General features: G+C 67.8%; 48 protein-coding genes (1 of these 48 only partly in view). 29 read left to right on the forward strand and 19 right to left on the reverse strand.

Annotation, left to right across the window (positions count from 1 at the left end; all coding sequences use genetic code 11):
- Nucleotides 1-101: 101 nt before the first annotated feature.
- The 5 genes from lpdA to KBW95_RS19075 form a co-directional block, all read right to left on the reverse strand.
- Nucleotides 102-1,502, reverse strand: coding sequence for a dihydrolipoyl dehydrogenase (gene lpdA / locus KBW95_RS19055; protein ID WP_211529067.1), 1,401 nt, complete (start codon nt 1,500-1,502; stop codon nt 102-104).
- A 4-nt stretch (nt 1,503-1,506) separates the two neighbouring features.
- Nucleotides 1,507-2,841, reverse strand: coding sequence for a dihydrolipoamide acetyltransferase family protein (locus tag KBW95_RS19060; RefSeq protein ID WP_211524759.1), 1,335 nt, complete (start codon nt 2,839-2,841; stop codon nt 1,507-1,509).
- 1 nt (nt 2,842) lies between these two features.
- On the reverse strand, nt 2,843-3,895 hold the full coding sequence (locus KBW95_RS19065) for an alpha-ketoacid dehydrogenase subunit beta (protein WP_229429881.1): 1,053 nt from the start codon (nt 3,893-3,895) through the stop codon (nt 2,843-2,845).
- Nucleotides 3,892-5,124: a 3-methyl-2-oxobutanoate dehydrogenase (2-methylpropanoyl-transferring) subunit alpha gene (locus tag KBW95_RS19070; RefSeq protein WP_211529068.1), complete on the reverse strand. Its 1,233-nt coding sequence runs from the start codon at nt 5,122-5,124 to the stop codon at nt 3,892-3,894. Before KBW95_RS19070 ends, KBW95_RS19065 begins: the two co-directional genes overlap by 4 nt.
- 218 nt (nt 5,125-5,342) lie before the next feature.
- Nucleotides 5,343-6,251, reverse strand: a complete 909-nt coding sequence (locus KBW95_RS19075; protein ID WP_211524757.1) for a LysR family transcriptional regulator — start codon at nt 6,249-6,251, stop codon at nt 5,343-5,345.
- Nucleotides 6,252-6,327: 76 nt separating this feature from the next.
- Here KBW95_RS19075 and KBW95_RS19080 point away from each other — a divergent pair, with 76 nt between their 5' ends.
- The 3 genes from KBW95_RS19080 (at nt 6,328) to KBW95_RS19090 (ending at nt 10,609) form a co-directional block, all read left to right on the forward strand.
- The gene (locus KBW95_RS19080) at nt 6,328-7,212 is read left to right on the forward strand and encodes a DMT family transporter (protein WP_229429882.1); all 885 of its coding nucleotides are present in this window, start codon (nt 6,328-6,330) and stop codon (nt 7,210-7,212) included.
- Nucleotides 7,213-7,327: 115 nt separating this feature from the next.
- Entirely contained in the window at nt 7,328-8,917 is a 1,590-nt protein-coding gene (locus KBW95_RS19085; protein ID WP_211529069.1) for an EAL domain-containing protein, read from the forward strand.
- Nucleotides 8,918-9,016: 99 nt separating this feature from the next.
- Nucleotides 9,017-10,609 carry an EAL domain-containing protein gene (locus KBW95_RS19090; protein ID WP_211529070.1) on the forward strand — a complete coding sequence of 531 codons (1,593 nt, stop codon included), beginning with the start codon at nt 9,017-9,019 and terminating at the stop codon, nt 10,607-10,609.
- Nucleotide 10,610: 1 nt separating this feature from the next.
- Here the strand turns inward: KBW95_RS19090 and KBW95_RS19095 are convergent, their stop codons facing one another.
- Nucleotides 10,611-11,978: an amino acid permease gene (locus KBW95_RS19095; protein ID WP_211529071.1), complete on the reverse strand. Its 1,368-nt coding sequence runs from the start codon at nt 11,976-11,978 to the stop codon at nt 10,611-10,613.
- A gap of 117 nt (nt 11,979-12,095) precedes the next feature.
- Here KBW95_RS19095 and KBW95_RS19100 point away from each other — a divergent pair, with 117 nt between their 5' ends.
- On the forward strand, nt 12,096-13,370 hold the full coding sequence (locus KBW95_RS19100) for a glycerate kinase (protein ID WP_211529072.1): 1,275 nt from the start codon (nt 12,096-12,098) through the stop codon (nt 13,368-13,370).
- A gap of 184 nt (nt 13,371-13,554) precedes the next feature.
- Here the strand turns inward: KBW95_RS19100 and fusA are convergent, their stop codons facing one another.
- Nucleotides 13,555-15,663 carry an elongation factor G gene (gene fusA, locus KBW95_RS19105; protein WP_211529073.1) on the reverse strand — a complete coding sequence of 703 codons (2,109 nt, stop codon included), beginning with the start codon at nt 15,661-15,663 and terminating at the stop codon, nt 13,555-13,557.
- Between the two features lie 193 nt (nt 15,664-15,856).
- Between fusA and KBW95_RS19110 the strand changes: the two genes are divergently transcribed.
- A complete protein-coding gene (locus KBW95_RS19110) occupies nt 15,857-18,097 on the forward strand; it encodes a TonB-dependent receptor domain-containing protein (protein ID WP_229429883.1) in 2,241 nt (746 codons plus the stop codon).
- Nucleotides 18,098-18,264: 167 nt separating this feature from the next.
- On the opposite strand, the gene KBW95_RS19115 is transcribed toward KBW95_RS19110, so the two are convergent.
- The 5 genes from KBW95_RS19115 to hmgA form a co-directional block, all read right to left on the reverse strand.
- Nucleotides 18,265-20,646 carry a bifunctional diguanylate cyclase/phosphodiesterase gene (locus KBW95_RS19115; protein WP_211524750.1) on the reverse strand — a complete coding sequence of 794 codons (2,382 nt, stop codon included), beginning with the start codon at nt 20,644-20,646 and terminating at the stop codon, nt 18,265-18,267.
- Nucleotides 20,647-20,775: 129 nt separating this feature from the next.
- Complete coding sequence (locus KBW95_RS19120; RefSeq protein ID WP_211524749.1) at nt 20,776-21,477, reverse strand: MBL fold metallo-hydrolase; 702 nt, start codon at nt 21,475-21,477, stop codon at nt 20,776-20,778.
- A gap of 66 nt (nt 21,478-21,543) precedes the next feature.
- Nucleotides 21,544-22,356, reverse strand: coding sequence for a TlpA disulfide reductase family protein (locus KBW95_RS19125; protein WP_211524748.1), 813 nt, complete (start codon nt 22,354-22,356; stop codon nt 21,544-21,546).
- Nucleotides 22,357-22,399: 43 nt separating this feature from the next.
- Nucleotides 22,400-23,707, reverse strand: a complete 1,308-nt coding sequence (locus KBW95_RS19130; RefSeq protein WP_307727662.1) for a hemolysin family protein — start codon at nt 23,705-23,707, stop codon at nt 22,400-22,402.
- Between the two features lie 131 nt (nt 23,708-23,838).
- On the reverse strand, nt 23,839-25,134 hold the full coding sequence (gene hmgA, locus KBW95_RS19135; RefSeq protein WP_211529075.1) for a homogentisate 1,2-dioxygenase: 1,296 nt from the start codon (nt 25,132-25,134) through the stop codon (nt 23,839-23,841).
- 192 nt (nt 25,135-25,326) lie between these two features.
- On the opposite strand from hmgA, the gene KBW95_RS19140 reads away from it, so the two are divergent.
- The 5 genes from KBW95_RS19140 to KBW95_RS19160 all read left to right on the forward strand — a co-directional run bounded on the left by KBW95_RS19140 (nt 25,327) and on the right by KBW95_RS19160 (nt 29,712).
- The gene (locus KBW95_RS19140) at nt 25,327-26,232 is read left to right on the forward strand and encodes a LysR family transcriptional regulator (protein WP_211524745.1); all 906 of its coding nucleotides are present in this window, start codon (nt 25,327-25,329) and stop codon (nt 26,230-26,232) included.
- A gap of 79 nt (nt 26,233-26,311) precedes the next feature.
- Complete coding sequence (gene hppD, locus KBW95_RS19145) at nt 26,312-27,418, forward strand: 4-hydroxyphenylpyruvate dioxygenase (protein WP_211524744.1); 1,107 nt, start codon at nt 26,312-26,314, stop codon at nt 27,416-27,418.
- Nucleotides 27,419-27,512: 94 nt separating this feature from the next.
- A complete protein-coding gene (locus tag KBW95_RS19150) occupies nt 27,513-27,863 on the forward strand; it encodes a CidA/LrgA family protein (protein WP_211524743.1) in 351 nt (116 codons plus the stop codon).
- The gene (locus tag KBW95_RS19155; RefSeq protein ID WP_211524742.1) at nt 27,856-28,593 is read left to right on the forward strand and encodes an LrgB family protein; all 738 of its coding nucleotides are present in this window, start codon (nt 27,856-27,858) and stop codon (nt 28,591-28,593) included. Before KBW95_RS19150 ends, KBW95_RS19155 begins: the two co-directional genes overlap by 8 nt.
- Before the next feature lie 87 nt (nt 28,594-28,680).
- The gene (locus KBW95_RS19160; RefSeq protein WP_211529076.1) at nt 28,681-29,712 is read left to right on the forward strand and encodes a patatin-like phospholipase family protein; all 1,032 of its coding nucleotides are present in this window, start codon (nt 28,681-28,683) and stop codon (nt 29,710-29,712) included.
- 3 nt (nt 29,713-29,715) lie between these two features.
- On the opposite strand, the gene KBW95_RS19165 is transcribed toward KBW95_RS19160, so the two are convergent.
- On the reverse strand, nt 29,716-30,312 hold the full coding sequence (locus tag KBW95_RS19165; protein ID WP_211524740.1) for a hemerythrin domain-containing protein: 597 nt from the start codon (nt 30,310-30,312) through the stop codon (nt 29,716-29,718).
- A gap of 357 nt (nt 30,313-30,669) precedes the next feature.
- Here KBW95_RS19165 and KBW95_RS19170 point away from each other — a divergent pair, with 357 nt between their 5' ends.
- The 5 genes from KBW95_RS19170 to KBW95_RS19190 all read left to right on the forward strand — a co-directional run bounded on the left by KBW95_RS19170 (nt 30,670) and on the right by KBW95_RS19190 (nt 35,575).
- Complete coding sequence (locus KBW95_RS19170; protein ID WP_211524739.1) at nt 30,670-31,677, forward strand: manganese catalase family protein; 1,008 nt, start codon at nt 30,670-30,672, stop codon at nt 31,675-31,677.
- 55 nt (nt 31,678-31,732) lie between these two features.
- A complete protein-coding gene (locus KBW95_RS19175) occupies nt 31,733-32,650 on the forward strand; it encodes a ZIP family metal transporter (protein WP_211529077.1) in 918 nt (305 codons plus the stop codon).
- A 96-nt stretch (nt 32,651-32,746) separates the two neighbouring features.
- The gene (locus KBW95_RS19180) at nt 32,747-33,325 is read left to right on the forward strand and encodes a TetR/AcrR family transcriptional regulator (protein WP_211529078.1); all 579 of its coding nucleotides are present in this window, start codon (nt 32,747-32,749) and stop codon (nt 33,323-33,325) included.
- Nucleotides 33,326-33,444: 119 nt separating this feature from the next.
- Nucleotides 33,445-34,146 carry an SDR family oxidoreductase gene (locus KBW95_RS19185; protein WP_211524736.1) on the forward strand — a complete coding sequence of 234 codons (702 nt, stop codon included), beginning with the start codon at nt 33,445-33,447 and terminating at the stop codon, nt 34,144-34,146.
- Between the two features lie 13 nt (nt 34,147-34,159).
- The gene (locus KBW95_RS19190) at nt 34,160-35,575 is read left to right on the forward strand and encodes an MFS transporter (protein ID WP_211529079.1); all 1,416 of its coding nucleotides are present in this window, start codon (nt 34,160-34,162) and stop codon (nt 35,573-35,575) included.
- An 8-nt stretch (nt 35,576-35,583) separates the two neighbouring features.
- On the opposite strand, the gene KBW95_RS19195 is transcribed toward KBW95_RS19190, so the two are convergent.
- Both KBW95_RS19195 and KBW95_RS19200 read right to left on the reverse strand, forming a co-directional pair.
- Entirely contained in the window at nt 35,584-36,459 is an 876-nt protein-coding gene (locus KBW95_RS19195) for an alpha/beta fold hydrolase (RefSeq protein WP_211524734.1), read from the reverse strand.
- A gap of 136 nt (nt 36,460-36,595) precedes the next feature.
- Nucleotides 36,596-37,939 (reverse strand): MFS transporter, encoded by a 1,344-nt coding sequence (locus KBW95_RS19200; protein ID WP_211524733.1) that lies wholly within the window; start codon nt 37,937-37,939, stop codon nt 36,596-36,598.
- A 159-nt stretch (nt 37,940-38,098) separates the two neighbouring features.
- Here KBW95_RS19200 and cyoA point away from each other — a divergent pair, with 159 nt between their 5' ends.
- The 10 genes from cyoA (at nt 38,099) to KBW95_RS19250 (ending at nt 46,221) form a co-directional block, all read left to right on the forward strand.
- On the forward strand, nt 38,099-39,118 hold the full coding sequence (cyoA, locus tag KBW95_RS19205; RefSeq protein ID WP_211524732.1) for a ubiquinol oxidase subunit II: 1,020 nt from the start codon (nt 38,099-38,101) through the stop codon (nt 39,116-39,118).
- A 2-nt stretch (nt 39,119-39,120) separates the two neighbouring features.
- On the forward strand, nt 39,121-41,124 hold the full coding sequence (gene cyoB, locus KBW95_RS19210; RefSeq protein ID WP_211524731.1) for a cytochrome o ubiquinol oxidase subunit I: 2,004 nt from the start codon (nt 39,121-39,123) through the stop codon (nt 41,122-41,124).
- Entirely contained in the window at nt 41,117-41,752 is a 636-nt protein-coding gene (gene cyoC, locus KBW95_RS19215) for a cytochrome o ubiquinol oxidase subunit III (protein WP_211524730.1), read from the forward strand. The genes cyoB and cyoC overlap by 8 nt, the downstream gene beginning before the upstream one ends.
- Nucleotides 41,749-42,153, forward strand: coding sequence for a cytochrome o ubiquinol oxidase subunit IV (cyoD, locus tag KBW95_RS19220; RefSeq protein WP_211524729.1), 405 nt, complete (start codon nt 41,749-41,751; stop codon nt 42,151-42,153). Before cyoC ends, cyoD begins: the two co-directional genes overlap by 4 nt.
- Nucleotides 42,153-42,947 (forward strand): SURF1 family protein, encoded by a 795-nt coding sequence (locus KBW95_RS19225; protein ID WP_211529080.1) that lies wholly within the window; start codon nt 42,153-42,155, stop codon nt 42,945-42,947. Before cyoD ends, KBW95_RS19225 begins: the two co-directional genes overlap by 1 nt.
- A 19-nt stretch (nt 42,948-42,966) precedes the next feature.
- Nucleotides 42,967-44,316 (forward strand): ATP-binding protein, encoded by a 1,350-nt coding sequence (locus KBW95_RS19230; protein WP_211529081.1) that lies wholly within the window; start codon nt 42,967-42,969, stop codon nt 44,314-44,316.
- Nucleotides 44,303-44,842 carry a response regulator transcription factor gene (locus KBW95_RS19235; protein WP_211524726.1) on the forward strand — a complete coding sequence of 180 codons (540 nt, stop codon included), beginning with the start codon at nt 44,303-44,305 and terminating at the stop codon, nt 44,840-44,842. Before KBW95_RS19230 ends, KBW95_RS19235 begins: the two co-directional genes overlap by 14 nt.
- The gene (locus tag KBW95_RS19240; RefSeq protein ID WP_211529082.1) at nt 44,839-45,240 is read left to right on the forward strand and encodes a cytochrome c family protein; all 402 of its coding nucleotides are present in this window, start codon (nt 44,839-44,841) and stop codon (nt 45,238-45,240) included. The genes KBW95_RS19235 and KBW95_RS19240 overlap by 4 nt, the downstream gene beginning before the upstream one ends.
- Before the next feature lie 103 nt (nt 45,241-45,343).
- Nucleotides 45,344-45,682: a PadR family transcriptional regulator gene (locus KBW95_RS19245; protein ID WP_373888825.1), complete on the forward strand. Its 339-nt coding sequence runs from the start codon at nt 45,344-45,346 to the stop codon at nt 45,680-45,682.
- A complete protein-coding gene (locus KBW95_RS19250; protein ID WP_211529083.1) occupies nt 45,679-46,221 on the forward strand; it encodes a DUF2812 domain-containing protein in 543 nt (180 codons plus the stop codon). The genes KBW95_RS19245 and KBW95_RS19250 overlap by 4 nt, the downstream gene beginning before the upstream one ends.
- A 19-nt stretch (nt 46,222-46,240) precedes the next feature.
- On the opposite strand, the gene KBW95_RS19255 is transcribed toward KBW95_RS19250, so the two are convergent.
- Entirely contained in the window at nt 46,241-47,005 is a 765-nt protein-coding gene (locus KBW95_RS19255; RefSeq protein WP_211529084.1) for a ZIP family metal transporter, read from the reverse strand.
- 93 nt (nt 47,006-47,098) lie between these two features.
- Between KBW95_RS19255 and KBW95_RS19260 the strand changes: the two genes are divergently transcribed.
- Both KBW95_RS19260 and KBW95_RS19265 read left to right on the forward strand, forming a co-directional pair.
- Nucleotides 47,099-47,554: an acetyltransferase gene (locus tag KBW95_RS19260; protein ID WP_211524721.1), complete on the forward strand. Its 456-nt coding sequence runs from the start codon at nt 47,099-47,101 to the stop codon at nt 47,552-47,554.
- Between the two features lie 25 nt (nt 47,555-47,579).
- Nucleotides 47,580-48,989 carry a metallophosphoesterase gene (locus tag KBW95_RS19265; RefSeq protein ID WP_211529085.1) on the forward strand — a complete coding sequence of 470 codons (1,410 nt, stop codon included), beginning with the start codon at nt 47,580-47,582 and terminating at the stop codon, nt 48,987-48,989.
- 207 nt (nt 48,990-49,196) lie between these two features.
- Here KBW95_RS19265 and KBW95_RS19270 read toward each other — a convergent pair whose 3' ends face one another.
- A complete protein-coding gene (locus KBW95_RS19270; protein WP_211529086.1) occupies nt 49,197-49,682 on the reverse strand; it encodes a MarR family winged helix-turn-helix transcriptional regulator in 486 nt (161 codons plus the stop codon).
- A 150-nt stretch (nt 49,683-49,832) separates the two neighbouring features.
- Here KBW95_RS19270 and KBW95_RS19275 point away from each other — a divergent pair, with 150 nt between their 5' ends.
- Entirely contained in the window at nt 49,833-52,637 is a 2,805-nt protein-coding gene (locus tag KBW95_RS19275; protein ID WP_229429885.1) for an EAL domain-containing protein, read from the forward strand.
- Between the two features lie 102 nt (nt 52,638-52,739).
- Nucleotides 52,740-55,190, forward strand: a complete 2,451-nt coding sequence (locus KBW95_RS19280; protein WP_373888826.1) for a penicillin-binding protein 1A — start codon at nt 52,740-52,742, stop codon at nt 55,188-55,190.
- Here the strand turns inward: KBW95_RS19280 and KBW95_RS19285 are convergent, their stop codons facing one another.
- Nucleotides 55,191-55,721, reverse strand: coding sequence for a M23 family metallopeptidase (locus KBW95_RS19285; protein ID WP_211524717.1), 531 nt, complete (start codon nt 55,719-55,721; stop codon nt 55,191-55,193).
- A 68-nt stretch (nt 55,722-55,789) separates the two neighbouring features.
- Nucleotides 55,790-57,201: the 3' portion of a sensor histidine kinase gene (locus KBW95_RS19290; protein ID WP_211529088.1), read on the reverse strand. It continues 439 nt past the right edge of the window; 1,412 of the gene's 1,851 nt are visible here — the last part of the coding sequence; its start codon lies off the right edge, out of view — the gene reads right to left on this strand; it ends in the stop codon at nt 55,790-55,792.

A 57,201-nucleotide genomic window follows, 5' to 3' on the forward strand; every position in this document is an offset into this window, starting at 1 on the left:
CCCCCCCCCCCCCCCCCCCCCCCCCCCCCCCCCCGGCCCCGCGCCCCCCCCCCCCCCCCCCCCCCCCCCCCCCCCCCGGGGGGGGCGCCCCCCGGTACCGGTCAGATATGCAGCGCGTGGCCCAGCGCGCGCAGGGCGGCTTCCTGGACCGCCTCGCCCAGGGTCGGGTGGGCGTGGATGGTGCGGCCCACATCCTCCAGCAGCGCGCCCATCTCGAGCGACTGGGAGAAGGCTGCAGCCAGTTCCGACACGCCGGCGCCGACCGCCTGCCAGCCCAGGATCAGGTGGTTGTCCTTGCGCGCGACCACGCGCACGAAGCCATCCGTCCCTTCGATGGTCATGGCGCGGCCATTGGCGCTGAAGGGGAACACGGCGCTGACGAATTCGACGCCTTCGCGGTCGCAGTCCAGCGGCGACATGCCGGCCACCACGATCTCGGGATCGGTGTAGCAGACCGCCGGGATCGCGGCCGGGACGAACTCGCGGAACTTGCCCGCGATGATCTCGGCCACCATCTCGCCCTGGGCCATCGCGCGGTGCGCCAGCATCGGCTCGCCGGCCAGGTCGCCGATCGCCCACACGTTGCGCATCGAGGTGCGGCACTGGCCGTCGACCTTCACGGCGCGGCCCTCCATGTCGAGCATCAGGCTTTCCAGCCCCCAGCCCGTGGTGCGCGGCTTGCGCCCGACCGCCACCAGCACGCGGTCCGCTTCCAGCTGCGCTTCCACATTGGACGCGTCGCGCACGCGCACCAGGCCCTGCTCGAAGCCCAGCACCGTCGTCCCCAGGCGCAGCTCGACGCCGAGGCGCGCCAGGGACGCCGCCACCGGCTTGACCAGGTCGGCGTCGTAGGACGGCAGGATGCGTTCCGCCGCTTCCACCACCGTCACCTGGCTGCCCAGCTTGCGGTAGGCCGTGCCCAGCTCCAGGCCGATGTAGCCGCCGCCGACCACCACCAGGCGGCGCGGGATCGATTCCGGCGACAAGGCCTCGGTCGAGGACACCACGTCGCCGCCGAAAGGCATGAAAGGCAGCTCGACCGGCTCGGAACCGCTGGCCAGCAGGAGGTGCTCGCAGCGGATGCGCAGCGGCGCGCCGTCGCCGTCCTGGGGCTGCACCTCGACCGTCTTGCCGTCGATAATGCGCGCCCAGCCGTTCACCAGGCGCACGCCGTGCTTCTTGAGCAGGCTGCCGACGCCGCCGGTCAGGCGCTTGACGATGCCGTCCTTCCAGGCCACGGTGCGCGCCAGGTCGATGCGCGGGTTCTCGACCGTGATGCCGAGCGCGGATTCCTGGGCCGCATAGGTGTTGGCCTTGTTGAACTCCTCGGCCGCGTGGATCAGGGCCTTGGACGGAATACAGCCGATGTTCAGGCAGGTGCCGCCCGGCTGCGCGCCCTCGACCACGATGGTCGGGATCTCCAGCTGGCCGGCGCGGATGCCCGCCACGTAGCCGCCCGGACCGCCGCCGATGATCAGGAGGGTGGTAGTGATCGTCTCCATCGGCTCACTCCACGAACAGGGTTGCCGGGCACTCGAGGTAGCCGCGGATGGTCTGCACGAACTGCGCCGCCACCATGCCGTCGATCACCCGGTGGTCGAAGGACGAGGACAGGTTCATCATCTTGCGCGCCACCATGGCGCCGTTCAGCACCACGGGACGGTCGACGATGCGGTTCACGCCCACGATCGCCACTTCCGGACGGTTGATCACCGGGGTGGTGACGATGCCGCCCAGCGGTCCCAGGCTGGTGATGGTGATCGTCGAACCGGTCAGCTCCTCGCGCGTGGCCTTGGCGCTGCGCGCCGCTTCCGCCAGGCGCAACAGCTCGGCGGCGCACGACCACGGATCGCGCGCTTCGGCATGACGCACCACGGGAACCATCAGGCCGGTATCGGTCTGGGTGGCGATGCCGAGGTGAACCGGGTCGTACTGGGTCAGCACGTTCGCATCGTCGTCGAAGCGCGCGTTCATCTGCGGGAAGCTGCGGATCGCCAGCACCACGGCGCGCATCAGCAGCGGCAGCAAGGTCAGCTTGCCGCGCTCGGCGCCGTAGCGGGTATTGAGCTGCGCGCGCAGCAGTTCGAGCTCGGTGACGTCGATTTCCTCGACATAGGTGAAGTGCGGGATATGGCGCTTGGCCTCCTGCATCTTCTCGGCGATCTTGCGGCGCAGGCCGATGATCGGGGTCGCATGCTCGCCGTGCAGCTGGGCATAGCGGTTGTCGCCGCGTCCTACTGGCAGCCCGGTACGGCGGCCGGCGATGTAGGCGTCCAGGTCGGCATGGGAGATGCGGCCGGCGGGGCCGCTGCCGCTCACGAACTGCAGTTCGATCCCCATGTCCCAGGCGCGCTGGCGTACGGCCGGCGGCGCGAGCGGTTTGTCGCCTTCGGCGCGCAGCGCGGGCGCTGAGGCCGGCATCTGCCGTGGGGGAGCGGGGTGTGCCTTCGGAGGCGCCTTGGGCGAAGCTTTCTGCGCCGGCGCGCTGGCGGCAGCAACGGCTTCCAGCTGCGGTTCGGCCACTTCCTCGGCCGGCGCTTCCGGCGCCGCCGACTTCACCGGCTCCTGCCTGGCCTTCTCGGCGGAGATATTGCCGGCGCCTTCCACCTCCAGGCGGATCAGCTCCGCGCCCACGGCCAGCGATTGCCCGACCGCGCCGCCCAGGCTGGTCACCTTGCCGTGCACCGGCGAAGGGATTTCGACGGTGGCCTTGTCGGTCATGACGTCGGCCAGCACCTGGTCTTCCTTCACTTCGTCGCCCGGCTGCACATGCCAGGCGACCACTTCCACTTCCGCGATGCCTTCGCCGAGGTCCGGCATCTTAATCACATGAATGCCCATCTCAACCCTCCATCGCACGTTTGAGGGCCGCGCCGACGCGGTCCGGCCCCGGGAAATACGCCCATTCCTGCGCGTGCGGATACGGGGTGTCCCACCCGGCCACGCGCCCGATCGGCGCTTCCAGGTGGTAGAAGCAGTGTTCCTGCACCAGGGCCGCCAGTTCGGCGCCGAAGCCGCTGGTCTTGGTCGCCTCGTGCACGATCACGCAGCGGCCGGTCTTCTGGACCGAGCGCACGATGGTGTCGAGGTCCAGCGGCCACAGGCTGCGCAGGTCGATGATCTCGGCGTCCACGCCGGTCTCGCGCGCGGCGGCTTCCGAGACCCAGACCATGGTGCCGTAGGCGAGCACGGTCACGTCGTTGCCGGGTCGGACGATGGCCGCCGAATCCAGCGGCACCGTGTAGTAGCCGGTCGGAACGTCGCCCATCGGATGGCCCGACCAGGGCACGACGGGTTTGTCGTGGTGGCCGTCGAAGGGGCCGTTGTACAGGCGCTTGGGTTCCAGGAAGATCACCGGGTCGTCGTTCTCGATCGCCGCGATCAGGAGGCCCTTGGCGTCGTAGGGATTGGACGGCATCACCGTGCGCAGGCCGCAGACATGGGTGAAGAAGGCTTCCGGGCTCTGGCTGTGGGTCTGGCCGCCGTAGATGCCGCCGCCGCAAGGCATGCGGATCACCATCGACGAGGTGAACTCGCCGGCCGAGCGGTAGCGCAGGCGCGCCGCTTCCGACACGATCTGGTCGGTGGCCGGATAAAAATAGTCGGCGAACTGGATCTCGACCACGGGGCGCAGGCCGTAAGCGGCCATGCCGACCGCCGTGCCCACGATACCGCCTTCCGAGATCGGCGCGTCGAACACGCGCGACTTGCCGTACTTGGCCTGCAGGCCGTCGGTGACGCGGAACACGCCGCCGAAATAGCCGACGTCCTGGCCGTACACCACCACGTTGTTGTCGCGCTCCATCATGACATCCATGGCCGAGCGCAGGGCCTGGATCATGGTCATCGGCGTCGTCGCCGTTTCCTTCGGTTGATCGTCGCGTGCCATCCTCATACCCCTAGTTCCTGACGCTGACGGCGCAGATGCTCCGGCATGTCCTTGTACACGTCCTCGAACATGGTCGCGGCGCTCCACGAGCGGCCGTCGCCCAGTGTGCCGAACTGTTCGGCTTCCTTTTGCGCGGCCAGCACTTCGGCCTCCAGCTCCGCCTGCACGGCCTCGTGCTCGGCATCCGACCACCAGCCCTGGTTGGTCAGGTACTGGCGCAGGCGTGCGATCGGGTCGCCCAGCGGGAAGCGGCTCCAGTCGTCGGCCGGCCGGTAGCGGTTCGGGTCGTCGGAGGTGGAGTGCGGGCCGGCGCGGTAGGTGACCCATTCGATCAGGGCCGGGCCCAGGTTGCTGCGCGCGCGTTCGGCGGCCCAGCGCGAGGCGGCCAGCACGGCCAGGAAGTCGTTGCCGTCCACGCGCAGCGAGGCGATGCCGCTGCCGATTCCGCGGGTGGCGAAGGTGACGGCCTCGCCCCCGGCGATGGCCTGGAAGGTCGAGATCGCCCACTGGTTGTTGACCACGTTGAGGATCACCGGCGCGCGGTAGACGTGGGCAAAGGTGAGGGCGGTCGAGAAATCCGATTCGGCGGTGGCGCCGTCGCCGATCCAGGCCGAGGCGATTTTCGTGTCGCCCTTGATGGCGGAAGCCATGGCCCAGCCCACGGCCTGCGGGTACTGGGTGGCGAGGTTGCCGGAAATGGTGAAGAAGCCGGCGCGGCGCACCGAGTACATCACCGGCAGCTGGCGGCCCTTGATCGGGTCCTTTTCGTTCGACAGCAGCTGGCAGATCATCTCCACCAGCGGCACCTCGCGCGCCATCAAGAGGCTTTGCTGGCGGTAGGTGGGGAAATTCATGTCGCCGTCCTGCAGGGCGAGTGCGTGGGCGGTGCCGATCGCTTCCTCGCCGAGCGAGGTCATGTAGAAGGACATTTTCTTCTGGCGCTGGGCAATGACCATGCGGGCGTCGAAGATGCGGGTCTTCATCATGGTGCGCAGGCCGAAGCGCAGCAGTTCGCGGTCGGGCTCCTCGGCCCAGGGGCCGACGGCATTGCCCTGCTCGTCGAGCACCCGGATCAGGCCCGATGCGATGTCGCTCGTGTCGAGCGGCGCCACGTCGACGGGCGGACGCCGGACGGAACCGGCGGGACTTACTTGCAGATACGTAAAATCGGTCTTGCAGCCCGGGCGGCCGGTAGGCTCCGGTACGTGCAGCGACAGAGGTTGACTCTGGCTCATAATTCGCGTTCCCTTTTGAGGTGATGTGCGGCAACGGTATGATAAATCCGTCAGCGCATCGCGCGTTTGCGTTGGCGAACTATTTGCGTTGTGCTGCGCAGCATCCGGCCGCGCCGCGCGGGCCCGAAGCTGCCATGCTGGCATGGCGCGGCGGCCCTGATCCTGCGGTGCAGCAAGCCGGGGGCGAGACGTTTATGCAGCCTGGCTGGCGCGCCGCTTCAGGCTGCCCGCAAAGGCGCCGCACCCACGTCGCCGGCCGCCTGCCGGGCGATCTCGGCGAAAGCCTGGACCGCCGGCGAAGCCTGCGCCAGGTTGCGCAAGACCAGCCCCACGCGGCGCCGCGCCATCGGCCGCAGCGGCCGCACGGCGATGCGCGGATGGGTTTCATGCATCGCCGCCGGCAGGGCCAGCTCGGGCATTACGGTAATGCCGTCGCCCGCGTCCACCAGGCCCAGCACCGTGATCATCTGCGACATCCGGTAGCGCACCTTGGGCGCCAGGCCGGCCTGGGCGAACAGCGGTTCCACCAGCGCCGAGCAGCCCTGTTCCGGCATGATGAAGGGCTGGTCCACCAGTTCCTGCAGGGTCACCGAGCGCTTCGCGGCCAGCGGATGGTCGTGCTGCAGCAGGGCGACCAGCTGGTCCTCGACCAGCGGGACGGTGTCGAAGCGTTCGTCGGGCAGGACGGCGAAGCCGACGTCCACCCGGCGGTCGGCCACCCACTGGATGACGGCGGCGTCCGGGCCTTCGTCGATCTGGACTTCGATGCCGGGATAGCGCTCGCGGTAGGCGCGCAGGATCGCCGGCAGCAGCTTGAGCGAGGCGGTGGGGCCGAAGGAGCCGATGCGGATCAGGCCCTGGTTCAGGCCGCGCGCCACCGCCGCATCCTGGCGCATCGCCTCTGCCAGGCCGAGGATTTCGCGCGCCCGCACCAGCAGCCGCCGTCCCAGCTCGGTCACCTCGACCGAGGATTGCTGGCGCTCGACCAGCTGGGCGCTCAGCTCGCCCTCCAGGGCGCGGATGGCGTGCGAGACGGCCGACTGGCTGATGCCCAGGCGCAGCGCGGCCAGGGTGAAGCCGCGCATCTCGGCCACCATCACGAAGATTTCCAGTTGGGTGAAGGTCATGAGTAATTCCTCATTTGCGCATGAACTGGGATAAGCATTAATGTATGGCCTCCGCGACCTCGATTGCAAGTCCATCATGAAAAACCAGCTCGTCTACGCCAAACTCGTCCTCGTCACCCTGTTCTGGGGCGGCACCTTCATCGCCGGCCGCATCGCCGCGCATGCGCTGCCCGTGATGACGGCGGCCACCCTGCGCTTCGCCGTGGCGGCGGTATTGCTCCTGCTGGTCGCCTGGAAGATGGAGGGCGGCTTGCCGCGCCTGTCCGGCAAGCAGATCGGCGCCACCGCGGCGCTCGGCCTGACCGGGATCTTCCTCTACAACCTGTGCTTCTTCGGCGCCCTCGGCACCATGCCGGCGGGCCGCGCGGCCCTGTTCATCGCGCTCAATCCCATCGTCACGGCGCTGGCCGCTGCGGCGCTGCTGCGCGAACGCCTGCACGCCGCCAAGTGGATAGGCATCGCCGTCGCCTTCGCTGGCGCCGCCATCGTGATCACGCGCGGCGATCCCTGGACGGCCGTGCACGACCTGCGCGCCTCGCTCGGCACCGGCGAACTGCTGATGCTGTGCGCCATCAGCAGCTGGGCCGCCTACACCCTGATCGGCCGCGCCGCGCTCAAGGGCCTGAGCCCGATCGCCGCGACGACCTATGCCGCGCTGTGGGGCCTGCTGTTCCTGGCCCTGGGCGCGGGGCGCGACCTGGCCAGCCTGGACTGGAGCGCGATCGGCTGGCGAGTCTGGGCCAGCCTGCTCTACCTGGGCGCCTTCGGGACCGTGCTCGGCTTCATCTGGTACTACGAGGGCGTAAAGGCCATCGGCGCCTCGCGCACGGCCGTGTTCAACAACCTGGTGCCGGTGTTCGGGGTCTCGCTGGCAGCCTTGCTGCTGGGCGAACAGGTGCTGGCGTCGATGGTGGCGGGTGGTGTCCTGGTCGCGGCCGGCGTTACCTTGACCAATCGTTGAACCGCCCAGTCCGCCGCACGCAACGGTGCGCGTTTGCGGGCCGGGCGCGGCGCAGCTAGTATGGAGGCTCGGGTCCGGCCATCGCTCGGCGGACAGAATCGGGCAAAGGGACTCCATGCGCAAGTCGGTCGTAGTGCTGTTGACCTTGCTGATCGCGTGCACTGCCGTCGGCGTGCCGATCTGGCTTGCCATTGCCCAGTCCCAGCGCCAGGGCCTGGACGCCGCTGAGTCCCAGGCCCTGGGCTATGCGCGCGACGTGGTGTTCCGCTCCGACGACACCGGCCGCCAGATCGAGGCTGGCATCGCGCGCCTCAAGGCGCAGCACGGGCATGCGCCGTGCACGGCGCAAAGCATCGACCTGATGCGCCAGATCGACCTGAGTTCGAGCTACATCCAGGCGGTCGGCTACGTGGAGGGCGAGGACATGGTGTGTTCGTCGATCAGCGACGGCACCCCCTTTGCGCTGGGACCGGTCGACTTCCAGTCCGACCAAAATTTCAAGATCCGCCGCAGCGTGCGCTTCCCCTTCACGCCCGAACAGGCTTTCGTGGTGGTCGAATCCGAGCATTTCGCCGCCATCATCCACAAGGATTTGCCGATCGACACGGCGAACAGCGAGCCGGATGTGTCCCTGGCCGTGTTCTCGCTGCTCGACCCGAGGCCGGCGAGCACGCGCGGCCCGGTCGACCCGAACTGGGTGCTGCGCCTGGGGGATGAGCGCGAAGTCGTGTTCTCGGACGGCAGCTATATCGTCGCGGTGGTGCGCTCGGCCCAGTTCCACACCGCGGCCGTCGCCGCCGTGCCCCTGCACTACGTACGCGACCGCTCGCAGCACGTCGCGAACCTGCTGGTGCCGATCGGGCTGGTGGCGGGCGTGGCCCTGGCGCTGGCGATTTCCTACCTGGCCAGCCAGCAGCTGGCGCTGCCGGCGGCGGTCAAGGCGGCGCTGCGCCGTGGCGAGCTGTTCCTGGAATACCAGCCGATCATCGACTTGCGCAGCGGACGCTGGATCGGCGTCGAAGCCCTGGTCCGGTGGCGCCGCTCGACCGGCGAACTGGTGTATCCGGACCTGTTCATCCCCATCGCCGAGCAGCACGGCCTGATCGTCAAGCTGACCCGGCGCGTGCTCGAGCTGGTGCGCAGCGATGTGGGCGACTTCCTGGAGAACCGGCCAGACTTCCATGTCGGCATCAACGTGGCGCCGGCCGATTTCCATGCGGGCGACTTCCTCGACTGCCTGGCGGGATGCCTGCGGCAGATGAGGGCCGCCCCCGGCAACCTGATCCTGGAGGTCACGGAACGGGGCCTGCTCGACCCGGTGGTGGCGCGCAAGACCACCGGCGCCTTGCGCGCCAGCGGCTTCGCTGTCGCCATCGACGATTTCGGCACCGGCTATTCGAGCCTGTCCTACCTGGAATCGCTGGAACTCGACTATCTCAAGATCGACCGCAGCTTCATCGAAGCGATCGGCACCGGGGCGCCCACCAGCCAGGTGGTCCAGCACATCATCGCCATGGCGCGCGACCTGAAGCTGTGCATGATCGCGGAAGGCGTCGAAAGCCAGGAACAGGCGGATTTCCTGCGCGCACGCGGGGTGCAGTATGCGCAGGGCTGGCTGTTCGGAAAGCCGATGCCCTTCGCCGAAGTCCGGGAGCACCTGCGCCGGATGGAGGCCCCGGCCGCGGTGGCCGCCGGAGCCGGTTAGGGCGGCGGCGTCCCGGGCCGCCGATTGCGAAGCGGTCCCGGCGGCGATAGTATGGAGTCGGATGTCTAGCCCGGTCCGGGGCGGACCGGGAGTTCACGGATGAGCAAAACGGCGGTGGTCGTGCTGAGCTTGCTGCTGGCGATGGCGGGCATCGGCGCTCCGATCTGGTTCGCCATCGCCCAGTCCGAGCGCCAGGGTTTCGAGGCGGTGTCGCGGCAGGCGCTGGCCTATGCGCGCGATAACCTGCTGCGTTCCGACGAAACCGGCGCCCAGATCGCGGCGGGCGTGGACCGCCTCGCCCGGGATCATGCGGCGGCGCCCTGTTCGCCGACCAGCATCGACGCCATGCGCGAAATCGATGTCGGCTCGAGCTATATCCAGGCCGTCGGCTACCTGCGCGGCGATATGCTGGTCTGCTCGTCGTTCGCAGGCCAGTCGAGCCAGTTCGCGCTCGGCCCGGCGGACTACCGGACCGCGAACGCCGCCTCGTTCCGGCGCGACGTGCGCTTCCCGTTCGCGCCGCAGCGGTCTTTTATCGTCATCGAGCGGAACGGTTTCGCGGCCGTCATCCACAAAGATCTGCCGATCGACACGGCCAAGAGCGAACCGGATGTGTCGCTGGCGGTGTTCTCCAGGCAGAGCACGACGCCGCTAAGTGTGCGCGGCCACATCGAGCCGGCCTGGCTCGGCCGGCTCGGCAAGGCGCGCGAGGCGGCTTTCGTCGATGGGGAGCATCTTGTCGCGGTGGTGCGCTCGGAGCACTATCTGACCGCGGCCATCGCCGCCGTGCCGCTGCGCTACCTGCGCGAGCGCACGAACGACGTGGCGCGGCGCCTGGTGCCGGCCGGACTGGCGGCCGGCGCGCTGGCGACCCTGGCGATCCTCTACCTGGCGCGCGAGCAGATGGCGCTGCCGGCGGCGGTGCGGACCGCATTGCGGCGCCGGGAACTGTTCCTGCTTTACCAGCCTGTGGTCGAGCTCCACAGCGGGCGCTGGGTCGGCGTCGAGGCGCTGCTGCGCTGGCGGCGCCCGACCGGCGAGATCGTGAGTCCGGAGCTGTTCATCCCGATCGCCGAACAGCACGGCATGATCGTCCGGATCACCCAGCGGGTGCTCGAACTGCTGTGCAAGGAGGCAGCGGGCCTGCTGGCCGCCCATCCCGGCTTCCATATCGCAATCAATGTATCGCCGGCCGATTTCCATGATCCCGGCTTCCTCGACGGACTGCACGCGGCCCTGCGCGGGATGGGCGCGGCGCCCGGCAACCTGATCCTCGAAGTGACCGAGCGGGGCCTGATGGATCCGGACGTGGCGCGTACCACGACCGGCGTCTTGCGCCGCAATGGCTACGCGCTGGCGATCGACGACTTCGGCACCGGCTACTCCAGCCTGGCCTATCTCGAATCGCTGGAACTCGACTACCTGAAGATCGACCGCAGCTTCATCGAGGCGATCGGCACCGGCGCGCCCACCAGCCAGGTGGTCCAGCACATCATCGCGATCGCGCGCGACCTGGACCTGAACATGATCGCCGAAGGCATCGAGAGCGAGGCCCAGGCGGCGTTCCTGCGCGCACGCGGGGTCCAGTACGGCCAGGGCTGGCTGTTCGGGAAGCCCATGCCCTTAGCCGAGGTGGCCGCCCACCTGCGCCGCCAGGCCGAGGTGCAGGCCATGGCCGCGAACGACGCCTGATCTAGGCGGCTTCGACCGCCGCCGCCGCGCGGCGCTCGCGCACCAGGTAGCCGATGCACAAGGCGCCCAGCCACACCGGGATCAGGTAGACCGCGATGTTCAGGCCGGGGCTGAGCAGCATCACGATCAGCAGCGCGGCGACGAAGCCCAGGCACAGGTAGTTCGACAGCGGATAGAAGGGGCTGCGGAACAAGGTAGCCTGGCCCAGCTTGTCCTTCTCGCGGCGGAAGCGCAGGTGGCTCCAGGAAATCATCGCCCAGTTGATCACAAGGGCGGCCACGGCCAGCAGCATCAGCATGCCCAGCGCCTGCTCCGGCAGGAAATAGTTGACGGCGATGGCGGCGAAGGTGGCCAGGGCCGAGACGCCCAGGGCCGCCAGCGGCACGCCGCGCGACGAAATGCGCAGCAGGAAGCGCGGCGCATTGCCTTGCTGGGCCAGGCCGTAGAGCATGCGGCTGTTGGCGTAGACGCAGCCGTTGTAGACCGACAGGGCGGCCGTCAGCACCACGAAGTTGAGCACATTGGCGACCAGGCCGCTGTCGAGTTCCTTGAAGATCAGCACGAAGGGGCTGCCGCCGGTGACGACCTTTTGCCACGGGTAGAGCGACAGCAGCACGGCCAGGGCGCCGATGTAGAAGATCAGGATGCGGTACAGGGCGTTGTTGGTAGCGCGCGGGATGGTGCGGCTCGGGTCGTCCGCCTCGGCGGCGGTCATGCCGATGAATTCCAGGCCGCCGAAGGAGAACATGATGACGGCCATCGACATCGCCAGCCCGGCCGCGCCGTTCGGGAAGAAGCCGCCGTGCCGCCACAGGTTCGATACGCCCGCCTCGGGACCGGCGCCGCCGCTGGCCAGCAGCCAGACGCCGAACACGATCATGCCGACCACGGCCACCACCTTGATCAGCGCGAACCAGAATTCCATCTCGCCGAAGGCCTTCACGTTCATCAGGTTCAGGCCGTTGACCAGGAAGAAGAAGGCCAGCGCCGTGACCCAGGTCGGGATCTCGGGGAACCAGTATTGCATGTAGATGCCCAGGGCCGAGAGCTCGGCCAGGCTGACCAGGATGTACATGACCCAGTAGTTCCAGCCCGAGACGAAGCCGGCCATGCGGCCCAGGTATTTGTTCGGGAAATGGCTGAAGGAGCCGGCGACGGGTTCGGCGACGATCATCTCGCCCAACTGCCGGATGATCAGGAAGGCGACCGCGCCGGCGATCGCGTAGCCGAGCAGGACCGAGGGGCCGGCCATCTGGATGGTCTGGGCGATGCCGAGGAAGAGTCCGGTGCCGATGGCGCCGCCCAGGGCGATCAGCTGGATATGGCGGTTCTTCAGTCCGCGTTTGAGTTCGTGCTTCGCGTCTTGCATCGTCGGCCCGGCCTTATGAATTGTATGATTGCCTGAAAGACAGGAATTCTACTGCATCCTTACGGCCGGGTAGAATTCGCGATAAGGTAAGTAGCAACTATTCACCGGAATGATCCCATGAGCGTTTTACAGCCGCCCGCCATCCGGGCGCTTTTGGCCGAGATGTTCCAGGCGGCCATCGATTCGGCGGCGCCGCGCTGCTCCATCGCACGCTTCCTGCCGCCGCCGCCCAAGGGCCGCACCCTGGTGATCGGCGCGGGGAAGGCGGCCGCCAGCATGGCCCAGGCGCTGGAAGAGCATTGGAGCGGGCCGCTGGAAGGTATGGTCGTCACCCGCTATGGCTATGCCATCCCCACCCGCGGCATCGAGGTCGTCGAGGCCGCCCACCCGGTTCCGGACGCCGCCGGCCTCGCCGCGGCGAAGCGCATGCTGGACATGGTCCAGGGCTTGAACGAAGACGACCTGGTGATCTGCCTGATCTCGGGTGGCGGTTCGTCGCTGCTGCCCCTTCCCGCGCCCGGCATCGGCATCGAGGACAAGCAGGCCATCAACAAGGCGCTGCTCGCTTCCGGCGCCACCATCTCGGAGATGAATTGCGTGCGCCGCCACCTCTCGAGCATCAAGGGCGGGCGCCTGGCGGCCGCCTGCCATCCGGCGCGGGTGCTGACGCTGTTGATTTCCGACGTGCCGGGCGACGATCCGATCGACATCGCCTCCGGGCCGACCGTGGCCGATCCGAGCACCTGCGCGGACGCGCTGGAAGTCGTCGGGCGCTACGGCATCGCGCTGCCGCCGGCGGCGCGCAGGCTGCTCGAAAGCGGCGAAGGAGAAAGCGTCAAGCCGGGCGACAAGCGCCTGGCGCGCATCGAGACGCACCTGATCGCCACGCCCCAGATGGCGCTGGAAGCGGCGGCCAGGGTGGCCGAACGCGCCGGGATTCCGGTCCACCTGCTGGGCGACAGCCTGGAAGGCGAGGCCCGCAGCGCTGGAACGCTGCTGGCGGGGATCGCGCGCCAGGTCGCGGACAAGGGACAGCCGTTCCGCCCGCCCTGCGTCCTGCTCTCCGGCGGCGAGACCACGGTGACGGTGCGGGGGAAAGGACGCGGCGGGCGCAATGTGGAATTCCTGCTGGCGCTGGCGCTGGCCCTGCGCGGCCACCCGGATATCCACGCGCTGGCGGGCGACACCGACGGCGTGGACGGCATCGAGGAGATCGCCGGCGCCATCGTCGGCCCGGACAGCCTGGCGCGCGCCTGGGCGCAAGGCATCAACCCGGCCGCCAGCCTGGACGACAACGACGGGCACGGCTTCTTCGGCGCCCTGGGCGACGCCGTCGTCACCGGCCCGACGCTGACCAACGTCAACGACTTTCGCGCGATCTACATCGGATAGCTTCGCTCAGAAGTAGCGCCGGGTCGGCTTCACCGAATAGGTCTGCTTGAACACCCGGCGCTGGATCTGGCGCCACACGAAGCCGGCCACGGCCATCATGATCATTTTCCGCATGAGAAACTCCTCGACAAGGGTGGACTAATCAGCCGCCACCTTACCCCGCCTCGGTGGACCACGGCGCATGCTAGCGGCCGGTGCGCGCGGTCGCGATCTGGTCCAGCACGTGCTTGGGTACCGGCGAATACTGCTTGAACTCCATCGTATAGGTCGCGCGCCCCTGGGTCAGCGAGCGCAGGGTGGTCGAGTAGCCGAACATCTCGGCCAGCGGCACCAGGGCCTTGACCAGCTTGCCGCCGCCGCCCGGCATCTCGTCCATGCCCTGGACCATGCCGCGCCGCGTCGACAGGTCGCCCATCACGTTGCCGGTGAATTCCTCGGGCGTCTCCACCTCGACCTGCATCATCGGCTCCAGCAGCTCGGGCGCGGCGCGGCGCATGCCGTCCTTGAAGGCCATCGAGGCGGCCACGCGGAAGGCGTTCTCGTTGGAGTCGACGTCGTGGTAGGAGCCGAAGGTGAGGGTGGCGCGCACGTCGACCACCGGGTAGCCGGCCAGCACGCCGCTCTGCAGGGTCTCGCGGATGCCCTTGTCCACCGCCGGGATGTATTCGCGCGGCACCACGCCGCCCTTGATGGCATCGACGAATTCGTAGCCCTTGCCGGGGTCCATCGGCTCCAGCTTGAGCACCACGTGGCCGTATTGGCCCTTGCCGCCGGATTGCTTGACGAACTTGCCTTCGACGTCCTCGACCGGCTTGCGGATGGTCTCGCGGTAGGCCACCTGGGGCTTGCCGACCGTGGCCTCGACGCCGAACTCGCGCTTCATGCGGTCCACCAGGATCTCCAGGTGCAGCTCGCCCATGCCGGACATGATGGTCTGGCCCGATTCCTCGTCCGTGTGGACGCGGAAGGACGGGTCTTCCTGGGCCAGCCGATTCAGGGCGACGCCCATCTTTTCCTGGTCGGCCTTGGTTTTCGGTTCCACCGCCTGCGAGATCACCGGTTCCGGGAACACCATCTTCTCCAGCACGATTACGTGGTCCGGGCTGCACAGGGTGTCGCCGGTCGTGACCGCCTTCAGGCCGACGGCGGCGGCGATATCGCCGGCGAAGACTTCCTTGATTTCCTTGCGCTCGTTGGCGTGCATCTGCAGGATGCGCCCCAGGCGCTCCTTCTGCGCCTTGGTCGGGTTGTACACGGTGTCGCCGGAATTGACCACGCCGGAATACACGCGGAAGAAGGTCAGCTGGCCGACGAAAGGATCGGACATGATCTTGAAGGCCAGGGCCGAGAAGGGTTCGTCGTCGGACGGATGGCGTTCGATCTCCCGGTCGTGCTCGTCGTGTCCGGCGATGGCCGGGACGTCCACCGGCGAGGGCAGGTACTCGATGACCGCGTCGAGCATGGCCTGCACGCCCTTGTTCTTGAACGCGCTGCCGGCCAGCATGGGCACGATCTCGTTGCGGATGGTGCGCTGGCGCAGGGCGGACTTGATCTCGTCCTCGCTGAAGGTGTCGCCGCCCAGGTATTTCTCCAGCAGCTCGGGGGTGGCGTCGGCCGCCGCCTCGACCAGGTGCTCGTGCCATTCACGCGCCAGCTCCTTGAGGCTGTCGGGGATGTCCTCGTAGCTGAACTTGACGCCCTGGCTGGCGTCGTCCCACTTGATGGCGCACATCTTGACCAGGTCGATCACGCCCTCGAAGTGGTCTTCGGCCCCCAGCGGAATCTGGATCGGCACCGGCACGCCCTTCAGGCGCTCCTTGATCTGGCGGTGCACGCGGAAGAAGTCGGCGCCCACGCGGTCCATCTTGTTCACGAAAGCGATGCGCGGCACCTTGTACTTGTTCGCCTGGCGCCAGACGGTCTCGGACTGCGGCTGTACGCCGCCAACCGAATCGTAGACCATCACCGCGCCGTCCAGCACGCGCATGGAGCGCTCGACCTCGATGGTGAAATCGACGTGGCCGGGGGTGTCGATGATGTTGATGCGGTGCTCGGGGAAGGTGTTGCCCATGCCGCGCCAGAAAGCCGTGGTCGCGGCCGAGGTGATCGTGATGCCGCGCTCCTGCTCCTGCTCCATCCAGTCCATGGTCGCCGCGCCATTGTGCACTTCGCCGATCTTGTGATTGACACCAGTGTAGAACAGGATGCGCTCGGTCGTGGTGGTCTTGCCGGCATCGATGTGGGCGCTGATGCCGATGTTGCGGTAGCGCTCAATGGGGGTCTTGCGGCTCATCACAATCTCCTGAAAGAGAAAATCGGATCTGGCCGTTCAATGTAACTGAAGTGGGGCCGTCTTGCAGGCGCCGGCATCGATTTCTCTCTCTTGCGAAGGAGCATGCGCAGGGTGACGCCGGAACTCATCAAGCAGACTCATCTGTGCGAGAATCGTCGGTTCCGTCCATTCACGCTCGCCCTGATGCCAACGTATGACCATGCCGCACCGCACCGCTTCTGTCCCGATCTCGACACTGGGCCGCGCCGTGCTCGCGCTGTGCGCCGCCACCGCTTCCGTCCAGGCCCAGCAGGCGCAGGAGCCACCCGCACAGGAGCAGGCGAAAGCGGCGCCCGCCGTGCCGGCGCCGGCGGTCGAAGCCACGGTCTCGGTCAGCGCCGCGCGCCCGACCAACCGCATCGACCGCCAGGTCTACGACGTCAAGGCCGACCCGGCGACCTCGGTCGACTCGGTGGCCGACACCCTGAACAAGGTGCCCTCGGTGGCGGTTGATCCGGACGGCAATGTCTCGCTGCGCGGACGCAACAATGTGCAGATCCTGGTGGACGGCAAGCAGTCGGCCATGATGCAGGGCGAGAACCGGGCCGCGGCGCTGAACGCGCTGCCGGCGGCGGACCTGGAATCGGTCGAGGTGATCAACAATCCGGGCGCTCAGTTCGGCAACGAGGGCGGCGGCGGGCCGATCATCAACCTGGTGATGCGGCGCGAGCGGCGCCCCGGCGGTTTCGCTTCGCTCAACGCCAACGCCGGCACCGGGGGACGCTTCCACGCGAATGCCTTCTGCAGCTACACCACCGGCCGCATGAGCCTGCAGGGCAGCGTCTTCGGCCGCCACGACCGTCGCGCTTCGACCGGCGAAACCTTGCGCGAGCGCATCGATCCGGCCAGCGGCGCCGTGTCGCGCAGCGCGCAGCATAGCCGCGGCGAGAACCGCAACGACGTCGGCGGCTTCAACGGATCGCTCAGCTACAACCTGGGCGACAAGGATGTGCTCGGCGTGAACGCGAACTACCAGGCTGCAAACAGCGACGGCGATTCAAGCGAAGACTACCGGGGCCTGCGGCCGGACGGCAGCGTCGAGAGCGAGTACACCCGCGGCACGGAACGCGAGGGCCGCAACCGCAGCTACAGCCTGGGCACGCGACTGGACCACAAGGGCGACCAGGACGGCGAGGCGCTCAAGCTCGACCTGCGCCTGTCAGGCTCGGACAACGACAACGGCGCGCGCTATGCCAGCCTGTATACGCTGCGGCCGCCGGCCGCGGCGAATCCCTTCAACCGCCAGGAGGGCGTCAACGACAGCCGCGTGGCCGACTTCACCGCCGACTACGAGCTGCCGGTGGCGGAGGGGCTGCTCAAGCTGGGCGCCAAGGCGGCGCGCACCAGCAGCAGCTTCGACAACCTGTTCCTCGACATCGACCCGGCCACCATGGCCGAGCGCGTCAATACCACGCGCACCAACCGCTTCGAGCTGGACGACTCCACCTTGGCCGTCTACGGCTCCTACGAGCGCCGCCTGGACAGCAAGTGGAAGGCGCAGGGCGGCCTGCGGGCGGAGTACAACGAACTCGACATGCACCAGGTGACGACCGGGATCCGGGCCAGGAACGATTCGACCGACCTGATCCCGAGCGCCTTCGTCACCTACGCGCTGTCCGAGGATGGCACGCTGCGCCTGAGCTACGCCCACCGCATCCGCCGTCCCGGCGCGGGCGACCTGAATCCCTTCGTGGTCTACCGCGACGAGCTGAACATCGCATCCGGCAACCCGGCGCTCAAGCCCAGCGAGTCGGATTCGCTGGAGCTAGGCTACGAGACCCGCTTCGGGAAGGTCGACACCAACCTGCGCCTGTACGCGCGGCGCGATACCGACCTGATTTCCGAGCGGCGCCTGCTGCTGGCCAACGACGTGCTGCTCACCACGCGCGAGAACGCGGGCAGCAAGCGCTCGGGCGGGCTGGAATTCTCGTTCAGCGGACGCGCCACGCCGGCCCTGCAGCTGAACCTGAGCGGCAATATCGGCTATGCGGAGCAGACCGTGCTGGGCGGGCAGGCCGGGGCAAACCGCAGTGCGGCCTCGCTCAGCGTGCGCGGCCGTCTCGGCTGGCAGCCGGACAAGGAGAACCAGTTCCAGCTGGTGCTCAATGCCCAGGGCAAGGAATTGTTCGGAGAGGGCTACCGCCAGCCCGTGCGGACGGCCAACCTCAGTTATCGCCGGACCTTGAGCCCGGCCCTGAGCCTGGTGCTCAATGTCAACGACGTGTTCGATTCGCAGAAGACGGAGATGGTCACCGAGACCGCGCGCCTGCGCGAACGCAGCGTGCGCCGCGGCGACGGACGGGTCGTGTTCCTGGGCCTGTCCTACCGCTTCGGCTCCTTTGGCGGCGGCAACCGGGGTCCCGGCATGCGTCCGATGGGGCCGCCTGGACGCTGATTAGAGCACGCCGAAGAACAAGAGCACCAGCAGGGTCAGGACCACCGACACCAGGATCGATCCCAGGCAGCCGAGCTTGTTCGAGAAAAAGAGAAACATGGTCATCCTTCATGACGGGGATGCGCCGAGTATAGCGGCCTGCGCCGTAGACGGGCGCACGCAGGCCGCTAGGCAAGCAGCCGGGTATCGCAGCGGATCATGTCTTCCAGCTGGTCCGAAGGCACGGCCGGGCTGAAGTAATAGCCCTGCATCTGGTCGCAGTCGTGGTCGCGCAGGAAGGCCAGCTGTTCCTGGGTCTCGACGCCTTCGGCCACCACTTGCAGCTTGAGGCTGTGCCCGAGCGCGATGATGGCGCGCGGGATGACGGCGTGGTCGTCGGCCTGCAGGTCGGTCAGGAAGGAGCGGTCGATCTTGATGTAGTCGACCGGGAACTTGCGCAGGTGGCTCAAGCTCGAGTAGCCGGTACCGAAATCGTCGATCGACAGGTGCACCCCGAGTTCCTTGAGCTGGACCAGGGCGTCCTTGGCGTCGGCCGGATTGTCCATCAGCTGGCTTTCGGTCACCTCCAGTTCGAGCTGGCCCGCCGGCACCTGGTAGCGCGCCAGGGTGGCCGCCAGGCGCTTGGCGAACTGGCGCTGGCGCAGCTGGCGCGCCGACAGGTTGACCGAGATGACGAAATCCTTGGCGCCCGCCGCGTTGAGCGAGCGCAAGGTGCGGCAGGCTTCCTGGATCACCCATTCGCCCAGCGGCACGATCAGGCCGGTTTCCTCGGCCACCGGGATGAAGTTGTCGGGCTGGATCAGGCCGTGCTCGGGGCGCTGCCAGCGCACCAGGGCCTCGGCCCCGATCACCTTGCCGCTGCGCAGGTCGACCTTGGGCTGGAAGCCCAGCACCATCTCGTCGTTGCGGATCGCCCGGCTCAGGCTCGCTTGGAGCATCAGGTGCTGGTGCATGGCCTGGGCCATCTCGGCCGAATAGAACTGGATATTGTTCTTGCCCAGGGCCTTGGCGTGGTACATGGCTGCATCAGCGGCGCGCATCACCCGGTCGACGGTGTTGCCGTCGTTCGGGAACAGGCTCACGCCGATGCTGGTGCCGGGGACGATCTCGCGTCCGCCCACCAGCACCGGCGTGCCGACGCTGCGGCGCACCCGTTCGAGCAGGTCGGTCACGTGGGCCACGCTGGGCTGGTCGTGGATCAGCAGGACGAACTCGTCGCCGCCGATGCGCGCCACCAGGTCGTCCTCGCGCATGTTGACGCGCAGGCGCTCGGCGATCTCGCGCAGCACCGCGTCGCCGGCGTCGTGGCCGAAGTTGTCGTTGATGTGCTTGAAGTTGTCGAGGTCCAGGAAGGCGAGGGCGCCCAGCACGCGGTGGCGCAGCGAGAAATCGACCGCGAACTTGAGCCGGTCCAGCAGCAGGGTGCGGTTGGCCAGGCCGGTCAGCGGGTCGTGGTGGGCCAGGTGGTGCAGGCGGCGCTCGTAGTGGCGGGCCTCGGTGATGTCGCTGATGACGGCCACGAAATGGGTCACGGCGCCGTCGACCGTGGTCACCGGATCGATGCGCAGGTCGTTCCAGAAGATCTCGCCGTTCTTGCGGGCGTTGCGCAGGATGGAGCGCACGCTTTCCTTGCGCTTGATGGCGTCGTGGATGCGCTTGTGTTCGTGCTCGTCGCAGCCCTCCACGCGCATGAAGCGCGGGTCCCGTCCCTTGATCTCGGCCAGCGTGTAGCCGGTGATCTGTTCGAAGGCGGGGTTCACGTACTCGATCAGGTTTTCGCCGTCCTCGCAGATGGTGATGACGATCGCGTTGACGCTCGAATACAGGGCCCGCTCGCGCACCCGCAGGCCGTGCTCGACCTGCTTGCGTGCGGAGATGTCGAGGCCGGTGCCGAACACGCAGGGCTTGCCGGCCAGGTGGGTGCGGCAGCAATGGAACATGTAGGTGGCGCGCCGTCCGTATTTGCCCACCAGGTCCGCTTCGTGGGTGGATTCGCCCTGTTCGAAGGCGGCGGTCAGGTACTGGCCGATTTCGTCGCGCACTTCTTCGGGGTAGAAATACTTCACTTCGGTGGTGCGCAGTTCCTCAGGCGTGCGCTGGAGCGCTTCCTCCAGCTGGTGGTTCCAGAACACCAGGCAACCGGATTCGTCGATCACGTAGAACACGCAGGGAAGGTCTTCGATGATGTCGCCGATGGGCAGCTCGCGGATCACCGCCGGGTGCTGCGGCAAAGGCTCGACCGGCAGCATGACCATGCTGTAGGTCGGGCCGCCCGCCTGGTCGAGGGCTTCGGGCGAGACGGTGACCCGCACTGGCAGCGTGCCGCCGTCCGCGCGCGCCAGCTTGGCCAGCGAAGCGGTATCGGCGCGCGAGAGTATGGACAGCGCTTCGTGGCGCGGAGACTCGAAGGCGAGCAGGCGCTCCACGGTCCAGCCGCGCACCTGCTCCGCGGTGTAGCCGGTGACCTGTTCGCAGGCACGGCTCCAGCGGAGAATGGTGCCGTCCGGATCGACGACGAAGGCCGCCAGCGGAATGGGTGCGCGCTTCACAACTCCTCCTGTCCGTCTGCGCAATGCACGTGGGAAGGCTACGCGGCCATGATAGCGCGCTCGCGGCAAGACGGCAGGAATGTACGCAGCGTAACGAACGGGGCGCCGGGCTCAGCCGGGCGACGCCGCTCAGACGCTGTGGGGCAGGCCCAGGTTCTGGTTGGCGGGCACGGCGATGTCCATCAGCCTGGGGCGCGGCAGGTTGAGCGCTGCCATCAGCGCGACGAAGTCCTCGCGCGAACGGTTGGCGAGGCGCGCGTTGTGGCGGCGTTCCCAGCCGATGGTCGAGACCGACTGGCCCTTGTAGTCGTGGCCGGGCCAGACGCGGGTGGCGTCGTCCAGCGCGAACAGCTTGCGCGTGACGCTGTCGTAGAGCGCGTCCGCGCTGCCGCTCTGGAAGTCGGTGCGGCCGCAGCCGTCGATCAGGAGGGTGTCGCCGGTGAACAGGTTGCCGCGCCACAGGTAGCACACGCTGCCCGCCGTGTGGCCAGGCGTGTGGATCACGTCGATCTGCTCGTGCCCGGCGAAGGAGATGCGGTCGCCGTCGTTGAGCTGGACTTCGGCCGGCGGAATCCCGCAGCCGCTGGGCACGCAGGCCTTGGCGCCGGTCATGGCGCGCAGCTTGCCGGCCGAGGTCACGTGGTCGGCATGGGCATGGGTTTCCAGCACATGGGTCAGCTGCAGGCCGAGGCGCGCGATGTGGGCCAGGTCGCGCTCCACATGGCGGTCGACCGGATCGATGATGACGGCCTCGCGGCTGCCGGGCGGCACCAGGATGTAGGTGAAGGTGGACGACTCGGCGTCGAACAGCTGGATCGGGTTGACTTGCATACGGCTCTCCTCGGTACGCCCGCTGTTGTACCACATGTGGCGTCGCGGGGAAAGCTTGGGCCCGCTTCAGCGCGCCTCGCGCAGGCTGTCGAGCTTGTCGCGCAGGCTTGCTTCGGATAGCTCGCCCGAGTGGCGCAAGCGCAATGTGCCGGATGCATCGTAAAACAGGGTGGTCGGGTAGCCGGGCGAGTTGGTGCGGGACGCCAGGCGGCCGGTGGGATCGGCCACCACCCCCTTGGTGTCCAGGCCCTGCTCGGCCATGAAGCGCTTCACCGTATCCAGCGATTCGCCCTGGTTCACGTAGACGAAGCCGATCTCGGGATAGCTGCGCTGCGCCTCGATCAGGACCGGCATCTCGCGGCGGCAGGGCGGGCACCAGGTGGCCCACAGGTTGACCACCAGCGGACGGCCGCCGAAGCTGTGCAGCGGCACCTCGGCGCCGTCGAGGCGGCGCACCTGGACGTCGGGCATGGGCGGCTGTGCCGGCGCCATGAGGTGTCCAAGCAGCGTGCCGCCCAGCCAGATCGCCGCGCCGGCCAGGCTCGAGACCAGCAAGGGGCGGCGCAGGGCGCTGTCGCGGCGGGTGAGCTCGGCGCCGGTCACGCAGGCGGCGAACAGGCCGGCGGTCGCCTGGAAGCCGCCGTCGCGGATGTCCAGCGCGCTCAGGGGCGAGGCGGCGTAGATGTCGTGGTGGCGCAGTACGAAGACGGCGCGGGCGGTGACGAAACCGGCCAGTATCATCTTCCACAGCACCGGGCCGGCGTCCACGCCCCGCCTGTTGCGCAGCCAGTCGGCGAGGCCGGTGGCGGCCAGGACCGCCGCCAGGACCAGGACGGTTTGCAGGGGAAGGATGAAGGGGCCAAGCCGGATGGTGTCCAAACAGGTGCTCCGGGTTCGTGTGACCGGCGTCTCGGACGCCCGGTCAGGACTTCTTGCGCGGCGCCTGCTCGCGGCGGCACACCAGGATGCGGTCGATGCGGTTGCCGTCCATGTCGACGATCTCGATCCGGTAATCCTCCCAGTCGAAGAACTCGGACACCTTCGGGATATACCCCAGCTGGTACAGCACGAAGCCCGCCAGCGTGTGGTAGGCGCCGGTCTCCTCGTCCGGGAACGCGATCGCCGTGTTCATCAGGTCGCGGAAGCGGTCGAGCGGCATGCCGCCGTCCAGCAGCCAGCTGCCGTCCTGGCGCTGGACGGCGTCGGGATCGTGCTCTTCGCCGATCACGGTCACGTCGCCGACCAGTGCGCTCATCACGTCGCTCAGGGTCACCATGCCCTGGATGTCGCCGTATTCGTCGACGATCAGGGCCAGCTCCGCGCGGTTCTTCTTGAACAGCTCCAGCAGGGCCATCGCGCTTACCGTCTCCGGCACGTACAGCAGCGGCTGGATCGCGGCGTCGAGGTTGATGGCGTCGAGCGAGCCGTGGCGCACCGATTGCGCGAACAGGTCGCGCGCCATCACATAGCCGAGGATGTGCGCGCGGTCACCACGGTACACGGGGTAGCGGCTGTAGGGATTGTCCGCGATCAAATCGAGATTGGCCTTGCGGTCCGCTTCCAGGTCCAGGATCACCAGGTCGACGCGCGGCGTCATCAGGGCCTTCAGGTGGCGGTCGTCCAGCCGCAGGGCGCGCGAGACGATGTCGTACTCGGTCTTTTCGAAGACGCCGGCGTCGGTGCCTTCCTTGATCATGCCGGTGATGTCTTCCTCGGTCGGCGCTTCGTCCTTGCCGTCGCGAATGCCGAGCACGCGCACGATCGCTTCGGTGGTCAGGGACAGCACCTTGACAAAGGGCGCCATCAGCCTGGACAGGATGCGCAGCGGCTGCGCGATCAGGGTCGCCATCGCTTCCGGGTACTGCATGGCGATGCGCTTGGGGACCAGCTCGCCCAGGATGATGGAGGCGAAGGTGATGCACACCACGACGATGCCGAGCGCGATCTCGCGCGCGTAGGGCGCAAGGGTGGGAATGGTCTCGATTTCCGGGGCGAGGCGCGTGACCAAGGAGGCTTCGCCGAAGGCGCCGTTGAAGATGCCGATCAGCGTGATGCCGACCTGCACCGTGGAGAGGAAGTGGCTGGGATTATCGGAGAGGTCGAGGGCGGCGCGCGCACCGCGGCTGCCTTCTTCCGCGCGCCTTTCCAGGCGCATGCGTTTTGCCGAGACAAGCGCGAGCTCGCTCATGGCGAACACCCCGTTCATCAAAATCAGAACGAGGATGATCAATATGTCTGTCATAAGGGGGAGAGAGGGGGCGATAGCCCTTGTCCGGACTTCTTCCGGGCCGTTGCCGGGCACGCCACGCCAGCGTACGGCGCATCATCGCATGCCCGGCAATTCAAAGGAACACAAATGGCCTACTGTTCCGGTCGGAAATATTTACGGATGCCGGCCCAGCACTGCTGGTAATCGCCCTGGCGCTGCGGCGAATTCAGCGCGTGTTCGGTCGGAACGATGACGTTGCGGGTCTCGAACATGAAGGCCATGGTGTCCGCCACCTTGTGCGGCTGGCTGGTGTCGGATCCGCTGGCCTTGTCGAAGGTGGCGGCATCCGGGCCGTGGCCGCTCATGCAGTTGTGCAGGCTGGCGCCGCCCGGCACGAAGCCCTCGGCCTTGGCGTCGTAGGCGCCGTGGATCAGGCCCATGAACTCGCTCGCCACGTTGCGGTGGAACCAGGGCGGGCGGAAGGTGTCTTCGCCGACCAGCCAGCGCGGCGGGAAGATCACGAAGTCCAGGGTGTCCACGCCGGGGGTGTCGCTCGGGGCCTGCAGCACCAGGAAGATCGAAGGGTCCGGGTGGTCGTAGCTGATCGAACCGATGGTGTTGAAGTGGCGCAGGTCGTATTTATACGGCGCGTAGTTGCCGTGCCAGGCCACCACGTCCAGCGGCGAGTGCTTGATCTCGGCGCGCCACAGGCGGCCGCAGAACTTGGTGACCAGTTCGAAGTCGCCTTCGAGGTCTTCGTATTTCGCGACCGGGGTCAGGAAGTCGCGTGGGTTCGCCAGGCCGTTGGAACCGATCGGGCCCATGTCCGGCAGCTGGAGCAGGGCGCCGAAGTTCTCGCAGATGTAGCCGCGCGCCTCGCCGTCCGGCAAAGCGACCGCGAAGCGCACGCCGCGCGGAATCACCGCGATTTCCTGCGGCTCGACCTCGACCAGGCCCATCTCGGTGGCGATGGACAGGCGGCCCTGCTGCGGCACGATCAGCAGCTCGCCGTCGGCGTTATAGAAGTAGCGGCCTCGCATCGAGCGGTTGGCGGCGTAAAGGTGGATGGCGCAGCCGGTCATGGCTTCCGGCGAGCCGTTGCCGGCCATGGTCACCCAGCCTTCGATGAAATCGGTGGGCCTGTCCGGCATGGGCAGCGGGCTCCAGCGCATCTGGTCGGGCGGGGCCGGGGTGTCGAAGCGGCCCACGATGCGCCCGGCGTCCATCGGCGCGAAGCGGCCATGCACGGCGGCCGGGCGGATCCGGTACAGCCAGGAGCGGCGGTTGTGGCTGCGCGGCGCCGTGAAGGCGGTGCCGGAAATCTGCTCGGCGTACAGCCCATGGGCCACGCGCTGGGGCGAATTGCGGTGCAGCGGCAGGGCGCCGGGCAGGGCCTCGGTGGCGAACTCGTTGCCGAAGCCGGACTGGTAGCCAAGGGGCTGGCTCATGCTGGATTCTCCTGGGACGTAAGCTGGGACGATGTCTATTGGCGCTCACTCTAGAAGAATTCGCCGTGTTTTACGAGATGAATAGAAAAATGTAGACTATTTATCCCATCAATATTGCTGTTCCCATGCCGGGACGGGGCCGACAATGCGCAATGTCCAGGCCAGCGTCGTGCGGCCGGCCAGCGAACGCCCATGATAGAACCGCACACCATCGACCTGAATCTGCTGTCCGTGTTCCAGGAAGTCTACCGGGAGCGCCAGATCTCCTCCGCCGCCAAGCGGCTGGGACTGAGCCAGTCGGCGGTGAGCAATGCGCTGGCGCGCCTGCGGCGCAGCTTCGGCGACGAGCTGTTCGTGCGCACGGCCAGCGGCATGCAGCCGACCCCGCTCGCGACCCAGATGGCGGAGCCGATCGGGGTGGCGATGGCCCAGGTGGCGCTGGCGCTGAACCAGCGCAGCCGCTTCGAGCCGGGCACCAGCAGCCGCCGCTTCACCCTGGCGATGACGGACGTGGGCGAGATCTACTTCATGCCCACCCTGATCGAGCGCTGCCGGCAGCTGGCCCCTGGCGTGGAGATTTCCTCGCTGCGGGCGGGCGCGGTGAACCTGAAGGAAGAGATGGAAGGCGGGCGGGTGGACCTGGCGATCGGACCCTTCGAGGATGTGTCCGAAGCCCTGTACCAGCGCCAGCTGTTCCGCCAGCCCTATGTCAGCATGTTCCGCAAGGGCCACCCGCTGGGGCGGGGAGAAATGACGCTGGAGCGCTTCGTGCGCGCCGAGCACTTGCTGGTGGATGCGAGCGACAGTCCTTACGACCGCATCAACCAGCTGCTGGCGCGCGCGGGCGTGGGCCCCTCGGTGCGCTTCCGGGTGCCGCACTTTACGGCGGTGCCCTATATCGTGAGCACGAGCGACCTGGTCGTGACGGTGCCGCAGAAGCTGGCCGAGCGCGCCGGAGCGCCTTTCGGCCTGGAGTGGGTCACGCCGCCGCTGGAGCTGCCGCCGCTGCAGACCAATGTGTTCTGGCACCGGCGCTACAACCAGGATCCGGGCAACCAGTGGCTGCGCGGGCTGCTGGCGGAAGTCTTCGCGGAGTAGCAGGAAAAAATTCGGCTGCGCATGGGCATCATGCGCGGCCAGTGGATGACACTAACCCAAGTCAACAAAGGAAGAGAAAATGGCAGACCTGTTTGAGAACCCCATGGGCCTGATGGGCTTCGAATTCGTCGAGTTCGCATCGCCGACGCCGGGCGTGCTGGAACCCGTGTTCGAGAAGCTGGGCTTCACCAAGGTCGCGGTGCACCGTTCGAAGGACGTCACCCTGTACCGCCAGGGCGACATCAACTTCATCATCAACAACGAGCCGAAGAGCTACGCCGCCTACTTCGCCGCCGAGCACGGCGCGTCGGCCTGCGGCATGGCCTTCCGCGTGAAGGATTCGCACAAGGCCTACAAGCGCGCGCTGGAACTGGGCGCACAGGCGGTCGAGATCCCGACCGGCCCGATGGAACTGCGCCTGCCGGCGATCAAGGGCATCGGCGGCGCGCCGCTCTACCTGATCGACCGTTTCGAAGACGGCAAGTCGATCTATGACATCGATTTCGAATTCCTCGACGGCGTCGAGCGCCACCCGGTCGGCCACGGCCTGAAGATCATCGACCACCTGACCCACAACGTCTACCGCGGCCGCATGAGCTACTGGGCCGGCTTCTACGAGAAGCTGTTCAACTTCAAGGAAATCCGCTACTTCGACATCAAGGGCGAGTACACCGGTCTGACCTCGCGCGCGATGACCGCGCCGGACGGCAAGATCCGCATTCCGCTGAACGAGGAAGGCAAGGCGGGCGGCGGCCAGATCGAGGAATTCCTGATGCAGTTCAACGGCGAAGGCATCCAGCATATCGCCATGCTGTCGGACGACCTGATCACCACCGTCGATGCGCTGCGCGCCGCCGGCGTTCCGCTGATGGGCGCGCCCCCGGCGACCTATTACGAGATGCTGGAAGGCCGCCTGCCGAACCACGGCGAGAATGTCGACGCGCTCAAGGCCCGCGGCCTGCTGATGGACGGCAGCACCGAAGGCGGCCAGCCGCGCCTGCTGCTGCAGATCTTCTCGGAGACCCAGCTGGGCCCGGTGTTCTTCGAGTTCATCCAGCGCAAGGGCGACGACGGCTTCGGCGAAGGCAACTTCAAGGCGCTGTTCGAGTCGATCGAGCGTGACCAGCTCAAGCGCGGCGCCATTCCGGGCGCAACTGAGGGCGCAGCGGCGACCGCCGAGGCGTAAAGACACCGGCGCCCTGCGCGCCGCTGCTTGAGCTGCTATCCTGCATGCTTTGGCGGCCCCATGCGTGGGGCCGCTCTTGCATTCGGGAGGTCGTATGTTGGCTGCGTTCGCGGTCCTGTTGGTGTTCCAGTGCCTTGGCGAAGGCATCGTTTTCCTGTTCGGCCTGCCGGTTCCCGGTCCCGTGGCCGGCATGCTGCTGCTGATGGCGGCCCTGATCCTGTTCCCTACGCTCCAGACCCTGGTCGAACAGGGCGCCAATACCTTGCTCTCCCATCTGTCGCTGCTGTTCGTGCCGGCCGGGGTCGGCATCGTTGCGGCGGCCGCGAGCGGCAGCGGGCACTGGATCGCGATCATCGCCTCGGTCGGCGTCAGCACCATCCTGACCCTGGCGGTCACCGGCCTGATGCTGCGCAAGCTCGGCAAGGAGGACCAGCGCGATGCCTGATTTCGCCGGCCTCAGCCATTTCTGGGTCTATCTTTCCGCTTCACCCCTGCTGGGACTGACCATGACGCTGTGCGCCTATTTGGCGGCGCAGTGGATTTTCCGCCGCAGCAAAGGCTCGCCGCTGGCGAATCCGGTCGCCATTTCGATTGCCCTGATCGCGGCCGTGCTGTGGCTGTCCGGCATGTCCTACCAGCGCTATTTCTCGGGCGCGCAGTTCGTGCACTTCCTGCTCGGCCCCGCCACCGTGGCTTTGGCCGTGCCGCTGGTGCGCCAGCTGCCGCGGCTGCGCAAGGCTTTCCTGCCCTTGGCGGCCGCGCTGGCGGCGGGCTGCGTGACCGCCATCGTGTCGGCGGTCGGCGTGGCGCTGCTGCTCGGCGCCACGCCAGAACTTGCTTACACCCTGGGCCCGAAATCGGCCACCTCGCCGATCGCCATGGCGGTGTCCGAGCGGCTGGGCGGTATTCCTGCGCTGACCGCCGCCATGGTGATCGGCACCGGCATCTTTGGCGCCATCGTGGGCAAGTATGTGTTCCAGATCGTGGGCATCCGCTCGGACGCGGCGCGCGGCGTGGCGCTGGGGCTGGCCTCGCACGGTATCGGCACGGCGCGCGCATTCCAGCTCAGCGCGGAGATGGGCGCATTCGCCGGCCTTGCCATGGGCCTGAACGGCGCGCTCACCGCCCTGATCGCGCCATGGCTGGTGCCGCTCGTGGTCCGATGGATGGCTTAAGGCGAACTGAGCATAACAAGCGGCAATGCTGCGCCGCACAATTCAAGATCGCACTAGACTCGCGCCAACTATCAAACGGAGTCGATTGTGACGATCTATAAAACCATCAGCCTCGGCCTGCAGGGCGGCGGCACCTACGGCGCCTTCGGCTGGGGCGTGCTCGACCGGCTGCTGCAGGAAGAGTGGCTCGAACTCGACGCCATCAGCGGCACCAGCGCCGGGGCGATCAACGCCGTGGTGCTGGCCGACGGCTATGCGCACGGCGGCGGACGTGCGGGCGCGCGCCGGGCCCTCGACCGCTTCTGGCGCACCCTCGGCCAGACCGCCATCCTCAGTCCCTTGCAGCGCACGCCGCTCGACCACATGGCGGGTGGCTTCACCATGGAGCATTCGCCGGCCTACCAGCTGCTGGAAATGGCCGGCGCGCTGGCGGGACCCGTGTTCGAAACGCCGGTGACGCTCAACCCCTTGCGCAACTTCCTGTCGGCGACGGTGAATTTCGCGCGCGTGCGCGAATGCGAGGAACTCGAACTGTTCATCACCGCCACCAATGTGCGCACCGGCACCGGCAAGCTGTGGGAACGCAAGGAACTGGACGTGCAGAAGGTGCTGGCCTCGGCCTGCCTGCCGACCGTGTTCGCGGCCGTCGAAGTCGATGGCGAGACCTACTGGGACGGCAGCTATGTCGCCAATCCGCCGCTCGCGCCCCTGATCGAGCGCGGGACGGCGCGCGACCTGGTGATCGTGCAAAACAATCCGATCGCGCGCCAGGAGCTGCCGCGCAACATGGCCGACATCAGCAACCGCGCCAACGAGATCGCCTTCAACATCAGCTTCGTGCGCGAGATCAGCGCCTTGCAGCACCTGCATGGGGTGCCGGACGAGTTGCGCGGCGCCGGCGCTGCCCTGGACCCGGTACGCCTCCACCTCATTACTGGCAACGACCGGCTGTCCGAGTACAAGATCTCGGCCAAGTTCAATGCGGAGCTGGGCTTCCTGCAGCTCCTGCACGACCTGGGTGTCCAGACCGCCGAGACCTGGCTGCGCGAGCACGCCCAGCACCTGGGCCTGCGCTCGACGCTCGATCCGATGCCGGTCTATTTCCCCGACCGGCTCTAGACCTCAGACCGGATTCGATTTCCAGGTCTTCTTCGGTCCCAGCGCCTTGGCGGCGAACAGCGCGCTGGCCAGGCCCACGACCATGGCGGCGGTGCTGCCCGAGAAGCCCACGACATGCTCCTTGGCCAGCTTGCCGGCCTTGGGGCCCACCAGCTGCATGCGGCGGCTGGTCATGCGCGCGCCCATTTCGGACAGCGCCTGGCGGCTGAAGATGGCTTCGGCCTGCGGCAGCAGCTTGGTTTCCTCGTCCGCCACGTGGTGGATCACGTCGCGCATCAGTTCCATCACCAGGTCGTCATGGCGCGGGTCGGAGCCGCTGGTGCGGCGCAGCTCGGCGATGAGGCGGCGCATCTCCATGTGCTCGGGCTCGGCCTTGTGGATGAAGGGCTCTTTCGCATCGCGCTGGCGCATGGCCGGGTAGAAGATCTCTTCCTCGAGCGTCGCGTGGATCTCCAGCGCGTCGCAGATGGTGTCGGCCAGGGCCTTCTTGACGGTCGGGCGCTTGTCGCGCGAATACTGGTGGAAGGTGACCATCGTGTGCGAATGGTCGAAGCGGATCATGTCGGTAATCGTCGGGCTCAACTGTTTGAGAGAAAACATCGTCTTTCTCCTTCGTGGTGGTTGGACCAGCAGCTTGTGCCGGCGAGGTCTTGCAATATCGATCAGGCTTCATGCTAGGTCGTTTCTCATGCGGGGCGCGCACGATTACCTTGCCGCGAACATGGGAATTTCCTTTTTACATCAAAGACTTGATTCCCCTGATCCATGTTCTTTACCTGGCTTTACAGCTTGTCACACTAGTCCTACAACCAGACAAGCGCGTACCTGATGACGTCTCGACAGCGGGGCTGAGAACATGAAGGTGTTCGGTTGCCGACCCCGGCGGCAGCCTCGGGGCCGGCTGCATGCGCGGGATGCGCGGCGGCTGGTGTCAACATTCATCGGAGGAACACGCTTATGTTTGCACATAACAAACGCTTGCAATACACGGTGCGCGTCAACGAGCCGAACCCGGCGCTGGCCAACCTGATGCTCGAGCAGTTCGGCGGCCCGCAGGGCGAGCTGGCCGCTGCGATGCGCTACTTCACGCAGGCGGTATCGGAAGACGATGCGGGCCGCAAGGACATGCTGTTCGATATCGCGACCGAGGAGCTGAGCCACCTCGAGGTGATCGGCCACATCGTCGCCATGCTGAACAAGGGCGCCAAGGGCCGCCTGGCCGAAGCCGTCGACAGCGAAGCCGACATGTACAAGAGCATCACCGGCCCAGGCAACGACAGCCACATCACCCAGGTGCTGTACGGCGGCGGCACGCCGCTGGTGAACTCGGCCGGCGTGCCGTGGACGGCGGCGTATATCGACTCGATCAGCGAGCCGACCGCCGACCTGCGCTCGAACATCGCCGCCGAGGCGCGCGCCAAGATCGTCTACGAGCGCCTGATCGCGCTGACCGACGACCCGGGCGTGAAGGAAGCGCTGGGCTTCCTGATGACGCGCGAAGTGGCGCACCAGAAGTCCTTCGAGAAGGCCTTGTACGCGATCGAGCCGAACTTCCCGCCGGGGAAAATGGCGGCCGATCCGCGCTTCGCGAGCGTGTACTACAACATGTCGCAGGGCCCGGGCGAAGTGCGCGGCCCGTGGAACCAGGGCGCGGACTGGGATTTCGTCAGCGACCGCGAGAAGCAGTGCGCCGTCGACGGCGGCTCGGGCGAGGCGGAAGTGGCGCTGCCGGCCGACGACATCGACGTGCTCAAGCAGATGGCCATGCGCACCCAGTCCAACCCGGCCTCGTCGCCGCGCACGGGGGCGGAACTGGGCATGAGCATGCAATCGGCATCCGGTGGTACGATGGGTGGATCGTCGGGTAACGCCATGGGCAAGGCCAATGTGGCCAGCAAAGGCGGCGAGCTGGACGATACCGGCCTGAGCAATCCGAAAGGCAGCAAAAAGTCGCTGAAGAAGTAAACCGCAAGACAGGTCCCGTGCGGCCCTGCCGCGCGGGGCCTGAACAGGACATTGCATGAATTTCAGAACCGAAAAAGCGGATGGAACGCGCGCGGACGGTGCCTTGCCGCGCTGGCTCACCTTGCGGCGCCTGGTCGGCTTCACGATCTGCGCCGTCGGCTGCCTGGTCCTGCTCGGCAGCCTGGTCGAGCAGATCATGATCGCCAATCCCAAGATGCATGCGGCCCTGCTGGGCGGCGGCACGGCGGCGGCCGCGACCGCGCTCGGGACCTTGCCGGTCCTGATGGCGCAAAATTTCTCCAAGCGTACTTACGACTGCTTCCTCGGCTTCGGCGCCGGCGTGATGCTGGGCGCCACCGCGTTCTCGCTCGTGATTCCCGCCCTGGCCGCGGCCAAGGCCGCCGGCGCGGGCAGCTGGGAAGCCAGCCTGATGGCGGGCGCGGGCATCATGGCCGGCGCCGGCGGCATCATGCTGCTGGGCCGCGCGGTCCAGCCCGAGGGCATCCTGGGCAGCGACATCGACGGCACCTCGCTGCGGCGCGCCTGGCTGTTCATCTGGGCGGTGGCCCTGCATAACCTGCCCGAAGGCCTGGCGATCGGCGTGGCCTACGCCGGAATCGACATCGAGAAAGCGAATTCCCTGACCACCGGCATTTCCATCCAGGACGTGCCGGAAGGGCTGGTGGTCGCACTGGCCCTGCGCACGGTCGGCTATGGACGGCTGATGTCGGTGAGCGGAGGCGTGGTGTCCGGCCTGATCGAGCCGGTGGCGGCCGCCCTGGGCGTGGCCCTGATCGGGATTTCGGCGGGGATGCTGCCTTTCGCCCTGGCCGCGGCCGGGGGAGCGATGCTGCTCGTCATCGTGCACGACGTGATTCCCGAATCTCATCGAGGCGGCAACGCGACCGCCGCCAGTATCGCCCTGGTGGGCGGCTTCATCCTGATGACGGTGCTCGATACGGCGCTGTCCTGAGCGGCGTTTCCCGCGCCTCCACGCGAAGGGAAAATTCGCTTGACTTCAAAATATGACGGGAATAATATGAGCTCCATCATATTTCGAGGTGCCGCCATGCCAGCTTCGTCCAAACGCGAACAGACCCACGCCCGGATCGTCGAGGCTGCCGCGCGCGCCTTGCGCCGCGAAGGCTTCGCCGGCGTCGGCGTGGCCGATGTGATGAAGCAGGCCGGGCTCACCCATGGCGGCTTCTACGCCCACTTCCCGTCGCGCGAGGCCTTGCTGCTGGAGGCGGTCGAGCGCGCGGCGTCCGAGAGCGCGACCGTGCTGGCCGAACGCATCGGCGCACGCACCGCCAAGGGCATGTCCCCGCTGCAGGCCCTGATCGACGCCTATCTGTCGCCGGAACACCTCGAGGCCACCGAAGAGGGCTGCCTGGTGGGCGCCCTCGGTTCCGAGATGGCGCGCCAGGACGAGATCCTGCTCAACGCCTCGCGCGCCCGGGTCGAGCGCCTGATCGAGCGGGTGGGCGAGGCCTTGCCGGAAGGCGCGGCGCCGGGGCAGGCGGTCGCCCTCGCCGGCGCGCTGGTGGGCACGCTGCAGGTGGCGCGCACCATGGGCCGCCAGGGCCCGGGACGCGAACTGCTGGAGCAGGGCAAGGCCGCACTGATCGCACAATACGCAGCATCCTGAAATCAGGCGAGCCGCCTGCGGGCGGCAATTTTTCGCAGTTGAATATGATGACCATCATATTCAAGGCGCCGACGGGGCACAGGGCCGACCGGACGCCATCACACACGAAAGGGAATGCCATGAAACTCGACAACGCTACCGTCCTCGTCACCGGCGCCAACCGCGGCCTGGGCCGTGAATTCGCCCGCCAGGCACTGGCCCGGGGCGCCCGCAAGGTCTATGCGGCGGCGCGCAACCCGGCCTCGGTCGACCTGGAAGGCGTGGTGCCCGTGGCGCTCGACGTCACCGACGCCTTCCAGGCGGCCGCGCTGGCACGCGAGCTGGGCGACGTCGACCTGGTGATCAACAACGCGGGCATCGCCGAGATGACCGGGGTGCTCGATCCGGAAAGCCCGGCGGCGCTGCGTCGCATGTTTGAAACCAATGTGTTCGGCATCCTGAACGTGAGCCGTGCCTTCGCGCCCGTGCTGGGCAGGAATGGCGGCGGCGCCTTCCTGAACGTGCTGTCGGTGGCAAGCTGGATCAGCAGCCCGGCACTGGCTGCCTATGGGGTCACCAAGGCGGCGGCCTGGAGCCTGACCAACGGCCTGCGCAACGAACTGGCGGCGCAGCAGACCCAGGTGATGGGCCTGCACGTGGGCTTCATCGACACCGACCTGACCCAGGGCATCGATGCGCCGAAGCTGACCGTCGATGTGGTGGTCGACCGCGGCTACGCGGCGCTCGAGGCGGGTGCGCCGGAAGTCGCCATCGACGAGCTGACGCAGGCCGTCAAGCGCGGCCTCTCGGCCGAGCCAGGCCTGTACACCTTGCCGCGCTAAGCAGGGGCTGGACATGGACATGCGCGCCGACGCGGCCATCGCCGCCACCGCCGCCACCCGCCGCCTGCCGGGCTGGGGCGCGTTCGCGATCGCCAGCACGGCGGTCCTGCTGGTTGCGAACGACAGCACCATGCTGTTCGCCGCCTTCGGCGCGCTGCGCCATGCTTTTCCGGGCGCCACCGCGGCCGAGCTGTCCTGGGTGCTGAACGCCTACACGGTCGTGTTCGCTACGCTGCTGGTGCCGGCCGGCGGCCTGGCCGACCGCTTTGGTACCCGCCGCAGCTTCCTGGCGGGGCTCGCGCTCTTCCTCGGCGGCTCGGCAGCGGCGGGAATGTCGCCCAGCATGGGGCTGCTGGTCGCCAGCCGCGTGACGCAGGGCGTCGGCGCGGCGCTGGTGACGCCCAGTTCGCTGGCGATCATCCTGGCCGCATTTCCACCGGCGCGGCGGGCGGTGGTGGTCGGGCTGTGGGGAGCGGCATCCGCTCTGGGCGCCGCCATCGGGCCGATCGCGGGCAGCTTCGCGGCAGAACTGCATGGCTGGGCCGGCGTCTTCTTCGTGAACCTGCTGCCGGGCGCGGCTGCGCTGTACCTCGGCTGGCGGTATCTGGCGCCGGCGCCGGGTGGCGGCCGCACGGCCTCCGTCGACCTGGTCGGCATGCTCTTGCTGGGCCTGGCGGCGGGCGCCCTTGCGATGGCGATCACCCAGTCCGGCTCGCCGGTCTGGAGCCGGGCGGACCTGGCGCTGCTGGCCGGCGGCGGCGTACTGGCATTGCTCGGCTTCGTGCTGTGGGCGGGCCGCAGTGCGGCGCCGCTGGTGGACCTGTCCCTGTTCCGCTCGCGCACCTACAGCGCGGTGAACCTGGCGACCCTGGTGTTCAATGTCGCCTTCATCATGATGTTCTTCTCGCTGTTTTCCTTCCTGACCAAGGTCTGGCACTACAGCCTGCCACTGGCCGGGATGGCGATCGCGGCGGGACCGCTGACGGTGGTGCCGGTGGCCTTCCTGGCCGGGCGCTTCGCGGCGCGCTCGGGCCATCGCGTGCTGCTGGTGGCGGGATCGCTGGTGTTCGCGGCCGCCGGGACCTGGCTGCTGCTGGTGCCGGGGACGCAGCCCGCCTACCTGAGCCAGTGGCTGCCGGCGATGCTGTTGAGCGGAATCGGGATCGGCATGGTGCTGCCTTCGCTGTCCGGGGCGGCGGTGGCGGGGCTGGCGCCGGCGCGCTTCGCGGTCGGCGGGGCGGTCAACCAGGCGGTCCGGCAGTTCGGCGCGGTGCTGGGGGTGGCGCTGACGGTGCGCTGGCTGGGCGGCGCGCATCTGGCGCCGGCCGACTCCGAGCCGGTGTTCGGGATGCAGATCGGACTTGCCCTGCTGACCGGATTGCTGTGCCTGGTGGTGCATACCCGGCCGGGAATGGCGCCCGGCCGCTGAGTCGGATTTCAGGGGCCGGGGCCGCCGAGTTTCCCGGCAAGGAAGTTCGTCAAGCGCAGCTCGTAGGCGGCGGGGGCGTAGTCGTACAGGTCCTGGTGGGCGGCGCCGCCGACTTCCCACAGCTGCGCGCTGGCGCCGAGCGCCGCGTGGATGCGGCGCGTCTCGGCGAGCGTGGTATGCAGGTCTTCGGTACCGGAGGCGACCAGGACCGGCATGTCGAGCGCTCCCAGGCGGTCGATGGGCCGCAACTGCGCGGGTTCGATGGCAAGGCGCAGCGGCAGCTGCCACAGCAGCAGCCTGGAGAGCGGCGCGGCCAGCGCCCCGAGCCGCATGCGCAGGCGGTTCTCGACAGCTTCCTCGATGGTCGGATACATGGATTCGAGCACCACGGCGTCGGGCCGTGGGCAGCCGCGGCACAGGACCAGCGAGGCCGCGCCCAGCGAGACGCCGATCACGCCCAGGCGCGCTTCCGGCTGGCGCCGGCGCAGCCATTCCAGGCTGGACCGTACCGCCTCGGATTCGCTCAGGCCGAAGGTGATCGCGGGCGCGGGGCTGGCGCCATGTCCCGGCAGGTCGATCAGCAGCACCGCATGGCCTTGCCGGTTCAGGAAGCGGGCGCGCGCCAGCATCTGGCGCCGGTCGGAACGGATGCCGTGCAGGAGCAGCAGGGCGCTCTTGCCGCGCCCTTCCAGGAACCAGCCGGCGACCGGCATGTCGGTATCGGTCTTGATGGTGACGGCCGTCGTGCCGGGCGCGGCGGGGAAGGGCGCCGCACCCTGCTGGGCGCGCATCAACTCGCTGCCAACCTGCCAGACCAGGACGGCGCCGATCACGGCCCCGGCCGCCATCGCTTTCATCCACAGTGGCACAGCGAACTTTCTCACGGACAAATCCATTTCCTTGCTGTCAATTTGTTAAGGATAGCAAAGCTGGCCCGGGGAAAATGCGCGGATCGTCACGATGTAAAGACAAAAAAAGACGGCCCCGCAGGGCCGTCCTTGTCTGGCGTGCGGCTTCCGCTTAGTCGCGGATCTCCAGCGCCCGGTTCAGGCTCAGCGCCGCCAGCGAACCGACCGCACCCGACAGCAGGTAGAGGCTGACATAGCCCAGGCCGAAGTGCGCCGACAGGCCGAGGGCGACCAGCGGGGCGAAGGCCGCGCCGACCAGCCAGGCCAGGTCCGAGGTCAGGGCCGCGCCGGTATAGCGGTACTGCTGCTTGAAGTTGGCGGTCACGGCGCCGGCAGCCTGGCCGTAGGACAGGCCCAGCAGGGTGAAGCCCACCAGGATGAAGGTGTTCTGGCCGGCCACGCCGCCGTCCATCAGGGTCGGCACGAAGGCCGAGAAGATGGCGATCAGCGCCGCCAGCGTGCCCAGGGTGGTGCGGCGGCCGACGCGGTCGGCGATGTAGCCCGAGGCCAGGATCGCCACGGCCGCCAGGCCCGCGCCCCACATCTGGATCTGCAGGAACTCATCCATCGGACGGGTATCGTAGAGCTGGATCCAGGAGAGCGGGAACACGGTCACCAGGTGGAACAGCGCATAGCTGGCCAGTGCGGCGAGGGCGCCGATGGCGATGTTGCTGCCCTGGCTCTTCACCAGTTCACCGACCGGGGCCGGATCGAGTTCGTGGGCGTCCAGCAGGCGCGAATACTCGCTGGTCGAGACCAGGCGCAGGCGGGCGAACAGGGCCACGACGTTGATGGTGAAGGCGCAGAAGAACGGATAGCGCCAGCCCCAGACCAGGAAGTCGTCCGAGGACAGGTTGGTCAGCAGGTAGGAGAACAGGCCGGCCGCGATCAGGAAGCCGATCGGCGCCGCCAGCTGGCCCAGCATCGCGTACCAGCCGCGCTTGTTCTCCGGCGCGCTCAGCGCCAGCAGCGAGGGCAGGCCGTCCCAGGAACCGCCCTGGGCGACGCCCTGGCCGATGCGCATCAGCGACAGGATCACGATCGAGGTCATGCCGATCTGGCCATAGGTTGGCAAGAAAGAAATCACGACGGTGCAAGTACCCATCAGGAATAGCGCGATGGTGAGCTTGATTTCGCGGCTGAACCGCTTCTGGATCTCCATGAAGATCACCGTGCCCAGCGGGCGCGCCAGGAATGCGAAGGCAAAAACGGTAAAGGAGTAGAGTGTCGCCTCAAGTCGGTCGGCCCATGGGAAAAAGACCGCGGGAAAGACCAGGACGGAAGCGATCGCGTAGACGAAGAAGTCGAAATATTCCGAGGCACGGCCGATGACCACGCCGACGGCTATTTCTCCCGGGTGGATTTCGCCATCCCGGGCGTTGATGTTGCGGGCCCCACTATGAGGGTGGGTGATCGGGGCGGCACCTGCGCCGCCGTACGTCGTCGTGCTTTGCATATTCTTCGTCTCCCTAAAGTACCCGGCCGCCGGCATTTAATCTTTCCTTGTCAAAATGATACTTTTTGGCAAGGGTGGGACAAAACGTCCAATGTTCGCGGACGACCGTTGGCATTACAGTAGCATGTTCTTATTCCCATGTAACGTTAGATACCTAGCATGATTCCTAAAATTGTCCGCCGCGGACTGCCATTGCTCCCGTTAGCCGCCCTCGCAGGCTGCAATACGGTGGTGATGAACCCCACCGGCGATATTGCAAAACAGCAGGCCGACCTGATCACCATCTCGGTCGTGCTGATGCTGATCATCATCGTCCCGGTGATGATCCTGACGGTCCTGTTCGCCTGGCGCTACCGCAAGGGCGCCAACGCCAAGTACACCCCGGACTGGGACCACTCGACCAAGCTCGAGCTCGTGATCTGGGGCGCGCCGCTCCTGATCATCATCGTCCTCGGCCTGATTACCTGGGTCTCGACCCACAAGCTGGATCCCTACCGCCCGCTCGACCGCATCGACGAACACCGTCCGATCCCGGCCTCGACCAAGCCGCTCGAGGTGCAGGTCGTGGCGCTGGACTGGAAATGGCTGTTCATCTACCCGGAGCAGGGCATTGCGTCGGTCAACGAGCTGGTGACCCCGGTCGACGTGCCGGTGCGCTTCAAGATCACCTCGTCGACCGTGATGAACACCTTCTACATCCCGACCCTGGCCGGCATGATCTACGCGATGCCGGGCATGGAGACCACCCTGAACGCGGTGCTGAACAAGCCGGGCGACTACCAGGGCCTGTCGGCCAACTTCAGCGGCGAAGGTTTCTCGCACATGAAGTTCGGCTACAAGGGCGTGAGCGCGGGCGAATTCGACGCCTGGGTCCAGAAGATGAAGGCCAATCCGGGCGTGCTGAACCGCGCGGACTACCTGGCGCTGGAGAAGCCGTCGGTGCGTGAGCCGGTGCGCTACTACGGCCAGGTGGAGCCGGCCCTGTTCAACCGCGTCCTGAACCGTTGCGTGGCCGAAGGCAGCGTCTGCATGAACCAGCAGATGGCCGACGACCACAAGCGCAACCAGGTCGCCGCCGCGATCAAGGCGCTGCCGAAAGCCGCAGCGGCCCAGGTGGCCAACGCCGAAGTCTGCGAGACGCCGGCGGCCGGCAATCCTAACAATCCTGTGAAGAAGTAACCATGCAAGACTCTCTCGACTTGACGAAGCTTATCTTCGGTCGGCTCAGCTGGGACGCGATTCCCTTCCATGAGCCGATCCTGATCGCTACCTTCGCCGGCGTCATCGTGGGCGGTCTGGCCCTGCTCGGCCTGATCTCCTACTTCCGCCTGTGGGGCACCTTGTGGCGCGACTGGATCACCAGTATCGACCACAAGAAAATCGGCATCATGTACATGATCCTCGGCGTGGTGATGCTGCTGCGCGGCTTTGCCGACGCGTTGATGATGCGCGCCCAGCAGGCGTTCGCCTTCGGCTCCAACCACGGCTTCCTGCCGCCGGACCACTACGACCAGATCTTCACCGCCCACGGCGTGATCATGATCTTCTTCGTGGCGATGCCGCTGGTGACGGGCCTGATGAACTACGTAGTGCCGCTGCAGATCGGCGCGCGCGACGTGGCCTTCCCGTTCCTGAACAACTTCTCGTTCTGGATGACCACCATGGGCGCCGTCCTCGTGATGGCTTCGCTGTTCGTGGGTGAATTCGCACGTACCGGCTGGCTGGCCTATCCGCCGCTGTCGGGCATCCTCGCCAGCCCCGGCGTCGGCGTCGACTACTACATCTGGTCGCTGCAGATCGCGGGTGTCGGCACCTTGCTGTCCGGCGTCAACCTGATCGTCACCATCGTCAAGATGCGCGCACCGGGCATGGGCCTGATGAAGATGCCTGTCTTCGTCTGGACCTCGCTGTGCACCAACATCCTGATCGTGATCACCTTCCCGATCCTGACCGCCGTGCTGGCCATGCTGGGCATGGACCGCCTGTTCGACACCGCCTTCTTCACCAACGATCGCGGCGGCAACGCCATGATGTACGTGAACCTGATCTGGATCTGGGGCCACCCGGAGGTGTACATCCTGATCCTGCCGGCCTTCGGCATCTTCTCGGAAGTCGTCTCGACCTTCTGCGGCAAGCGCCTGTTCGGCTACACCTCGATGGTGTATGCGACCTGCGTCATCATGGTGCTGTCCTACCTGGTGTGGCTGCACCACTTCTTCACCATGGGCAGCGGCGCGAGCGTCAATTCGTTCTTCGGCATCACCACGATGATCATCTCGATCCCGACGGGCGCGAAGATCTTCAACTGGCTGTTCACGATGTACCGCGGCCGTATCCGCTTCGAACTGCCGATGATGTGGACCGTGTCCTTCATGCTGACCTTCGTCATCGGCGGCATGACCGGCGTGATGCTGGCGATCCCGGCGGCCGACTTCGTGCTGCACAACTCGCTGTTCCTGATCGCGCACTTCCACAACGTCATCATCGGCGGCGTGGTGTTCGGCCTGTTCGCCGGCTTCAACTACTGGGCGCCGAAGATGTTCGGCGTGAAGCTGAACCAGTTCTGGGGCAAGGTCTCGTTCTGGCTGTGGTCGATCGGCTTCTGGGTCGCCTTCACCCCGCCGTACATCCTGGGCTTCATGGGCTACACCCGCCGCGTGAGCCACTTCGAGGACACCTCGGTGCAGTGGCTGTTCCAGGTCTCGCTGTTCGGCACCCTGATGATCGCCGGCGGTATCGGCGCGCTGCTGCTGCAGATCTTCTTCACCTGGAAGGACCGCAAGTCGCTGCGCGACGTGACCGGCGACCCGTGGGATGGCCGTACGCTGGAGTGGGCGACCTCGTCGCCGCCGCCGGACTACAACTTCGCCTTCACCCCGGTGGTGCATGACAACGACACCTTCGCCGACATGAAGAAGAACGGCTACCAGCGTCCGCTGAAGGACTTCGTGGCGATCCACATGCCCAAGAACACCTGGGCCGGCTTCGGCATCTCGGCGCTGTCGATGGTGGTGGGCTTCGGCATCATCTGGCACATGTGGCTGCTGGTGGGCGCGTCCTTCCTCGTCATGATGGCCGCGATCATCATCCACACGTTTAACTACAAGCGCGACTACTACATCCCGGCGGAAGAAGTGACCCGTACCGAGGAAGCGCACACCCGTTTGTTGGAAAGCCATGTCTGAAATTAAAACCATGACCGGCGCCCTGAGCGCCGACGAGGTGACCGCGCGCTACCTGGTGCGCGAGCACCATCCGGAACAGGGCACCTTGCTCGGCTTCTGGATTTACCTGATGAGCGACTGCCTCATCTTCGCGTCCCTGTTCGCCACCTATGCGGTGCTGGGCCGTAACTACGCCGGCGGTCCGACCGGCGCCGAGCTGTTCGACCTGTCGCTGATCGCCATTAACACCGGCTTCCTGCTGCTGTCGTCGATCACCTTCGGTTTCGCGATGATCTCGGCCCAGGCCAAGAAAGCCGGCGCGACCATCGGCTGGATGGCCGTCACCGGCCTGCTGGGCGCGGCCTTCCTGTCGCTGGAACTGTACGAGTTCTACCACCTGATCCACGAAGGCGCAGGTCCGCAGCGCAGCGGCTTCCTGACCGCGTTCTTCTCGCTGGTCGGCACCCACGGCCTGCACGTGCTGTTCGGCGCGGTGTGGCTGGTGACCCTGATCGTCCAGATCACGAAGCACGGCCTGACCACCGAGAACTTCCGCCGCCTGCAGTGCCTGTCGCTGTTCTGGCACTTCCTGGACGTCGTCTGGATCTTCGTGTTTACCTTTGTCTACCTGATGGGAGTGCTGCCATGAGCGACCACCACCACGATCATGGCCACGGCGATCATGGCCATCATGACGTCTACGTGACGCACTACAGCGCCAAGGACTACGCGATCGGCTTCGTGCTGTCGCTGATCCTGACCGCGATCCCGTTCTGGCTGGTGATGGGCAACGTCCTGCCGCCGGATACGACCAAGTACGTGATCCTCGGCTTCGCCGCCGTGCAGCTGGTCGTGCAGATGATCTACTTCCTGCACATGAACGCCAAGTCGGAAGGCGGCTGGAACCTGATGGCGCTGATCCTGACCGTCGTCCTGCTGGTCATCGTGCTGGCCGGCTCGATCTGGGTCATGCATCACATGAACGCCAACATGATGCCGGCGATGGGTGGCGCGAGCGACACCCTCCACGGCACCCACGACATGCCGTAATGCAGGTCGGGCACGATCAGGCGGCATCCCACCCACAGCCACGCTCCGCGTTCGCGCGGCGTGTGCTGGCGGTGCTGGCCGTGCTCCTGATCGTGCTGTTCGCAGGCCTGGGGACCTGGCAGGTGCTGCGCCTGCAATGGAAACTGGACCTGATCGCACGGGTGAATGCGCGCGTGCACGCTGCCCCCGTTGCGGCGCCCCCGGCGGCGCAGTGGGCGCAGGTCACCAAAGACTCCCACGAATACCGGCGCGTCCAGCTGTCCGGGCACTACCTCTACGAATTCACCACTCCGGTCCAGGCGCTCTCCAGCCTCGGCGCGGGGTTCTGGCTGCTCACGCCCATGTGCACGGCGGAGGGCCAACTTGTCTTCATCAACCGCGGTTTCATTCCCGCAGCCGAGAACCGGGCAGGGCGCTATCCTGCGCGCCGCGCCGGCCCGAATCCCTGCGCCGCGCCGGGCCAGACCGTGAATGTCACCGGGCTGCTGCGCATCAATGAGCCGGGCGGCGGCTTCCTGCGCGATAACGACCCGGCGGGCAACCGCTGGTACTCGCGCGATGTGGCGGCCATCGGCGCCGCGCGCCGCCTGGCGAACGTCGCCCCGTACTTCGTCGACGCCGCCAAGGACCAGGACCCGAAAGGCGCCCCCGAGCGCGCCGTCGGCGGCCTGACCGTCATTTCCTTCCAAAATAACCACCTCGTTTATGCGCTCACTTGGTATGCTCTGGCCCTGATGGTGGCCGGCGCCTTGTGGTGGGCCGGCCGTTACGGTTCAACCACCACCGACGACTGATCGAACGGGACCAGGCTTGATGCAATCACCGCTGGATTTCTTCGCCAAGGCGGGCAAGAGCTCGCCCTCGGCGGCCGCCGCGAACGTGGAGTTCGCCGCCGGCCATAAAAACATGCTGCAGCTGATCGAGCTGCGCTGGATCGCCGTCATCGGCCAGATCACGACCATCGCGGCCGCGATCCTGATCTTCCGCATCGAGCTGCCGCTGGTGCACATGCTGCAGGTGCTGGCCTGCCTGATCGCCTTCAACATCGCCAGCCATTTGCGCTGGCACGAGCACCGGCCGGTGTCGAACGGCGAGATGTTCATGGCCCTGCTGGTCGACGTGGCCAGCCTCACGGTGCTGCTCTACCTCTCGGGCGGCACCACCAATCCCTTCGCCTTCCTCTACCTGCTGCAGGTGATCATCTCGGCGGTGCTGCTGGAAGTGGCCTGGACCTGGTCGATCGTGGTCATCACCATCCTGTGCATGGCCGGCCTGGCCATGTACGCCGAGCCCCTCGCGCTGCCTTTCGACCATGCGCGCGGCATCGCCAGCATCTATGTGCAAGGCCTGCTGGTGTGCTTCGCGCTGAATGCGGCGCTGCTGGTGATGTTCATTTCGCGCATCTCCGACAACCTGCGCGAGAAGGCGGCCCAGCTGGCCGGTCTGCGCCAGCGCGCCGCCGAGGAAGAACACATCGTGCGCATGGGCCTGCTGGCCTCGGGCGCGGCCCACGAGCTGGGCACGCCGCTGGCCACCGTCTCCGTGATCCTGGGCGACTGGAAGCGCATGCCCGAGTTCAAGAAGAACCCGGAACTGCTGGAAGAGATCACCGAGATGCAGACCCAGCTCAAGCGCTGCAAGTCCATCGTCAGCGGCATCCTGCTGTCGGCGGGCGAGGCGCGCGGCGAGTCGGCGGTGCGCACCACCATGCGCGGCTTCCTCGACGGCCTGGTGGCCCAATGGCAGGAAAGCCGTCCCGTGCGGGCCTTCGCATACAATAACCGCATCCGCGAGGACCTGCCGGTGGCGTCCGACTCGGCCCTCAAGCAGACCATCGACAACCTGCTCGACAACGCCCTCGAAGCCTCGCCCGACTGGGTCGGGATGGACGCCCGCATCGAGGACGGCAACCTGACCCTGTCCGTGGTCGACCGCGGCCCCGGCTTCGCGCCCGGCATGCTGGCCCAGCTGGGCAAGCCCTACCAGTCGACCAAGGGCAAGCCCGGCGGCGGGCTGGGCCTGTTCCTCGCGGTGAACGTGGTGCGCAAGCTGGGCGGCACCGTCACCGCGCGCAACCGGCCGGAGGGCGGGGCGGAGGTGGTCCTGTGCCTGCCGCTGTCGGCAATCGAACTGGAAGAGGAAAAGAACAATGTCCAATCCTGAGCCCTTGTTGCTCATCATCGAAGACGACGAAGCCTTCGCCCGTACGCTGAGCCGCTCCTTCGAGCGGCGCGGCTACCGGGTGCTGGTGGCAAGCGGCTACGAGGAAGCGGCGGCCGTGCTGCAGGAACATACCCCGGGCTACGCCGTGGTCGACCTCAAGCTCAAGGGCAATACCTCCGGCCTGTCCTGCGTGCAGCTGCTGCACGAGCACGAGCCGGACATGCTGATCGTGGTGCTCACCGGTTTCGCCAGCATCGCCACGGCGGTGGAAGCGATCAAGCTGGGCGCGGTCCAGTACCTGGCCAAGCCTTCGGACGCCGACGACATCGAGGCCGCCTTCGGCCACGTGGCCGGCAGCACCGACATCGAAGTCACCAACCGCTCCACCTCGATCAAGACCCTGGAGTGGGAAAAGATCCACGCCGTGCTGGCCGAGACCGATTTCAACATCTCGGAAGCCGCGCGCCGCCTCGGCATGCACCGGCGCACCCTGGCGCGCAAGCTCGAGAAGCAGCGCGTCAAATGACCGATGCGGCGACGCGCGCCGTTGCGGCCGCGCCGATTCTTCTCCTCGCTCTGGTGCTGGCGGCGTGCGGCCGCGAGCAGCCCGTGGACCAGGTCGAGGCAGGCCGCAAGGTGTTCGCCCGCTGCGCCAACTGCCACCAGGTGGGACCGGGCGCCCGCAACCTGTTCGGCCCCGAGCTCAACGGCATCATCGGCCGCCGCGCCGGCGGCTTGCCCGGCTACGCCTATTCGCCCGCCCTGAAGCAGGCGGGTTTCACCTGGGACGAAGCGAAACTCGCCGCCTTCGTCCGCGATCCCGAGCAGGTCGTGCCGGGCAATGCGATGCGCTTCTGGGGCCTGAGCGACGAGCGCCAGGTCGCGAACCTGCTCGCCTACCTGCGCTCCCATCCGGCACAATAAGCCTTCATAAGTTGTTGACACAGGATCATTCCCTGCTACTATATCGAGACTCGCTATGTCGGTTGACGATATACTGAGACACGATATAAGAACAGGAGCCCGAGTGGACCTCAACTACGCCAAATACCTGCCGTTGTCGGAAGCCACGTACTACGTGCTGGCCGCCTTGGACGAGCCCTTGCACGGCTATGCGCTGATGCAGAAAGTCGAGGCGATGAGCGAAGGAAACGTGGTCATCGGCCCCGGTACGCTCTACGGCGCTTTCTCAGCCCTGGAGAAGCAGGGCCTGATCGAAAAGCTCAGCGAGGTCGAGCGGCGCAAGACCTACGGATTGACGGACAAGGGCCGGCTGGTGCTGGCCGAGCAGGTGCGCCGGCTTTCCGTCATGGTGCGCAACGGACAGTTTGCTCTTTCACATAACCATCAAGGAGACGCGGCGTGAACGGAACGGAGACGAAGTTCAAGTTTTTCTTTGCCCATGAGGACGAGCAGCAAGAGGCCTGGCTGCGCGCCATGGCGCGCCAGGGCCTGCACCTGGAATCGGTGCATCCGCTCTGCTTCTGGTCCTTCCGCCGCGCAGAGCCGGCCGACGTCGTCTACCGCATCGATTCGCCCGACGCCGGCCGGGATCCCGGCTTCCAGCAGCTCATGGAGGACGCCGGGTGGACGCTTGCGGCCAGGACGGTTGGCTGGCATTACTGGCGCACCGAGGCCGTGCGCGGAAAAACGCCCGAACTGTTCAGCGACAACGCCTCGAAGGCAAGGAAGTTCAAGCAGCGGCTCGGCGTGCTGGTGGCCAGTGCGGTGCCGCTGTTCGTGGTGCTCGTCGTGACCGACATCCTCAGCCGGCTGCACGAGCTGTCGATGCCTTTCCTGCTGGCCTATGGGGGCGGTCTGGTCCTATACGTCCTGTTCCTGCAGTACTCGGTCGTGAAGCTGCTGCAGCGCATCCGCAGGCTGAACGGGCCTTTGCCGGCCTGAGGCTCCGGGCCAGGCCGCCTTAGATTCCGCTCTTGCTGAGCGCGAAGGCTGCCAGGAAGCCCAGGACGGTGATGAGTCCCGCGAAATCGTGGGTTTCTTCGAAGGCTTCGGGAATCATGGTATCGACCAGCATGGCCAGCACCGCGCCCGCCGCCACGGCCATGGTGGCGGCCACCACTTCCGGCGGCGACTCGCTGAACACGCTGTAGCCGGCCAGGGCCGCGATGCCCGACAGCAGGGCGATGCCGCCCCAGATGCCGAAGATGTAGTGCGGCGAGCGGCCCGCGCGCTTCATGCCGGCGGCGCTCGACAAGCCCTCCGGGATGTTCGACATGAAGATCGCTCCCACCGCGACCAGGCTCACGCCGTTCCCGCCCAACATCGACAGGCCGATCACGATCGACTCCGGAATCCCGTCGAGCAGGGCGCCGATCGCGATTGCCAGCCCGCTGCCGCTGTCCTGGGCTTCGCTCGGCTGGCGGCCGCCGGAGCGCTTGCGGTGGCGCGCACCCTGGCGCGCCAGAAGCCAGTTGGCCAGGGTGAACACGGCGGCGCCGGACAGGAAGCCCACCGCGCACGAGCCCAGGCCGTCGGTGTCATAGGCTTCGTCCATCAATTCGAAGGACAGCGCCGAGATCAGGACCCCGCTGCCGAAGGCCATGATGGCGGCGGTCAGGCGCTGCGGTATGGCGAAGCGGTAGCCGGCCACGGCGCCCAGCAGCAGGGCGCCGCCCGCCAGCAGCCCCCAGAAACCCGCCTGCAGCCATGCCGGTATGCTGTCCATCGACTTCCTCCTTGTGCGCCATCATAGCGAAAGGCAAGATACTCGGCCGTACGCCTCATTCCCGTATCCCGGGGGATCAGGCACAATGGCGAAATGAGTGAACCCGAAGCAGACAGCATCCGCATCCGCTGGTCCGAACCACAGGAAGCGGCCCGGCTGGCCGATATCTGGCGCCGCAGCGTGCGCGCCACCCACGACTTCCTGCGCGAGGAAGACTTCCGCGACATCGACATACTCGTGCGCGAGCATTACCTGCCGCAGACGCGGGTCTGGGTCATCGATGTGGATGACGCGCCGGCGGGTTTCATGGGCCTGTCCGGCGCCCACGTGGACGCGTTGTTCATCGATCCCGGGCGGCGTGCGCGCGGCCTGGGCCGGGCCTTGCTCGACCACGCCGCGCGCCTGGCCGGACCGCTGACGGTCGACGTCAACGAACAGAATGCTCTCGCGGTCGGCTTCTACGAGCGCATGGGTTTTCGCCGCAGCGGGCGCTCGCCGCACGACGATGCCGGCCGCCCCTATCCGCTGCTGCACCTGCGCCAGGACTAGGCCGCGCCACGATCCGGAGTCTTCCATGGATGTTCACCTTTTTGTCCGCGCCGCCGCCTTGCTGGCCTGCGCGCTGGCTGCGGGCTGCGGCAGCCTGGCCCGAGGGCCGGCACCCGCGGACGAGCCGGCCTTCGTGGTCCTGGGCCCGGACGGCGAGGCGCGGGCGCGGCTGGTCACGCGCGAACGCGGCTGCCCCGAGATCAGCGTGGACGGACGCGCTGTGCCGATGGCGGTGCGCGTGCCTTACGGCGCGATTCCGTCCCGCCCGGGCGCGGATCCGGTGCTGGCCGGAGCGCCGAGCAGCGCGGTCCTGACCTGCGAGCAGGTCTTGCCGGCCGGCGTGCGTACGGCCAGCGTGCGCGGCCAGCCGCTCGCGCTGCCAGTGCCGGCGCCGCGCCGTATCGTCGTCCTCGGCGACACCGGCTGCCGCCTCAAGAAAAGCAGTCTCCAGGATTGCAACGACCCGGACAGCTATCCCTTCGTCCAGGTGGCCGCCGCGGCCGCGGCCTGGAAGCCGGACCTGGTGATCCACGTGGGCGACTACCACTACCGCGAGGACCCGTGTCCGCCAGGGCGCGCCGGCTGCGCGGGCAGCCCCTGGGGCTATGGCTGGGACGCGTGGCGCGCCGACTTCTTCGCGCCCGGCGCCGCGCTGCTGCGCGCCGCGCCCTGGGTCATGACGCGCGGGAACCACGAGTCCTGCGCCCGCGCGGGCCAGGGCTGGTGGCGCTATCTCGACCCGCGGCCCTTCGAGCCCGGGCGCGACTGCGACCTGCCTGCCGGCGACGCGCGCGCCGACCACGCCGAACCCTATGCGGTGCCGCTCGGCGGCGGCGCCCAGTTGATCGTGTTCGATACCTCCAATACCAGCTGGCGCGGCCTGCCCGAGAGCGACCCGCGGCGCGCGCGCTACCGCGACACCTGGCGCGAGATCGCCCGGCTGGCGCAGGGCGCCGCCTACAACATCGGCGTCGACCATCACCCGCTGTTCGCCTTCGGCGCCAGCCAGGATGCGAAGACCGGGAAGGTCAGCTTGTTCGGCGGCGACAAGGGCCTGCTGGACGCCTTCGGCGACATGGACCGCGGCTACCTGCCGGCCTCGGTTTCCATGCTGCTGTCGGGGCATGTGCACCTGTGGGAGCAGCTCAGCTTCTCCAGCCGCCATCCGACCCAGCTGGTCAGCGGCTTTTCGGGCACCGCCGAGGACACCTTGCCGCTGCCGGCGGTGATCCCGCCGGGGACCGGGCCGGCGCCGGGCGCGGTCGTCGAGCACTTCAGTTCCTGGGTCGACGGCTTCGGCTTCATGACCCTGGAGCGCAGCGGCGCGGCGAGCTGGGAAGTCGGCGTGTGGGACCGGCACGGGCGGCAGCGCAACCGCTGCACGGTCGAGGGCAGCAAGTCGCGCTGCGAGCTGGGCCAGGTGACAGGGGAGTAGCAGAAACGCACGCTAGTGCATTCGCACAAATGGGATTGCCTAAGCTTCACTTTTCAGGCAGACTAGCAGGGTGATGCCGGCCTGTACAGCCGGCGTCCGGTCAGCTACGGAGCGGATTCGTCCGCTTCTTTTACGCCCCCGCATTGCGCCGGGGGCGTTTTTTCGGCGTGCTTCCCATGCGCGTTCAGGATTGAGTGACAGCCGGCTCTACAGCTGAGCCAGCGGAATCTTGCCGATATCGTCCGTATCCAGCTGTTCGATCAAGGTCTCCAGGTCGCGTTCCATGCGCAGCAGGGTGGCTTCGTCGAGGCTTGCCAGCGCGTCCGGCAGTACGCCGGCGAAGGGCATGGGCGCGCGCGCCAGGATCTCGGCGCCGGCCGGCAGCACCCGCAGCGCCACGTTGCGGCGGTCGGCGCTTTCGCGGCTGGCCGCCACGAAGCCGCGCTCGACCAGGCTGCGCACCAGGTTGCTGGCGGTGGACTGGTGGATGTCGAGCTCGCGCGCGAGGCTGGTGGCGCCGATGCCGGGCTGGCGTTCGATGACCGACAGGGCCCACAGCTGGGCTCCGCCGACGCCGGTGTCGCGTTCGACCTGGCGGAAATGGGTCTTGACCGCATTGAACACGATGCGGAACTGGCGCAATACCCGCTGGGGCGGGGTTTCGGGAGGAAGGGAAGGGGTTTCTGGTCGCATGCCGCGATGATACCCGATGCGGCCTTCCACGGGGTTGACGCGGGCGTGCCGGTGCACGCCCGTTTGCCGGGTGTGGCGTCCTTGCTGCGCGGTAACGTCCCGCCAGCCCTTCCCCATCTTTGCTAGCATCGGGCAATGCGAAGCACGCCTTTGACCCACACCTCCCTGCGGATGGGCGCGCTCTCGCGCGCGGCGGTGGCCACGTTCGTGCTCGGCCTCGCCTTGACCGTGGTCTTGTGCGCCGGCCTGCGGCAGGCTGAGACCGAGCGCACGCAGGCCGAGTTTGCCCAGCGCGCGGCGGTGCGCGCCGCCGCGGTCACACGCGCCTTTGACGAGGCGACGGACGCCTTGCGCGCCACCAATCTGTTCTTCCAGGTCTCGGGGCAGCAGTCGGGCGACGTCGGTCGCGCCCAGTTCGACGCCTTCGCCCAGCCGCTGATCCGGCGCCACGGCTATCTCCAGGCGCTCGAGTTCCAGCGCTTCGTCAGCGCGGCGGAGCGCGCAGCCTTCGAGGCCGAGCGCGCGCGCCTGTGGCCGGGTTTCGCCATCCGCGAACGCAGTGCGGACGGGCTGGAGCGCGCCGGGCCGCGCGAGCGCTACCTGGTGAACGACTACGTGGCGCCGATCGTCGGCAACGAAGCGGTGTACGGCTACGACGCGCTGTCCAATACGGCCCAGCGCGCATTCAGCGCGCGCGCGGTCGACAGCGGCGAGCCGATCGCCAGTCCCTTGCTCGACCTGGTGCAGGGAGGCTGGGAGCGGCGCGGCATCCTGATCGCGATGCCGGTCTACCGGCCCGGCGCGCGCCTGGAAAGCCTGGCCGAGAGGCGCGCCGCGGCGCTCGGGCTGACCGTGGTCGTGATCGACGTCGCCCTGCTGGTCGGCGGGAGCCTCGACGCCGCGCACCTGCTGGGCGACCGCGACTTTTCGCTGAGCCTGAGCGCGGCCGGCGCAGACGGCGCCATGCTGCAGGTGTTCCGGCATGGCGAAGCGCCCGGTCCGCTGCCCTGGTGGCAGGTGCTGGCAGGGGAGTCGCCATTGCGCCTGAAGCGCGGTTTCGACGTCGCCGGCTCGCACTGGGAACTGGAGGTCGAGCAGCGCCCGCCGGGGCTGGCCCACCGCCTGGCCGAGCTGGCCGCCCTGGTGTTCGGCATGGTCCTGAGCCTGGCGCTCGCCAGCCTGGTGCAGCAGCGCAGCGCGCGCATCCGGCGCACCGAGGCGCTGGTCGAGCAGCGCACCGCCGCGCTCGAGATCGCAACCGGCTCGCTGCGCCTGTACCAGCGCGCCATCGAAGCGAGCGCCAATCCCATCCTGCTGGCCAGCGCGCTGCGGCCGGGATTTCCGATCGAGTACGCCAACCCGGCGACCAGCCGGGTCTACGGCTACGCCGCCGAGGAGCTGGCCGGCCGCCCGCTGGCCATGCTGGCGGGCGACGCCGCCGAGCAGCCGGCCCTGGAGGAACTGCACCAGGCGCTGCGCGAGCGGCGCGAAGGCCATGCCCTGCTGCGCCAGCAGACCCGCGACGGCACCGAGCTGTTCGGCGACGTCTACATCGCCCCGGTGCGCCGGCCAGGCGGCGTCACCGAGCACTTCGTGATCACCGTGTACGATGTGACCAAGGCCAAGCGCTACGAAGCGGAGCTGGAGCACCACGCCCAGTACGACACCCTGACCGGCCTGGCCAACCGGGCGCTGCTGGCCGACCGCATCGAACGCGCCATCGGCACCTCCGGCGGCAAGCCGGTGTGGGCGGTGGCGCTCGACATCGATCACTTCAAGCTGATCAACGATACCCTGGGCCGCAGCACTGGCGACGAGGCGCTGCGCGCGGTCGCGGCGCGCATCCAGGCGGCGGTGCGGCCGGCCGACACCGCGGCGCGGGTCGGCGGCGACGACTTCATGCTGGTGTTGTGCGGCTGCGCGGACGAGCGCCAGGCCGCCGCGCGCCTGCAGCTGGTGCGCGAGGCCGTCTCCGAACCGCTCGAACTGGATGGCCAGGCCCTGGTGCTGGGCTGCACCGCCGGCGTGGCGGGCTATCCGGCCGATGGCGAGGATGCCGAGACCCTGGTCAAGCATGCCGAGATCGCGATGTACCGGGCCAAGGAGACCGGCCGCAACGCGGTGCAGTTCTACGCGCCGCACATGAACGCGCGGGCGATCGACCGCCTGGTGCTGGAGGGCGCGCTGCGGGTCGCCATCCGCGACGACCAGTTCGAGCTGCATTTCCAGCCGCAGGTGGACCTGGCGAGCGGCTTCGTGGTCGGCACCGAGGCCCTGCTCCGCTGGCGCCACCCGCAACTGGGCACCGTGCGCCCCGACCGCTTCATCGCCCTGGCCGAGGAGACCGGCCTGATCGTCCCGATCGGCGCCTGGGTGCTGCGCACCGCCTGCCGCCAGAACCAGCGCTGGCGGCGCGCCGGGCTGGGGCCGCTGCGGGTGGCGGTGAACCTGTCGGCGCGCCAGTTCGCCGAGCCTGACCTGGTGGAGACCGTGGCGCGCGCGCTCGAGGAATCCGGCCTGCCACCCGACTCGCTCGAGATCGAGCTGACCGAGAGCATGATGATGAGCGACGTCGAGGCGGCCATCGAGACCATGCGCTGCCTGAAGCGCATGGGGATCAAGCTCTCGATCGACGATTTCGGCACCGGCTATTCGAGCCTGTCCTACCTGAAGCGCCTTCCCGTGGACGTGCTCAAGATCGACCGCTCCTTCGTGCAGGACATCGTCTCCAGCGCCGACAGCGCCGCCATGGTGGTCGCCATCGTCTCGCTGGCCCACGGGCTGCGCATGAACGTCATCGCCGAAGGGGTCGAGACCCTGGAGCAGCTCGACTACCTGCGCAACTGCGGCTGCGACGAGGTGCAGGGCTATGTCTATTGCCAGCCGCAGCCCGTGCAGGAGGTCGAACCCCTGCTGCGCGCCGGGCGGGTGCAGCCGGCGCCGGTCGACCCCTGAGCGCCCGAGAGAGCGCTGGCGCACCGTCGGCGCAGTCCAGGTCGGCTATACTTGATCCATTGCGCTTCAATGCGCGCGGATCGGCAATTGGCGGGACAATCAGTGAACCAGGACGACACGACAAGCAACCCAGTAACACGTCATGGCAAGCGCCTGGTGGCCGGCGCTGCCCGGCATGCCCAGGCCGGAGTAACGCGGGCCAGGGAGCGCCTGCGCGACCGCCCCCTGTGGGAACAGGCGGCCCTGGTCGGCCTGTGGTCCGCGGCCGCGCTCCTGTCCATCTTCTTCGTTTACCTCCTGATCCTGATTCCGCTCACGCCCGGCATCGAGGACCTGAACCAGGCGCGCACCGCGCGCCCGACCCGCATCCTGTCCGCCGACGGCAAGGAGCTCGGGACCTTCGAACAGGGCCTGCAGGAGCGGGTCAGGCTGTCGCAGATCTCGCCCGAGGTGATCAAGGCGCTGATCGCCACCGAGGACCACCGCTTCTACGAGCACCACGGCGTCGATTTCACCCGCATCGCCGGCGCCATGTGGGCGACGCTCAAGGGCGACCCGCAGGGCGGCTCCACCATTACGCAGCAGCTCGCGCGCAACATGTTCCCCGAGGAGATCGGGCGCGCGCGCAGCATCAACCGCAAGATGAAGGAGCTGATCACCGCGATCAAGATCGAGAACACCTACAGCAAGACCGAGATCCTCGAGGCCTACCTGAACACGGTGCCCTTCCTGTACAACGCCTACGGCATCGAGATGGCGGCGCGCACCTATTTCAACAAGCCGGCCGCGCGCCTGGACGTGCTGGAGGCGGCGACCCTGGTCGGCATGCTCAAGGGGACGCATTACTACAATCCGGTCACCAATCCCGAACGCTCGCTCCAGCGCCGCAACGTGGTGCTGAACCAGATGCGCAAGCACGGCGCCTTCACCGAGCAGCGCTACCGCCAGCTGTCCAAGCGCCCGCTGCGGGTGCGCTTCGCGCGCCTGCCGGACCGCAGCGGCCGCGACAGCCATTTCACCGCCTTCGTGCGCAAGTGGCTGCTCGAATGGGCCGACGAGAACGACTACAACCTACAGCTCGACGGCCTGGTGGTCGAAACCACCCTCGACCTGGCCCTTCAGGAGGCGGCCCAGCGCGCGGTGGAGCGCCAGTCGAATGCGCTGCAGGCGATCGCCGACGTCGAATGGTCCCAGCCCAGCCTGGTGCGTTCGACCTCGACGGGCATGTACCAGTCGATGCGGGGCGACGTGAATCCCTTCGCCTATTACTGGAGTTCGCGCGCGCGCACCCTGGACGCCTTCGTGCGCGAAAGCGCCGAGTACCGCCGCGCGGTCGAGGAGGGCGAGGCCCCGGCCGCGGCCCTCAAGCGCCTGAAGGGCGACCGCCAGTTCATGAACGCGCTCAAGACGGCCAAGTCGCGCCTGGAGGCGGGCTTCGTGGCCATCGATCCGACCAACGGCGAAGTGCGGGCCTGGGTCGGCAGCCGCGATTTCGAGCGCGATCAGTTCGACCACGTCGCCCAGGCCCTGCGCCAGCCCGGCTCCACCTTCAAGCCTTTCGTCTACGCGGCGGCCCTGGAGCGCGGCATTCCGCCGGACCAGACCTACCGCGACGTGGTGCAGGACATCCGCGCCGCCGACGGCACCGTCTGGCGCCCGACCGACATGTCGGGCAATACCGGCCGCAGCATGACCCTGCGCGACGGCCTGGTCTACTCCAAGAACACGATCACCGCCCAGGTGATGCAGGAAGTCGGGCTGCCGCCGATCGTGCGCCTGGCCCAGGGCATGGGCATCCGCCAGAGCAAGCTGTCGGCCGTACCCTCGCTCGCACTGGGCACCAGCCCGGTGACCCTGCTCGAGATGGTGAGTTCCTACGCCACCATCGCGGCCGAGGGCGAGTACCGCAAGCCGGTCTTCGTGCGCCGCATCCTCGACCGCGACGGCCGCGTGGTGGCCGATTTCGCGGCCGCCGTGCCGGAGCGCGCGATGTCGCAGGAGTCGGCCGTGACCCTGATCGACATGCTGCGCGGGGTGGTCACGCGCGGCACCGGCGGCGGGGTGCGCTACCGCTTCGGCATCGCCGGCGACGTGGCGGGCAAGACCGGCACCACCCAGAACAATACGGACGGCTGGTTCATCCTGATGCATCCGAACCTGGTGGCGGGCGCCTGGGTCGGCTTCAACGACAACCGGGTGACCATCCGCAGCACCTACTGGGGCCAGGGCGGCCACAATGCGGCGCTGCTGGTGGGGGACTTCTTCCGCGCCGCGCTCGACAGCGGCAAGATCGATCCGAAGGCCACCTTCCCTGGCGCGCCGGCGCCGGCCGCACCGCGCTACGAAGACGAGGGCGAGGAGGAGTTCGAAGAACTGCCGGGCGACGCGCCGGTCGAGGTGATGGTGCCGGAAGAAGAGTCCGAGCCGGCCCCGCAGCCGACCGAGGAAGAGATCCAGGAGGCCATCGAGGAACAGGCGCCGCCGGTCCCGGAGCCGGCGCCGCCGCCGCCCCAGATCCAGGGCGCGCCGGATCCGGCGGCCGACATTCCCTGATCAGGGCGCGCCGGGCGTCGTACTGAGCAAGGGATAGGGGTTGAGCGCGCCGCCCGCTTCATACACGCCGTAGTGCAGGTGCGGCGGCGTGCCCTTGGCGTTGCCGCTGTCGCCCACGTAGCCGAGCACGCGGCCCGGCGCCACCCGCATTCCCGCATGCACATCCGCATAGCCGTCCAGGTGGGCGTAGTAGTGACGCTGCCCGGCCGGCCCCAGCACCCATACCACCAGTCCCCCCAGCCGGTTGGACCCGACCCGCAGCACGATGCCTTCGGTCGCCGACAGCACCGGCGTGCCGCGCCTGGCGAATATGTCGATGCCCTCGTGCCGGCGGCCTTCGCCGCGCGCCGCGTGCCAGGTGTCGCGCAGGCCCTTGGGCCGCACGCCCTGGACCGGCATGGCGAGCGAGGTGGGCGCCGGCATCCCGGCCAGGCGGATCGCGTACAGCGCGTGCCTGAGCCAGGGTTCGAGCAGGGCGTAGCCCAGGATCAGGACGGCGGCAAGCAGGAGACTGCGCAGGAAGACTCGCATGGGCGCTCCATCGGTAGCGAATCCTGAACAGGTATGGGCGCGCGCGCGGATTTACAGGGCGGACTCGATCAGGCGGCGCTGGCCGCCGCTTCGCCGCCGGCGTCGGCGGCGGGCGCGCTCAGTTCCGGCGCCGGGCAGGCGGGAAAGCTCACGGTGAAGGTGCTGCCGCGTCCCTGGCCTTCGCTCTGGACGTGCACGGTGCCGCCGTGCAGGGAGGCGAGCTGCTTGACCAGGGCCAGTCCCAGGCCCAGGCCGCCCTGGGCGCGGTCGATGCTGGTCGGGCCCTGCACCAGCACGTCGAAGATCACCGGCAGCAGCTCCGGCGCGATGCCCACGCCGGTGTCGCTGACCTCGACCACGGCGCGGCCCGCCACGCGGTAGCCGCGCACGGCGATGCGCCCGCCCGCCGGGGTGTACTTGATGGCGTTGTGCAGCAGGTTGTCGATGATCTGCTCCAGGCGGGTGCGGTCGCCCTCGACCCATACTTCCTCGACCTCCACGCTCCACTGGTGGTTGCCGGCATCCACCAGCGCCTTGGCCGCGCAGCAGGAGCGCAGGATCTCGGCCAGGTCGACCTGCGTGTGCTGGAGCACGATCTTGCCGGACAGGATGCGCTGGACGTCGAGCAGGTCGTCGACGATGCGGGTCAGGTGGCGCATCTGGCGCCGGCTGATCTCGCGCGCGTTGGCGGCGACTTCGGGTTTGATGGCCGGCATGTCGAGGACCGCCATGGCGCCCGAGATGGCGGCCAGCGGATTACGCAGCTCGTGGCCCAGCATGGCCAGGAAATTGTCTTTCGCGCGGCTCTGGCCTTCGGCCAGCTTGCGGGCGTGCTGCTCGCTCAGCAGCAGCTGTTCGCGTTCGTCCTGCAGGGCCTGGCGCACGGAGCTTTCGCGGGCCAGGGCCTCGCTGGTGTGATGCAGGCCGGAGAGCAGGGCGTCGACTTCCTCGACCCGGGTCGGGGCCGGGCGCGGCAGGGCGCGCTGGCCCAGCGAGCGCGCCGCGGCGGCCGCGTGGCGCAGCGCCGCTTCCAGCTTGTTGCCGAGGAAGGCCGCCACCGCGAGCGCCAGGCCCATCAGGAGCATCAGGGCCAGCGCCGCGTACAGGGTGGCGGTGCGCGCCGCGGCCTCGATTTCCGCCACCGGCACGCCGATCACGACCGTCCAGTTGCTGGTCTGGGAACGGGTGAACACGCCATAGACTTCGGCGCCGTCATGGGTGGTGTGGCGGAACACGCCGCTGCTGGTGGCGCGGGTAGCGGCCAGGAAATCCGGGCGCATGGGTTTGCCCACCGTGCTGCCGGCGTGGCGGTTGCGCACCAGGGTGGTGCCGGCGGCGTCGAAGATGCCGACCACCCAGTCGCGGCCGAGCGCGTCGTGGTTGAGGATGCGCGCGAAATGGCGCACGTCGAAGACCCGGCTGACGATGTAGTGCTTGCCGGGGCCGACCACGGCCGGAACGTCGACCGACACCGTCGGCC

Origin of the sequence: Massilia sp. ZL223 (assembly GCF_018119395.1) — a bacterium.
Lineage (GTDB): Bacteria > Pseudomonadota > Gammaproteobacteria > Burkholderiales > Burkholderiaceae_D > Telluria.

What these genes read in the sequence shown, in the direction of transcription:
- lpdA (WP_211529067.1), bottom strand. Translation starts at nt 1,502, where the DNA reads ATGGAGACGATCACTACCACCCTCCTGATCATCGGCGGCGGTCCGGGC.
- KBW95_RS19060 (WP_211524759.1), bottom strand. Translation starts at nt 2,841, where the DNA reads ATGGGCATTCATGTGATTAAGATGCCGGACCTCGGCGAAGGCATCGCG.
- KBW95_RS19065 (WP_229429881.1), bottom strand. Translation starts at nt 3,895, where the DNA reads ATGAGGATGGCACGCGACGATCAACCGAAGGAAACGGCGACGACGCCG.
- KBW95_RS19070 (WP_211529068.1), bottom strand. Translation starts at nt 5,124, where the DNA reads ATGAGCCAGAGTCAACCTCTGTCGCTGCACGTACCGGAGCCTACCGGC.
- KBW95_RS19075 (WP_211524757.1), bottom strand. Translation starts at nt 6,251, where the DNA reads ATGACCTTCACCCAACTGGAAATCTTCGTGATGGTGGCCGAGATGCGC.
- KBW95_RS19080 (WP_229429882.1), top strand. Translation starts at nt 6,328, where the DNA reads ATGAAAAACCAGCTCGTCTACGCCAAACTCGTCCTCGTCACCCTGTTC.
- KBW95_RS19085 (WP_211529069.1), top strand. Translation starts at nt 7,328, where the DNA reads ATGCGCAAGTCGGTCGTAGTGCTGTTGACCTTGCTGATCGCGTGCACT.
- KBW95_RS19090 (WP_211529070.1), top strand. Translation starts at nt 9,017, where the DNA reads ATGAGCAAAACGGCGGTGGTCGTGCTGAGCTTGCTGCTGGCGATGGCG.
- KBW95_RS19095 (WP_211529071.1), bottom strand. Translation starts at nt 11,978, where the DNA reads ATGCAAGACGCGAAGCACGAACTCAAACGCGGACTGAAGAACCGCCAT.
- KBW95_RS19100 (WP_211529072.1), top strand. Translation starts at nt 12,096, where the DNA reads ATGAGCGTTTTACAGCCGCCCGCCATCCGGGCGCTTTTGGCCGAGATG.
- fusA (WP_211529073.1), bottom strand. Translation starts at nt 15,663, where the DNA reads ATGAGCCGCAAGACCCCCATTGAGCGCTACCGCAACATCGGCATCAGC.
- KBW95_RS19110 (WP_229429883.1), top strand. Translation starts at nt 15,857, where the DNA reads ATGACCATGCCGCACCGCACCGCTTCTGTCCCGATCTCGACACTGGGC.
- KBW95_RS19120 (WP_211524749.1), bottom strand. Translation starts at nt 21,477, where the DNA reads ATGCAAGTCAACCCGATCCAGCTGTTCGACGCCGAGTCGTCCACCTTC.
- hmgA (WP_211529075.1), bottom strand. Translation starts at nt 25,134, where the DNA reads ATGAGCCAGCCCCTTGGCTACCAGTCCGGCTTCGGCAACGAGTTCGCC.
- KBW95_RS19140 (WP_211524745.1), top strand. Translation starts at nt 25,327, where the DNA reads ATGATAGAACCGCACACCATCGACCTGAATCTGCTGTCCGTGTTCCAG.
- hppD (WP_211524744.1), top strand. Translation starts at nt 26,312, where the DNA reads ATGGCAGACCTGTTTGAGAACCCCATGGGCCTGATGGGCTTCGAATTC.
- KBW95_RS19150 (WP_211524743.1), top strand. Translation starts at nt 27,513, where the DNA reads ATGTTGGCTGCGTTCGCGGTCCTGTTGGTGTTCCAGTGCCTTGGCGAA.
- KBW95_RS19155 (WP_211524742.1), top strand. Translation starts at nt 27,856, where the DNA reads ATGCCTGATTTCGCCGGCCTCAGCCATTTCTGGGTCTATCTTTCCGCT.
- KBW95_RS19165 (WP_211524740.1), bottom strand. Translation starts at nt 30,312, where the DNA reads ATGTTTTCTCTCAAACAGTTGAGCCCGACGATTACCGACATGATCCGC.
- KBW95_RS19170 (WP_211524739.1), top strand. Translation starts at nt 30,670, where the DNA reads ATGTTTGCACATAACAAACGCTTGCAATACACGGTGCGCGTCAACGAG.
- KBW95_RS19175 (WP_211529077.1), top strand. Translation starts at nt 31,733, where the DNA reads ATGAATTTCAGAACCGAAAAAGCGGATGGAACGCGCGCGGACGGTGCC.
- KBW95_RS19180 (WP_211529078.1), top strand. Translation starts at nt 32,747, where the DNA reads ATGCCAGCTTCGTCCAAACGCGAACAGACCCACGCCCGGATCGTCGAG.
- KBW95_RS19185 (WP_211524736.1), top strand. Translation starts at nt 33,445, where the DNA reads ATGAAACTCGACAACGCTACCGTCCTCGTCACCGGCGCCAACCGCGGC.
- KBW95_RS19190 (WP_211529079.1), top strand. Translation starts at nt 34,160, where the DNA reads ATGGACATGCGCGCCGACGCGGCCATCGCCGCCACCGCCGCCACCCGC.
- KBW95_RS19200 (WP_211524733.1), bottom strand. Translation starts at nt 37,939, where the DNA reads ATGCAAAGCACGACGACGTACGGCGGCGCAGGTGCCGCCCCGATCACC.
- cyoA (WP_211524732.1), top strand. Translation starts at nt 38,099, where the DNA reads ATGATTCCTAAAATTGTCCGCCGCGGACTGCCATTGCTCCCGTTAGCC.
- cyoB (WP_211524731.1), top strand. Translation starts at nt 39,121, where the DNA reads ATGCAAGACTCTCTCGACTTGACGAAGCTTATCTTCGGTCGGCTCAGC.
- cyoC (WP_211524730.1), top strand. Translation starts at nt 41,117, where the DNA reads ATGTCTGAAATTAAAACCATGACCGGCGCCCTGAGCGCCGACGAGGTG.
- cyoD (WP_211524729.1), top strand. Translation starts at nt 41,749, where the DNA reads ATGAGCGACCACCACCACGATCATGGCCACGGCGATCATGGCCATCAT.
- KBW95_RS19225 (WP_211529080.1), top strand. Translation starts at nt 42,153, where the DNA reads ATGCAGGTCGGGCACGATCAGGCGGCATCCCACCCACAGCCACGCTCC.
- KBW95_RS19230 (WP_211529081.1), top strand. Translation starts at nt 42,967, where the DNA reads ATGCAATCACCGCTGGATTTCTTCGCCAAGGCGGGCAAGAGCTCGCCC.
- KBW95_RS19235 (WP_211524726.1), top strand. Translation starts at nt 44,303, where the DNA reads ATGTCCAATCCTGAGCCCTTGTTGCTCATCATCGAAGACGACGAAGCC.
- KBW95_RS19240 (WP_211529082.1), top strand. Translation starts at nt 44,839, where the DNA reads ATGACCGATGCGGCGACGCGCGCCGTTGCGGCCGCGCCGATTCTTCTC.
- KBW95_RS19255 (WP_211529084.1), bottom strand. Translation starts at nt 47,005, where the DNA reads ATGGACAGCATACCGGCATGGCTGCAGGCGGGTTTCTGGGGGCTGCTG.
- KBW95_RS19260 (WP_211524721.1), top strand. Translation starts at nt 47,099, where the DNA reads ATGAGTGAACCCGAAGCAGACAGCATCCGCATCCGCTGGTCCGAACCA.
- KBW95_RS19265 (WP_211529085.1), top strand. Translation starts at nt 47,580, where the DNA reads ATGGATGTTCACCTTTTTGTCCGCGCCGCCGCCTTGCTGGCCTGCGCG.
- KBW95_RS19270 (WP_211529086.1), bottom strand. Translation starts at nt 49,682, where the DNA reads ATGCGACCAGAAACCCCTTCCCTTCCTCCCGAAACCCCGCCCCAGCGG.
- KBW95_RS19285 (WP_211524717.1), bottom strand. Translation starts at nt 55,721, where the DNA reads ATGCGAGTCTTCCTGCGCAGTCTCCTGCTTGCCGCCGTCCTGATCCTG.